Origin of the sequence: Streptomyces sp. NPDC017520 (assembly GCF_044329855.1) — a bacterium.
GTDB lineage: Bacteria > Actinomycetota > Actinomycetes > Streptomycetales > Streptomycetaceae > Streptomyces.
Genome location: NZ_JBIRKB010000020.1, coordinates 32,654 through 90,324, shown reverse-complemented (window position 1 = coordinate 90,324; position 57,671 = coordinate 32,654). Strand labels below are relative to the sequence as shown.

Sequence of the window (57,671 nt, the reverse complement as noted above, 5' to 3'; positions counted from 1 at the left end):
CTCCGCGAAGGCTTCCCCCGACGCCCGGATCACCGCCGTCGCCCGCGACCGCAGGGGCAAGGTCGTCGGCACGGTCACCGGGCCGGCCAACCGCAAGCTGAGCCTGCCGGTCAAGAACCAGCACCTCTGGTCGCCGGACGACCCCTACCTGTACAATCTCGACGTCTCCCTCGCCGACGGCCGCTCCAAGGACAGCGTCGAGAGCTACTTCGGGATGCGCCAGCTGAAGATCGCGGAAGTCGGCGGCTACCAGAAGCTCGTCCTCAACGGGAAGCCCTTCTTCTCCCTCGCCATGCTCGACCAGGGCTTCTGGCCCGACGGGCTGTACACCCAGCCCAGCGACGCGGCCCTCACCTTCGACCTGAAGGCCCAGAAGGACCTCGGATTCAACGCCGTGCGCAAGCACATCAAGGTGGAGTCGCCGCGCTGGTACTACCACGCCGACCGCCTCGGACTGCTCGTGTGGCAGGACTTCGTCAACGCCGACATCGACAACGAAACGGGCAAGAACGCCTTCCTCACCCAGGGGAAGGAGATGATGGAGCAGTTCCACAACCACCCCTCGATCAGTGGCTGGATCGTCTTCAACGAGGGCTGGGGCGAGTGGGACCGCACCGAGACCGGGAAGATCGCCGAGGACGTCAAGGCGCTGGACCCGTCCCGCGTGGTCAACGCGCACAGTGGCGTCAACTGCTGTGCCTCCAAGGGTGATTCTGGCAAGGGCGAGATCATCGACCACCACGACTACGTGAACAACGACCCGGCCTTCCCGGACGACCGTCGCGCCGCGATGGACGGCGAGCACGGCGGCTTCACGCTCCGGACTCCGGGGCACATGTGGCCCGGCGCGCCCGCCAACATCTACAGCGGGGTCGCGGACAAGGCCGCCCTCACCGCGAAGTACGTCGACAACACCCGTACGTACTACCTCGCCGCCGCCGGCGCCGAACTGTCCGGTTCCGTCTACACCCAGGTCAGCGACCTGGAGAACGAGCTGAACGGGCTGTGGACGTACGACCGTCGGGAGATCAAGGTCGACCCGAAGAAGATCCGGGAGTTCAACCGCCAGGTCATCGCCGCCGGGGCCAACGCCGGTGAGCGCGACGAGCTGAAGGGCGGCGGCTCCTGGTCGCTCGACGAGAACAAGGGCGCCACCGCCCGCGACAGCGGCCCCAACAAGGCCCACCTCGCCCTGGAGGGCGGCCCGTCCTGGGCGCCGGGTGTCACGGGCTCGGCACTGGACTTCGACGGTGAGGGGCAGTACGCGCAGAGCGCCGGCCCGGTCGTGGACACCACGAAGGACTACACGGTCTCCGCGTGGGCCTCGCTGGACGCGGTACCGGGCAACTACGCCACCGTCGTCAGCCAGGACGGCCGCCGCACCGAGAATCCCTTCTATCTCCAGTACGGGCAGGGCGCGTTCGCCTTCTCCACCCCGGGCGGCAAGCGCGCCCGCCTGGAGATCACCCCGGAGACCGGTAAGTGGTACCACCTGGTCGGCGTCCGCAAGGGCGACACGATCACGCTGTACGTCGACGGGAAGCCCGCCGCCACCACCGAGGCCGGGCCGGCCGATGTGAGCACCGGTCCGCTCTCCGTCGGGCGGGCCCAGTACGGCGGTGCCAGGGGCGACTTCTGGAACGGCTCCGTCGATCAGGTCGGGGTGTACGACAAGGCCCTGACCGCCGAGGAGGTGTCCGCACTCCACGGCCGTCAGCAGCCGTGACGGCGGAAGGACCAGGGGTCCGCCTTCCCCGCGCCGGACCTCCCGGCGCGGGGGAGCGGCGGGCCCCGGGTCCGTCCACCGTTTGTACAACTCGCGCACCGCGTGCGCCGGTTGCGTCTCCTCCAGGGTGGAGGCGAGGTGCGGCCGACGGGGGATCCGCACGCACGGACGGACCCTGCCTGATCCTTCTGGTCGGAACGCGCGACCTGAAGGATCGATAGCGTGCGCAACAGCCGGCGTCTCGTGCCAGCGCTCCTCGGGGCCGATCCGCTTCGCGATGACGCCGCTGTTCTCGGTGTCGGGCGGAGCAGTTGGTCGGCCTGCCGGCCTCGGTCGGAGCCCTGCCGCCGGCGGTGGCCCGGGACATGGGCTGTCCTTCTCGCGATGTTCGCGACGGCACCTTCCACGAGCTCCGACCCGCCCGATCGGCTTGACCAGACCCGTGGGAGCCCCCACGCACAGCCGGTCCGGCCGCGACAGAAGACTCTCCGTCGCGGCCGGACCGGCCGGTCGTTCACCCGCTCATCGCCATCAGCCCCCGATCACGGCGCCCAGGGTGCCTCCACCGCCCAGGTGGTGTCCTCGGTGAAGGAGGCCGGACTGTCGAAGGCCCGCCCGCCGCCGGGAGTGGCGAGCCACACCTCGGAGTCGATGTGGCGCAGATAGCTGCCGGGCAGATTGGCGCTGGTGAAGCGCACCCCGCCGTCGCCCGCGACCGCGCACCAGGTGGCATCCGCCTTGAACAGCGCGGAGTTGTCATTGGCGTCGCGCCGCACGCGGAACTCCCGGTGGCGGAGGAACTCGCCGGGGTAGTTACGGGACTCGAAGGAGTAGCAGTTGCCGTTGGCGAGACCGGGGATGATCTTCCAGGTGGCGTCCGCCTTCAGCACGGCCGGACTCCCGCTGTTCACCACCTCGGTGAAGGCCAGCGCATCGTAGTGGCGCAGGTGCTTCGTCGTGTGTCCGGGCGTGGTGACCCGCAGCGACCTGTTCTGCCCGGTGGGAAGGTTCACCGGGGGAGCGGGGTTCCGGGACGCCTGGATCAGGGCCTGGTTGGCGGCCCTGACCCGGGCGGTGTCGACCTTGACGACCTGGCGGTCGTAGGTCAGCAGCCCGTTCGCCTCGTTCTCGACGTCCGTGATCTCCGTGTAGACCGACGCGGAGAGCCCGGCGGGGAGTTGGCCGACGCGGATGGCGTCGAGGAGCCCGACGAAGCGGTTGTTGAGGGCCGCGATGCTCGGCTGGTCCTCGTAGCTGAAGCCGCCGCCCGGATACCACTCGTGACCGGGCACCTTGTAGCCGAGCCCGCCGAACTCGCCCAGCACGGCGGCCCGGGTGGCGCTCGGCGCGGTGTTGCCGGGGCCGACGTAGATGTGGTTGTCGACCACGTCGCCGTTGCCGCCGTCGACCGAGCCGCAGCAGTTGACCCCGCTCATGTTGTTGACCAGGCGCGAGGGGTCCTGGGCCTTGACCTCGTCGGCGATCCGGGCCTGGTCGTACTGCCCCCAGCCCTCGTTCTGGTTGACCCACATCACCACCGACGGTGAACTGCGGTGCTGGTCGATGATGGTGCGGTACTCCGCCTCCCACTGGGTGCGCGCGGGCCCGTCCGGCACCTTGCCGGTGTCCATCGACGGCATGTCCTGCCACACCAGCAGGCCCAGCCTGTCCGCCCAGTAGAACCACCGCTGCGGCTCCACCTTGATGTGCTTGCGGACCATGTTGAAGCCGAGGTCCTTGTGGGCCTGGAGGTCGTGCTTCAGCGCCTCGTCGCTCGGCGCGGTGTAGATGCCGTCCGGCCAGTACCCCTGGTCGAGCGTGCCGGTCTGGAACACGAACGTCCCGTTGAGCACGGGCCGTTGGACGCCGTCCACCTTCGCCAGGCCCACCGACCGCATGCCGGTGTAGCTGCCCACGGTGTCGGTGACGGCCGAGCCGTCGAGCAGGTCCGCCCGCACGTCGTACAGGAACGGGTCCTCGGGGGTCCACAGCCGCGGATTCGGTACGGGTACGGAGATCTCCCCGCCCACCGCGCCGGTCGCCGCGCCCACCACCGTACCGCCGCTGGAGACGGTGATCCGGGCGCTCCGGCCCGCCGCGCCCGCCGTCCGGACCTTCACCCGCAGGGTGCCGCTTCCCAGGTGCGGCGTCATGTCGAGGCGGGTGATGTGGGCGGCGGCCACCGGCTCCAGCCAGACCGTCTGCCAGATGCCGGAGGCCGCGGTGTAGAAGATCCCGCCGCCCGGGTGCGGCTTCACGTCGTTGATCCGCTGCTTGCCGACCGCCTGGCCGCCTGTCTGGCTCGGGTCGTACACGGAGACCACGACCGTGTTCGTACCCCCGTTGAGCCGCGGGGTGATGTCGTACGCGAACGAGTCGAAGCCGCCCTTGTGCGCGCCGACCTCGGCGCCGTTGACCCAGACCGTGGTCTGCCAGTCGGAGGCCCCGAAGTGCAGCTTGACCCGGCGGCCGTCCCAGTTCGCGGGGACGGTGAAGGTCCGCTTGTACCAGAGTTTGTCCATCTCGGTGATGCGCCGCTGGATGCCGGAGAGCGCGGACTCGGCGACGAACGGGACCCGGATCTGCTCCGGGAAGGCGGCGGGCTGCCCGGCGTCACGGCCGGTGACGGCGAAGTCCCAGATGCCGTTGAGGTTCGTCCAGTCCGGCCGGGTCAGTTGCGGGCGCGGATACTCCGGCAGCGGCTTGTCGACGGGGACCTGGTTCGTCCACGGTGTCGTCATGGGCGCCGGCTTCGGCTCCCAGGCGGCGGGCGCGGCGGTCGCCGGCGAGGCGCCGGTCCCCACGAGGGCGGTGGCCACCAGGGCGAGGAGGCCGGTGGTGGCCGTTAACCTCCGCCACCAGGTGCGATGGCGGGGTGCGGGTGCTGGTCGCATGCGGAACATCCCTTTCTACGGTCGTACGGGGACGACTCCCCGCGCCGGAGCGGCGCGGGTAGCGGTGCGGGGAAGGGAGGGCTGTCAGAGGAGCCGCCAGTGGTGGTCGGCCGTTCCGTTGTCGTCGTACTGGACGACATGGGCGCTGTCGGCCGTGGACATCCCGTCCACGCCCAGCACCTTGGCGGAGTGCCGGTTGCGGACGCGGTACCAGCCGTCGCCGTCCGGGACGAGCTGCCAGAGGTGGTCGGCGGTGTCGTTGTCGTCGAACTGCACGACGTGCGCGCTGTTCGCGGTGGACATCAGGTCGACGCCGAGCACCTTGCCGGAGTGCTGGTTACGGATCCGGTACCAGCCGTCCCCGTTGGCCACCAGCCGCCAGAGGTGGTCGGCCGTCCCCGTGTCGCCGAACTGCACGACGTGGGCGCTGTTCGCGGTCGACATGCCGTCCACGCCCAGCACCTTGCCGGAGTGCCGGTTCGCGATCCGGTACCAGCGGTCCGCCAGCCACGGTTCCGCGTCCGGGGCGGCCGTCGGGAAGGACGTGATCCGCAGCCGGGCCGCACCCATCGGCACCAGGGTGACCTCCTCGACCGGCTCGGCCGAGCGCGCCGGGCTCGCCTGGAGCGGGGCGACCACCCGCTCGTCGTCCGCCGTCCACTCCGGGACGCGGCGGGCGTGGGCGGTCATGGTGAGCGGGGTGCCCTCCAGGGTGAACGGGTTGTCGCCGGGCGCCCGGCCCGTGGAGCGGTGGCGCAGGGATGCTGCGGGGCTGTCGGTGTCCAGGACGAGGCCGTAGTTCCAGGGGCTCGTGGCGTGGACCGCGAACTCCGGGAACGTGTCGCTGCCGCCGATCCGCTCGTACCGCTCCCCGATCCGCAGGGAGTACGTGAGCGGCCCGTGGTCCACGCTGACCGAGCCGTGGTTGTCCGACCAGGTGCGTACGGCGGTCCGCTGCGGCAGCCGCAGGGTGACCTCGTCACGGCTGGACCAGGTCCGCTCGATCCGGGTGAAGGCGGGTCCGGCCGGGGCGGTGACCCGTCGCCCGTTGACCCGGATGTCCGGGTCCGCGCACCAGGCCGGGACGCGCAGGACCAGCGGGAAGCGCAGGGGCTTCGGCGAGGTGAGGGAGAGCGTGACCGTGTCGGTGAAGGGGTAGCCGGTCTCCTCGGTGAACGTCACCTCCGTGCCGTCCGCGACCTTCGCCGTCACCTCGCTCGGCGCGTACATGGCCGCCGCGAGCCCGCCGTCCGGGGTCGCGAGCCACAGCTCCTCGGTGAAGTACGGCCAGCCCATGCCGTAGTTGTGCGGGCAGCAGCGGTACTGGTCGACGCCCGGCAGATACGCCAGCATCGTGAAGCCGTTCTGGAACTGGCGGTCCCGCTTGGGTGCGTTGTCCAGGTCCACGCTGTTGGCGCAGGTGATGTAGTGCACGGCCCTGCCCGACGGATCGAGCGACGCCGGGAGCGAGTTGAACGCCAGCTCCTCGCAGCGGTCCGCCCACAGCGGGTCCCCGGTGATCCGGGTGAGGAGCTGGTGGCTCGCCATGAACTCGACGATGCCGCAGGTCTCGAATCCCTGGCGGGGGTCGCCGTGGCCCGGCCGGGCGTTCTCGTCGCCGGCGAAGCCGCCGCCGGGGAACTGCCCGTAGGCGTCCATGGCCTTCGCGTATGTGCCGTAGGTGTTACGCGTGTCGCCGGCCGAGCCGCTGCGCAGCGCGAACTGGGCGGGCTCCCGGAAGCCCTGCGCGATGTTGACGTTGTGCGGGTTGACCAGGCTGTCGCCCCAGTCGGCCCCGTACCGGTGGATCTTGTCGACGAGGTCCAGGAGGAAGGCGTCGCCGGTTCGGTTGTAGAGCCACATGACGCTGTCGAGGCCGTCGCCCCAGCGCAGGGCGATCCAGCTGGTGTCGAAGGCTCCCGGGCCCTGGGCGTTCATGTAGCGGAAGAAGCGGCTGAGGAAGGGGATGATCCGGGTGTCGCCGCTGTACTCCTGCCAGGAGCGCAGGGCCTGGATCAGCGGGAGGAACGGCCAGAAGTCGGGCCCGCCGTTCAGCGAGGTGCGCAGGGCCTTCGGGCCGAAGAAGCCGTCGGACTGCCCGGTGGCGAGGATCGCGTCCAGCCAGCGGCGGGTGGTGGCGAGCGCGGTCGCGTCTGCGGTGACGATCGCGAGATCGGCGTATCCGCGCAGCCAGTACGGGACTTCCTCCCAGCCGCCCCGGTCCGGGCGCACCCAGCCGGTGGCCGTGAAGTCGAGGAAGTGCGAGACCTCCTCGTACCGGCCGCACAGCCCCTCCAGTTGGAGCTTCAGCTGCCCGGCCAGCCAGCCGCGCGCGGTCACCCTGCCGGGCGGCAGCTTCAGGAACGCGGTGGGGTGCAGCGGCGCGGCGTTGGGGGAGTAGTGGCCGCCCCGGGCGGCCCGGGCCCGGTGGCGGTCGGGGGTCGCGGCGGACGCCCACCGGCTCGTCGCGCCGGTGGTGATCGCGGTGGCCACCGCGGAGGTGATGAGCTGCCTGCGGTTCAGGGGCATCGGTGCGGCTCCTGCTCTCGGTCCGGCCGCCTGTGCCGCGGCCGGCTCGGTGGGGGTGGCCGCACGGCGTCGTGGCCGCGCGGGGCGGGGCGGGGCTGCTGGGCGGTGCGCTGTGCGGCCGAGGTGCGGCTGACGTGCGGCGGAGCGGTGAAGGGGACGCTGCCGGGCGTGTGGTGGGGCCCGGACGGGCCGGGGGCGGGGCAGCGGCGGTCGGCGCACGCCGCAGGCCGCCGTCGCGCGGCGGGCGGTCGGACGGCGATCGTTCTTCCAACGTTGAAAAACAGGCGTCCGGCGGTATGACAGCACGGCGCCGGGCGGGTGTCCAGGCCTCGCGCAGCGCTTGTGCCGAAGGGTGCTTCGAGGCGTGCGGGTGGGTTCCGGCGGTCCCCCGGCTCATTTCGAGAACGCATCGACAACGCTCTTGCCGCCCGTGCCGCACCGCGTATATAACGTTGTAAACCGAGCCGCCGACAGGCCGCGCAGACTCTCACGACCACTGTTCCCGCAGTCCGGAGCAGGGATGTGAGGAATGCGGCGGCAGCGGCCGCAGAGCAGCCGATGCCTTGTCCCGCATGCCCGACCGCACGCCGATCAGCGTGCTGTCAACCCGCCAAGGAGCGTTCCGCGCATGATGATCCAGCGTCGATCCCGTACCCTCGCCGTGGTCTGCGTCCTCGCAGCGACCACGCTGGCCGCCGCCGGCTGCGCCAAGTCGGAGACCTCCAACAACGCGGGCGGCGACAGCAGTCAGGGAGCGCAGGAAGCCAAGACCCCGGATTCGACCTCGGGGTCGGGCTGCAAACTGACCACCTACGGCGCGCCGAAACTGGACCTCAAGGACGCCGTGGTCGGCTTCTCCCAGTCGGAGAAGGAGGCCAACCCCTTCCGGATCGCCGAGACCCAGTCCATCAAGGACGAGGCGGAGAAGGTCGGCGTCAAGAAGCTCCTCACCACCAACGCCCAGTCCCAGCTGTCCAAGCAGATCAGCGACATCCAGGACATGCTGTCCCAGGGCGCCCAGTTCCTCATCGTCGCCCCGCTCAACTCCGACGGTCTGGAGCCCGCGTTGAAGGCCGCGGCCGCCAAGAAGGTCCCCGTCCTCACCATCGACCGCAAGGTCAACTCCACCGCCTGCAAGGACTACGTGGCCTTCCTCGGCTCCGACTTCGTCGAGCAGGGCAAGCGCGCCGCCGACGCGATGATCAAGGTCACCGGCGGCAAGGGCAAGGTCGCCATCCTGCTCGGCGCGTCCGGCAACAACGTGACCACCGACCGCACCAAGGGCTTCGTCGACCAGGTGAAGGCGAAGGCCCCCGGCCTGGAGATCGTCGCCCAGCAGACCGGCGAGTTCGCCCGCGACAAGGGCCAGCAGGTCATGGAGCAGCTCATCCAGTCCAAGCCCGACATCACCGCCGTCTACGCCGAGAACGACGAGATGGGCCTCGGGGCCGTCACCGCGCTGAAGGCCGCCGGCAAGAAGCCCGGCAAGGACGTCAAGATCGTCTCCGTCGACGGCACCCGCAACGCCGTCCAGGCCCTCGTCAACGGCGAGTACAACGCCGTCATCGAGTCCAACCCGCGCTTCGGTCCGCTCGCCTTCGCCACCGCGCAGAAGTTCTACGCCGGTGAGGAGATCCCCGAGAACGTGATCATCACCGACCGCGAGTACGACGAGGCCAACGCCAAGGAATCGCTCGGCGGAGCGTACTGACCCCCTCGACGGCCGACCGCCGCGACGCCCGGGGCACCCCGGGGCGACCGGCGGCCCGGCCCCATTCCCGTAACACCGGAAGGCCAGGATTCATGGCACCAACCCCAGCGACACCCCAGCACCCGGAGACCCCCGGGGCCGGTGCCGCCGCCGTGGCGGACCCCGTCCTCGAAGCCCGCTCGGTGAGCAAGCGGTTCCCGGGCGTCGTCGCCCTGGACGACGTCTCCTTCGCCCTGCGCGCCGGCGAGGTCCACGCGCTCGTCGGCGAGAACGGGGCCGGCAAATCCACCCTCATCAAGGTGCTCACCGGCGTCTACCGGAGCGACCAGGGCGAGGTGCGCGTGAGCGGCGAACCGGTCCGCTTCGCCCGCCCGTTCGAGGCGCAGCAGGCCGGGATCTCCACCATCTACCAGGAGGTGAACCTCGTCCCGCTGATGAGCGTGGCGCGCAACGTCTTCCTGGGCCGGGAACCGAAGAACCGCCTCGGGCTCATCGACTTCGCCCGGATGAACCGCGAGACCACCGAACTCCTCGACGGCTTCGGCGTCCGCGTCGACCCCAAGCGGCCCCTGCACACGCTCGGCATCGGCACCCAGCAGATGGTCGCGCTCGCCCGCGCCGTCTCCGTCCGGGCCCAGGTCGTCATCATGGACGAACCCACCTCTTCGCTGGAGCCCCGCGAGGTCGAGACCCTCTTCCGGGTCATCGAGAACCTGCGCGGCCAGGGCATCGCCGTCCTCTACGTCAGCCACCGCATGGACGAGCTCTACCGCATCTGCGACCGGGTCACCGTCCTGCGCGACGGCCGCCACATCCACACCGGCGAACTGGCCCCACTGGGACGCATGCAGTTGGTGTCCATGATGCTCGGCCGCGACATGTCCGAGGTCCGGCGCGACGGGCTCACCGGCTTCGCCGCCGAAGGACACGACCCGGCCCGCACCCCCGTCCTCGCCGCCAAGCACCTCGACCGTCGCCACCAACTGCATGACATATCCGTGGAGTTGTACGCCGGTGAGGTGCTGGGACTCGGCGGGCTCCTGGGCTCCGGGCGCAGCGAGACCGCCAAGGCGCTCACCGGCGCGCTGCCCCTGGACGGCGGGGAGATCACCGTCGACGACAAGCGCCTCGGCCGCCCCACCCCGGCCGCGGCCATCCGCGCCGGCATCAGCATGCTCCCCGAGGACCGCAAGGCCGAGGGCATCGTCCCCGGCCTCTCCGTCCGCGAGAACATCGTGCTCGCCGCGATGCCCCGGCTCTCCAGGGGCGGCATCGTCTCCCGCGCCAGACAGGACCGCGTCGTCGACCTCTTCATGAAACGGCTGCGGATCAAGGCCTCCAGCCCCGAGCAGAAGGTCGGCGAACTCTCCGGCGGCAACCAGCAGAAGGTGCTGCTCGCCCGCTGGCTCTGCCTGGAGCCCAAGGTGCTGCTGCTCGACGAGCCCACCCGGGGCATCGACGTCGGCGCCAAGGCCGAGGTGCAGTCCCTCATCGACGAACTCGCCCGCGAGGGGCTCGCCGTACTGCTGATCTCCTCCGACATCGAGGAGCTGATCGAGGGCGCCGACCGCATCGTCGTCCTGCGCGGCGGCGCGGTCGCCGGTGAACTCGCCGGCGACGAGGTGGACGAGAGCCGGCTGCTCGAAGTGCTCGCCGACCACACGCCGGGCGCCGTGCCCGCGGAGCACACGCCCGACACGGTCCTCGCCGACCACACGCCCGATTCCGGTGGGAAGGCCCCGGCCGCCCAGGAGGACCCCCGATGACCACCCAGGCCACCCTGCCACGCCCCGCCGCGAAGCCACTGGCCCGGCTGCGCGACCCCGCCTGGTACCAGGAGTACGGGGTGTACGCGGCCGTCGCCGTCGTCCTGCTGTTCAACGCGCTGTTCACCGAGCACTTCATGACGGCCGACAACCTGCGCACCCAGCTCGTCCAGGTCGCGCCCATCGTGATCGTCGCCCTCGGCATGGCCCTGGTCATCGGCACCGAGGGCATCGACCTCTCCGTCGGCTCCACCATGGCGCTCGCCGCCGCCCTGCTGCCGCTCTACCTCGGCTACGGGCTGGTCCCCGCGCTCCTGATCGCGCTGCTCGCCGGTGCGGTGGTCGGCGCGGTCAACGGGACGCTCGTCTCGCTCGTGGGGCTGCAACCCATCGTGGCGACCCTCGCCCTGTTCGTCGGCGGCCGGGGCCTCGCCCTCGTGATGGCGGACGGCCAGCTCAAGCAGATCGTCAACCCGGACATCCTCGCGCTGGGCACCGGCTCCTTCCTCGGCGTCCCGACGGTCGTCCTCATCGCGGGCGTCCTCGCGCTCGCCGTCGCCTTCCTGGTGCAGCGCACCACCTTCGGCCGCCAGATCGTCGCCATCGGCGGCAACCGCTCGGCCGCCGCGCTCTCCGGACTGCCCGTCAAGCGGGTCCTGATCGGCGTCTACATCCTGTGCGGGGTGATGGCCGCCCTCGCCGGCATCCTCGCCACCGCCCGGCTCACCGCCAGCGACCCGTCCTCGCTCGGCACCCTCATGGAACTCTCCGCCATCACGGCGGTCGTCGTCGGCGGCACCCCGCTGAACGGCGGCTCCATCCGGGTGCTCGGCACCGTCGCCGGCGCCCTGCTGATGCAGCTGCTGCGCGCGACCCTCGTCAAGCACGACCTGCCCGACTCCACCGCACAGATCGCCCAGGCGGCCATCATCATCGCCGCCGTCTACGTCGCCCGGGAGCGTAGGTCCCGATGAACAACACCCCACCGGCCACCGTGCCCGCGGCGAAGGCCCCGTCGCCCCTCAAGAGCGCCCCCTCGCGCCCCGAACCCCGCCCCGGACGCTCCACCGGCTCCCGGATCGGCGAACTCCTCCAGCGCCAGGGCGTCCTCGCGGTCCTGCTGACCGTGATCCTCATCGCCTCGTTCGTCTACCCGACGTTCGCGAGCCTCGACAACGCCCGGGGCGTTACCATCCAGGCCTCGTTCCTCGCGATCGTCGCGCTCGGCATGACCCTGGTCATCATCACCGGCGGCATCGACCTCTCCGTCGGCTCCGTCTTCGCCCTCGGGGGCGTGCTGGCCGCCTGGGCCTCGCAAGGGGGCTTCCTCGCCGCCCTCCTCGTACCCCTGGTGGTCTGCGGCGCGATCGGGCTGCTCAACGGCCTCCTCATCGCCCGCGCGAACATGGCCCCCTTCATCGTCACGCTGGCCACCCTCCTCGCGGCGCGCGGCATGCTGCTCGCCTTCACCGACGAGGGCGCCACCACCTACCTGGTGCCCAAGGACTCCGCCTTCGCCGAGCTCGGCCAGGGCAGCGTCTGGGGCTTCGGCTACCCGATCCTCGTCGCACTCGCCCTCTTCGGGGCGTGCGGACTCCTGCTCCAGCGGACCTCGTTCGGACAGACCCTGTTCGCCGTCGGCGGCAGCAGCGACGCGGCCACCCTCATGGGCCTGCCCGTCGCCCGGACGAAGATCCTCGTCTACACCCTCAGCGGACTGCTCGCCGGACTCGCCGGAGCGCTCAACGCCGCCCGCCTCTCCTCCGGCGTCACCATCGTCGGCGTCGGCATGGAACTCGACGCGATCTCCGCCGTCGTCATCGGCGGCACCCTCCTCATCGGCGGCGCGGGATCCATCAGCGGCACCCTCTGGGGCGTCCTGCTCCTCGCCGTGATCCAGAACCTCATCAACCAGATCGGCTCGCTCAACTCCTCGTACCAGTCGGTGGTCAGCGGCGGCTTCCTTATCGTTGTCGTGGTGGCGCAGCGTTACCTCGCGCGCAGCCGGAGAACCACCTGACCGTACGTACCCGCAGAACCGCCTGAACCGTACGTATCCGGAGACCACCTGAACCGTACGGACCGGGCCGAGTCGAACCAAGCAACTAGGAGTGCCGTGGGCGTCAGCCTCAAGGACGTAGCTCACCGGGCGGGCGTGTCCATCAAGACCGTGTCGAACGTGGTCAACAACTATCAGCACGTCACCCCGAAGATGCGGGCCAAGGTCCAGCAGGCGATCGACGAGCTCGGCTACCGGCCGAACCTCACCGCCCGCCACCTCCGCAAGGGCCGCACCGGCATCATCGCCCTCGCCGTCCCCGAATTCGGCAACCCGTACTTCGCGGAGCTGGCCGGCGAGGTCGTCGACGCGGCGGCCCGGCACGACTACACCGTCCTGGTCGACCACACGGCGGGCCTGCGGGAGAAGGAGCTGCTGGTCTGCCAGGGGTTCCGCTCCCACGTCATCGACGGCCTCATCCTCAGCCCCATCCACCTGGAGACCGAGGACCTGATGGCCCGCACCGAGACCGCGCCGCTGGTGCTCCTCGGCGAGCGCGAGTACGAGGCCCCCTACGACCACATCGCCATCGACAACGTGGCCGCCGCCCGCGAGGCCGTCGCCCACCTCGTCGCCCTCGGCCACCGCCGGATCGCCTTCCTCGGCTCCCGCACCGGCCAGGAACGCCAGCCCGCCCACCTGCGGCTGCGCGGCTGGCGCGAGGAACTGGCCGCCTCCGGCATCGAACCCGACGAGTCCCTCGTCGTCGTCACCGACGGTTACGGGCGCGAGGACGGCGCGGCGGCGATGGCCTCCCTCCTCGACCAGGGCCGGCGGCCCGACGCCGTGTTCGCGTACAACGACATGATCGCGACCGGAGCCATGCGCACCATCACCGAACGCGGCCTCGCCATCCCGGACGACATCGCCGTCGTCGGCTTCGACGACATCGAGGAGAGCAGGTACGGGGCCACCACCCTGACCACCATCGCGCCCGACAAGGCGGCCATCGCCCGGCTCGCCGTCGACAGCCTCGTCGAACGCCTCGCGGGCACCCCCGTCGCCGAACCCCGGCGGCCCCGCCCCGGCTACCGGCTCGTCGTCCGCGAATCCACCACACCCCGCGAGGCTCCCGGACCGCCCCGCTAGCGGCCCCTTCGCGGGCCCCTTCCACACCCCCCAAGGAACTCCTCATGCCCACCGTGCACCGCAAACCGTTCGGCCGCGCCCACGGGCAGAGCGAGATCGCCCTCTGGACCCTCGACTCCGGCACCGGCGTCCGGGCCGAGATCCTCACCTACGGCGGTGTCCTGCACAGCCTCACCGTGCCGGACACCGCGGGCAGCCCCGGTCCGGTCGTCCGCTCGCTGCCCGCGCTCGACGACTACACCGACAAGAACCCGTACTTCGGGGCCGTCGTCGGCCGGTACGCCAACCGCATCGCCCACGGCCGCTTCACCCTCGACGGGACCACGCATCACATCCCCGCCAACGACCGGGGCCACGCCCTGCACGGGGGCTCCGACGGCTTCCACACCAAGGTCTGGGAGGCCACCGGGGGCCGTACCGACACCACCGCCGTCCTCCGGCTCACCCTGCACAGCCCCGACGGCGACATGGGCTTCCCCGGAGCGCTCGACGTCACCGCCACCTACACCCTGGACACCACCGGGACGCTCGCCGTCGACTACCGGGCCGTCACCGACCGGCCCACCGTCGTCAACCTCACCAACCACTCCTATCTCAACCTCGGCGACGACGACATCCTCGGCCACACCCTCCAGGTCGACGCCGACGCCTACCTCCCCATCGACCCCGGCTCCATCCCCGAGGGCCCGCCCACCCCGGTGGCCGGCACCCCGTTCGACCTCACCACCCCGCAGCGGCTGGGAGGACAACTCGCCCTGACACACCCGCAACTCGCCCGGGCCGGCGGCTTCGACCACTGCTGGGTCCTGCGGCCCGCCGCCCCCGGGGCGCTGCGCCGGGCCGCCCGCCTCGCCGCCCCCGGGGACCGGCGCTCCCTGGAGCTCTGGACCACCGAGCCCGGTCTCCAGGTCTACACCGCCAACCAGCTCGACGGCGCCTTCACCGACGGTGCCGGCCGCCGCCACCGGCGCCACGGATCGCTCTGCCTGGAGACCCAGCACCTGCCGGACTCACCCAACCGCCCCGGCCACCCCACCACCGTGCTGCGCCCCGGCGAGATCCTGCGCAGCCGCACCGAATGGCGCTTCCCGCACCTGCGGGCGCGGTAGCCGGGCGGCCGGGGTGGTCGGGCCGTGCGTCTTGTTCGCCCGAGGCCTGCCGGCGGATACGCGACGCCACCAAGGGCGACGACGAGGAGACCGCCGCGGCCCAGTCGATCACGTACCGGGGCAAGAGCGCCTGTCGCCCAGGAGGACCAACCTGCTGAGCTGCACGGAGGAGGCCGCCCGGACCCGGCTCGCCACGTTCAAGCCGGAGCCGGGCCCCGACGAAGGGGTCATCGCCAGACTCGTCGAGAACGTCACCGACGCCCAGGGCGCCTGAGGGCGGTGACGACCCGTCGCACCGCGAAGTACCTGCGGCGCGCGGTGCGGCGGGTCGTGACGGGAGGCCGGGCCCGCTACTTCAAGTACGGCCCCGCCGCGCCGATCCTCCCCGGCGCGGCGTTCCTTCCGCCGAGGTCCAGGACGTACACGCGCAGGTTGCCCTTCCCGGGGGCCGGGACCGCGAGGGTGCCCGCGGTGACGACCTTCGTGTCACCCGTGACGGCGTCCTTGTACGTGCCGTTGGGAATGCCGGTGTACGTGGCGCTCCCGGAGACCGTCACCAGGGCGAAGCTGTCGGTGCCGCTCGCCGCGTCGGTGTAGCGCCGCTTGTACGCCATGGATCCGCTGATGCCCTCCGTGGAGTACTGGCCCATCTGGAGGGCGGGCACCGCGCGCCGGATCTCGTTGAGCCGCTGGAGGTGCCGGGCCAGTGGTGCGGCCAGCGTGTCCGCGACCTTCCCGGTGGCCGACGACACCTTGCCGAAGTCCGAGGCCGTCACCTCCCCGGCCAGGTGGTCCCCGAAGTAGGCCCGCCCGGTCGTCGCCAGGGGGCACGTCGGCCCGCAGTCGATCTTCTTCCCCTTCTGGAACTCGATCTCGGAGCCGTAGTAGAGCGTCGGGATGCCCCGGAAGGTCCACATCAGCGACATGTTCTCGGCCCAGGCGTCCGTGCCGCCCGTGTACCGCTCGTTGCTCTTGTTGGGCCCGTAGTCGTGACTGTCGACGTAGACGACGTTGTACGTGGCGTCGTTGGTCGCGTCGTCGGAGTCCTTGCCGTTGTGGAACGCGTTGTTCGCGTCCCCGAAGTTCATGTGCATCCGCATGTCGATGACGTTCATCCCGGAGAACCGGCTGCGGTCGGGGGCGTGGTAGGTGTTGCCCTTGAGGAAGGCGTTGTCGGAGACGGGCTGCGCCGCGGTGCCCTGCCGCTGCTCGTGGTCGTACATCTCCAGGGCGGCCTTCTCGTCGTCCGCGTTGTACTCCTTGCGCTCCTTCCAGGTGAAGAACTGCGCCGAGTGGTTGACCGAACCGCGGTTCCACTTGTCGTTGACGAAGGCGGCGACCTCACCGAAGACGAAGAAGTTCTTCGCCGCCCCGGCCCCGAACCGCTGGGTGACGCGCTCCTGGATGGCGGGCAGGAAGCGGCGGTTCCAGGTGGTGCGGGGAATGTGCACCGCCGTGTCGAGTCGGAAGCCGTCGACGCCCATGTCGATGTACTTGTTGTACGCGCCGATCAGATAGTTCTGGACCTGGGCGTTCTCGGTGTTGAAGTCGGCGAGGTCGTCGTGCAGCCAGCAGGATCGGGAGTCCTCGCCTTCCCAGTTGCCGATCCAGCAGTTGTGGTAGAGGGCTTTCGGGAACATGCCCGAAGTGGGGCTCGGCCACTGGCAGTTGTAGATCCGGGAACCCTCCGGCGAGGTGTGTCCGGTGGGGGTGCCCCAGTTGAGGCAGGTGTTGCCGGTCGGTTCGGCCGTGGACCACAGGTCGCCGTTGTAGTACGACTTCCCCGACTTCGGTTCCACGGTGAGGCCGTCGTACGCGAAGGCGTCGTTCTTCTCGTCGTAGAACCAGCTCCACTGGGCGTCGCGCACCCCGTAGGCCTTCGGGGTGAACAGCCCCTTGGCGCCCCAGCGCGAGGAGTGGTTGTGGACCACGTCCTGGTAGATCTTCATGCCCTTGGCGTGCGCCGCGTTGATGAGGTCCTGGTACGAGGCCCCGGCGGACTCCAGCCGGGGGTCGACCGTGTAGAAGTCGTAGCCGTGGTAGCCGTGGTAGTCGTAGTCCGAGCGGTTGAGCACGACCGGGGTGATCCAGATCGCGGAGAAGCCGAGCCCCTTGACGTAGTCGAGCTTCTGCACCAGCCCCTTGAAGTCCCCGCGGAACATGGGGTCGCCGTTGGCCGCGTTGCCGGATTTCTCGTGCTGGCTGCCGCCCCGGTTGTTCGCGGTGTCGCCGTCGTTGAAGCGGGCGGTGAGCACGAAGTAGATCGGGTCCTTGCGGGGGTCGGTGCCCAGCGGTGTGCCGGCCGGCGGTGCGGTGGGCTTGTCGCCGGTGGTGGCGGAGGCCGGGGCGGATTCCGCCGAGACGTTCCCGGCGGCGTCGACGGCGCGGACGGTGTAGCGGTAGGCGGTCCGCGCCTCAAGACCGGTGTCGGAGAACACGGTCGAGGTGGTGTCGGCGACCACAGTGCCCTTCGTGCCGCCGGTCCGTGTCACCTGATACCCCATCACCACCCTGTCGTCCGAGGCGGGTTCCCAGGTGACCACCGTCGCGACCCCGTCGGCGACGGCCTTCACCGCCGTGGGCGCGGTGGGCGCCTCGGTGTCCGGTTCCCCGGCGGCGCACGGGTCCTCCGCCGAGGCGGTCACCTTGCGGTCCTTCACCGTGGTGAGCCCGGTCGCCAGGGTGTAGTCGTCGCCGTTGTTGTTGTCCCAGACCCCGTTGCCGTTGTTGAACGTCGCCTGGAGGCCGGTGGCGCTGCCCAGGTCCACCGTGCGCTTCACCCAGCCGGCGCAGGCGGCTTGCATGCCGATGCCGGGGACGGTCGTCCAGGCTCCGCCGTGCGGTCGGTAGTGGAGGTTGACGGTGGGCCAGCCTACGGTGGAGGTCGCGTAGTAGACCGACGCCGAGTTCGGCCCTCCGGGCTCCTCCGGCTCCTCGGGCGCCGGGTCCGCGCACGGGTCGCTGTGCGCCACGACTCCGTCCTGGACGGTGATGTTCCCGGTGCCCAGGTCGTAGTTCTTGCCCGCGTTGTTGTCCCAGGTGCCCGAGCCGTCGGTGAAGGTCGCCTTCAGCCCGCCCGCGCCCCCGAGGGGGACCGTCAGCTTGACCCAGTCGGCGCAGGCGGCCTCCATCCGGGTGCCGGGCACGGTGGTCCAGGAACCGCCGTCGGGGGAGTAATGCAGGTAGTACGCCGACCAGTTCCGGGTCTTCGTGGAGTAGAAGACGGTTGCCGTAGTCGCCGTAGTCGCCGTAGTCGCCGTAGTCGCCGCGGAGGCCGAGGCCGCGACGGGTGCGGTGGTGAGATCGGGAACAGCTCGTGGGGCGGCGGTGAGGAGTCCCAGCAGCCCGGCTGCTGCCACGGCCACCGCGAGCGGGCGCCGCGGCAACCGATGAGGGGTGCGTCTCATGCGTGTCTCCAGAGGGAGGGGGAGAACCCTGACGCGCCTCGGGGTTCGGCGGGTGAACACGGCCGACGGCAAGTTCCGCCGGAATTTTGCTGCAATTCCTTGCGGGGAGGAAGTTACCGGTGCATGACAGGTGCGTAAAGGGACCCGGCGGCACCGTCTCACCGGAATGGAAGGGCTGGTGCCGACGTTCGCACGGGCATGACCTTCTCCGTTGATGTGACCGTGCGCGGCTACGAGCTCGACACGCAGGGCCACCTGAACCAGGCCGTCTACCTCCAGTACGCGGAGCACGCGCGCTGGGAGCTGCTTCGGGCCGCCGGGCTGCCCCAGGAGAAGCTGCTCGCCGACGGGATCGGCCCGGTGCAGCTCGAGGTGACGGTCAAGTACCTCCGCGAACTGCGCGGCGGCGAGCGGGTGCGCGTCACCTGCCGGTTCGACTACGGCACGGGCAAGACGTTCACGCTGGAGCAGCACATCATCAAGGAGGACGGCACGGTGGCCGCCGAGGTCACCGGAGTGGCCGGCGTCCTCGACCTGACCGAACGCCGGCTCGTCCCGGACCCGCGGGGCCGTCTCGCCGCCCTGGCCGGCAACCCCGATCTGCTGACCGGCTGACCGGACCGCGCCCCGCGCCCCGCGGCGGGAACGGGCGAGGGCGTTGGCACATCCCCCGTGAGAGCTACAGGAGCCGTCCTCGCGCGGGTGATCCGTCGAGGTCCGCGGATTCCTAGTGTGGTCGTCAGGTCGCCGCAGGAGGTGACCCACTACCGGGGAGGCCACCATGGACACGACATCCGCGATTCGGCACAGCACGGGCTCCGGCCCGGGGGAGGACCGCGACGGGGGCGGCGGCCGCCTCGGTCGGATCATGCGGTCTCCGCTCGGCTGGATGCCGGCGGGAATGCTCGGCGTCGGCCTGGTGTCGGGGCTGACGGCGACCGGCCCCGGCCCCGTGCCGATGCTGGGCGCGGTCGCCGCGGTGGCCGTGTACTGCTACGTCATGCGCCGTGTGGCACGACGCTCCGTACCGGAGATCGCCCGGTCCGGGGCCGCCCGGGAGATGCTGCTGGGCGGCGGGATCGGCCTGGGCTTCATCCTTGTCTCCGCCCTCCTGATCACGGCGTTCGGAGGCTACTCGTTCACCTGGGCCGGCGACGGCTTCCTGTCGGTCGTCCGGACCGCCGTCGCGGTGCAGATCGGTGCCGCGGTCACCGAGGAGTTGCTGTTCCGCGGCCTTGCCCTACAGGCCCTTGAGCAGCTGTGGGGCAGTCGGGCCGCCATCGTGGTCACCTCGCTGTTCTTCGGTGTCGCCCACCTGGGCGCCCCGGGCGCGAACGCGTGGAGCGGACTGGCGATCGCCCTGGAGGCGGGCGTCCTGCTCGGAGCCGCGTTCTTGTGGCGGCGTAACATCTGGTTCGTCGTGGGGCTGCACTTCGCCTGGAACACCACGGAGCAGCTGCTCGGTATCCCGGTCTCCGGACACCCTCCCGAGGGCCTGTTCACCGTGGACGTCCATGGCTCCGCCCTGCTGACCGGGGGCAGCTTCGGTCTGGAGGCGTCGATCATGCCCGTCCTCATGGGCGTGGCCATCGCCGTTCCGATGCTCGTCCGCGCCCACCGGGCCGGTGGCATCAAGTCCCGCCGAAGTGCGTCCCGTTGAGCCAGGCCGGCTGGAGGAAACCGAAGTGATGGCCCGTCACGCGATCTGGAGTCTGCCGCTGCTCCGGGCGCCGCTCGACCGGTGGCGGGAGCGGGATGCTCTCGTCAAGGACGGTGTCCTCGCCCTGGCGCTCACCCTGTTGGCCTTCGTGCCGCCCCTGTCCCCGATAGGCGCGCAGATCGGCGATCTGCCACAGAGGCCGACGGACGCACTGAGCGTCGGGCTGGTCCTGGCCCAGACCGTGCCGCTGGCGGTCCGCCGCAGGTGGCCCGCAGCCTGTCTGGCCGTCATCGCGGGCGCGTTCACCGTGCATCAGACGCTGGGCTTCGCGACGACGTTCGCGAGCATGGGACTGTATCTGGCCCTGTACTCCGCCGGGGCCCACCAGGTCCGCTTCCGCCACGGCCTGGTCGTCGTGGCGAGTGCGGGTTACGCCGTGCTGGCCGTCGTCCTGCACCGTCTCGGCTCACCGAATTCGCTACCGGACTACCTCGCGTTCTCCCTGGCTCTGGCCACGGCCTGGCTGGTGGGGAGCACGGTGCGCATGCGGCGGACGGAAGAGACGAAGCGACGGCGGCTGGCCGTTGTGGTGGCCACGGCCGCCGAGCGGGCGCGGATCGCCCGCGAGCTGCACGACGTGGTCACCCACCACGTGACGGCCATGGTGGTCCAAGCCGACGCGGCGCAATTTCTGCTCACGTCCGCGCCGGAACGCGTCGGCGAGGGACTGACGGCCGTGAGCGACACCGGCCGTCGGGCGCTGACGGAACTGCGCTACCTGCTCGGGGTCCTGGAGGCGACCGGCGAGGCGGCATCCGCGGACCCGCCCCAGGGCCGGACACCGGCCCTGGGGCGGGTGGGGGACCTGGTCGAGGAGACCCGCAGGTCGGGTCAGCCGGTCGAGTTCTGCGAGCAGGGTGAGCGGCGGACGCTGGGCGTGGACGTGGAGCTGGCCGCTTACCGGGTGGTGCAGGAGGCGCTCACCAACGCCTTGAAGCACGCGGCCGGGAAGCCGACGCGGGTTCTGCTCCGGCACGGCGACGAGCACATAGGAATCGTGGTGACCACCGAGGGAACCGCCGCCGCACCGGTCGCGTGGAAGCCGGGCCCCACGGGCGGACGAGGGCTGGCCGGGCTGCGTGCCCGGGTTCGGATGCTGGATGGTGAACTGGAGGCCGGTCCCTGGCCCGGAGGCGGGTTCGAGGTCCGTGCCACGATTCCGTCCAAGCCCCTTCAGGAGTGACCTCGTGAGCGATACTCCGCCACCGATCCGTGTGCTCGTCTGCGACGACCAGGCGCTGGTGCGGACCGGCTACGTCACCATCTTCTCCGCGCAGCCCGACATGCAGGTCGTCGGGGAGGCCGAGAACGGACACGAGGCGGTCCAGGCCGCGCGGCTGCTGCGTCCCGACGTGGTCGTGATGGACATCCGGATGCCCCTGCTCGACGGCATCGAGGCGACGCGACAACTGGCCGGTCTCGGCACCGAAGACGCACCGAAGGTACTGGTCGTCACCACGTTCAACGTCGATGCCTACGTCTACGACGCCTTGCGTGCCGGAGCGAGCGGGTTCCTTCTCAAGGACGCGCCTCCGGCGGAGCTGGTCAACGGCATCCGGACCGTCGCCCGGGGCGAGGCCCTGCTGGCACCCGCCGTCACCCGCCACCTCATCGGCCACTTCGCCCAGCATCTGCGACCGGCCGACGCCTCCCGGCCGGCCGGACAGGACGTCGTGCGTGCGCTGACCCCCCGCGAGCTGGAAGTGTTCCAATTGATCGCCGAGGGGCTGTCGAACGCGGAAATCGCCGTGTCGATGTACATCACGCCCGAGACCGTCAAGACCTACGTGTCGCGCCTTCTGGCCAAACTCGGCCTGCGCGACCGTGTCCAGGCCGTCGTCCTCGCCCACCGGGTCGGACTGGTGCCCGGCACACCGTGACCGGCCCGCGCGTGTGCTCAGGTTCGGCGGGTCCGCGTCACGTGGAGACCGGACAGCGCATGGCTCGCAGGGAGGCAGCACGGACGCACGTTCCGGTCCCGAACCATCGGTTCGTGACCACGGTCGAGGCCGGAATATCCGCTCGCGAGGAACAGCATCGCGCTCGGGAGACAGCGATTACCTCGGTCAACCCGGAGGTACTGCCTCACGCAGCAGGTGAGCGGTTGATCGACGCGTGACGGTTCCGCCGGCACGGCCTGGCGGGCTGCGGCCGCCACCGGCTGGGGCTCGTCCGTAGCCGTACGGGGCCGACCGGCCGCTGCCATCTGCCTATCGGCGAGATGTGCGACCGGCCGCCCCGGGCCATGGAATTCGTGCCGCGCGGCCGTACCAGCCGTCTGCCCCGACCGCGCCGCTGCCTGCATCTCCTGGCTGCGCCAAGCGGTCGACGGCTCCACCCACCGCTCAGTCACGGACGCTGGTCAGCTGGTTCGGTTGTAGATCGCCGTACCGGGGCAGGCGGTGATGCCCGAGCGGGTCGCGCACCCGGTGTACTGGCTGGAGCCGTTCCACCAGGCCCAGCCGCCGATGGTGCGGCCGTTGAGCCAGGTGTACTGGCCGTTGTAGTTGGCGTCGTACGTGCGCAGGCTCCAGTGCACGTGGGCTCCGGTCGCGGCCCCGCCGGCACAGGTGTCGGTGCCGATCGTGCCGAGCAGGGCGCTGCGAGGGATCGACGTTCCGTTGTAGTAGGTGGTGTTCCACATGTGGTAGTAGTCCGTCGAGAAGCCGCCGGGGTGGATCACTCTGGTCCAGCCGCCTCCGGCACCGCACATCGAGGTCGCCGTCCCCTCCCGGGACGAGCGGACCCGCCCGCTGGCGTTGCCTCCCGCGAAGTCGAGGCTGCTCCAGTAGCCCGTCGAGCCGGTGTGGGAGTGTGCCCCGCCGGTGAGAGTCATGTAGTAGTCGGGCATCCAGGGAAGCAGCAGTCCGTTGGTGTTGGCAGCGGTGGTCCCCACCGACGGCGTCTCCTGCGGCGGAGCCGCCTTGCGCTCGGCGTACGCCGTCATGGTCCGCCGTTCCGCCTTGCCGACCAGCGGAGACTTGGCCACGTGATCGGCGAACTCGCGGTCGCCCTCAAGGCCCGAGATCCATCGCCCGTCCTTGCGGTGAGCGATGTAGAGCCAGCCCTCCGGATCGCCGTGGTGGGTGCGGGGCGCTTCGACGTACGCGACGCCACGGGCCCAGTCGGCCGAGACGGTACGGACATCGACGACCACCTTGCGGCTCTCGTCGGCGAGTTTGGTGACGGCGGCTTTCGGGGTGAGGCCCTTGGCGTCGTGGGACCGGGAGAGAACGTCTGTCGAGACGGCGTCTATCAGCGCCTGCCGACCGGCGCCGAGGCGGTTGGCCACCGCGGACGGCATCTTCACCGTGACATCGGGGGAAGGCGACTGGGCGGCGGTTGCCGGAGCCCCGGCAGGTGTTGCGGCGGAGTCGCGGAGGGCCGCCGTCGCCGAGGGGGCGGTGGCGAGCAGGCCTATGGCGGCGAGGGTCGCGACGGTGGTTCTCACGGACAGCTTGGAGAGCACGGGTGGTGTCCCTTCTGGACGAGAGGGGGCTGACAGGGCGACAGGAGCGAAAGCAGGGTGGAACGCGTGCGGCCACGCCATGGGAAGAGGAAGGGCCCTGCCGAAATGGCATGTCCGCACCAAAATCTATGCGCGTAGCATACGGGTCTGTCGGCCACCCGGAACAGACCAAGTACCCATGGAATCAAGGCAGATACCGAGAGCCGAACGACGGCGACGGTGACGGCCCGGGCGAGGCTGTCTCGGGAAGAGCCGCCACGGGTGCCGGGGTCGGTCGCATGCCCCGGGTGGCGCCGCGCCGACGGGGCGGGTGGCGCCGCCGGGCAACCGGGGGGCCCGGACTCCACGAGGGCGGCCGGGTCCGCCCAGCGACAAATGACGCAAGAGCGCCCGCACGATTCCATACATGTGTATGAAGTGGGGATGGGAAGGGGCTGCAAGAGTGCGGTCCACGGTAAGCAGCCGTACTGCCAGAGGAGTTGAGCTTGCCAACCCGGCGCTGCCTGGATCCGGCGGGGCCTGTGCCGCGACGGACGCGCTCATGGACGTTCTCCGGCTGGTTGCCCGAAGGGATTGACTTCTGCGATGGAGAGGAACACGCGTGACGGATTCGTACCAGGAGGACGTCGTGGCCGGTGAGACGGATGAGAACAAGACGCGGAAGAACGGTCTGTACGTGGACGTGAGTGCCGAGCTGGCCGAGAACATGAAGCAGGGTTGGGCCGACACCGAGCGTCGCGACCTCGAACCCATCGCCCAGGCGGCGTGCACCGCGCGCCGTCGGGCGGCCCTCTCCGCGCTGTTTCCCGGCGAACTGCTGGTGGTGCCGGCCGGCAACCCGAAGGTGCGGGCCAACGACACGGACTATCCGTTCCGGCCGTCCTCCGACTACGCCTACCTGACGGGTGACCAGTCCCAGGACTCCGTACTGGTCCTGGAGCCCGGTGCGGACGGCGAGCACGTGGCGGTCGCCTATCTGCTCCCCCGGTCGGACCGCGAGAACGGGGAGTTCTGGCGCGACTACCACGGTGAGCTCTGGGACGGCCGTCGCAACAGCCTCACCGAGAACGAGCGGCTCCTGGGCCTGCCCTGCCGTGATGTCCGCACGCTGACCGAGCGGCTGGCCGAGGCCACCGGCCCGATCCGTCTGCTGCGCGGCTACGACGCCGGGGTCGACGCCGCCCTCAACGACAAGGTGACCGCCGAGCGCGACGCCGAGTTCCGCGTCGCCCTGTCCGAGATGCGCCTCATCAAGGACGAGTTCGAGATCGCCGACCTGCGCCACGCCTGTCAGGCGACGGCGCGTGGCTTCGAGGACATCGTGCGCGTTCTCGGCACGGACACGCCGACCGCGGAGCGGGCCATCGAGGGCACGTTCTGGATGCGTGCGCGGACCGAGGGCAACGACGTGGGTTACGCGTCGGTCTGCGCCGCGGGAGCCCACGCCACGACGCTGCACTGGGTCCGCAACGACGGCGAGACCCGGCCGGGCGAACTGCTGCTGATCGACGCCGGAGTGGAGAGCCGTAACCTCTACACCGCCGATGTCACCCGCACCCTGCCGGTCGACGGCCGTTTCACGCCGGTCCAGCGCAAGGTGTACGACGCGGTGTACGCGGCGCAGTCGGCCGGTATCGCCAAGGTCCGGCCCGGTGCGAAGTACCGGGACTTCCACCACGCCGCCCAGCGGGTGCTGACCGAGCACCTCGCCTCCTGGGGCCTGTTCGGCGAGCGGTCGGTGGACGAGGCGTACGAACTCGGGCTGTACCGCCGCTGGACGCTGGCCGGCACGGGCCACATGATCGGCCTGGACGTCCACGACTGCGCGAAGGCCCGTACCGAGCTGTACGTGGACGGGACGCTGGAGGCGGGCATGGTGCTCACCGTCGAGCCCGGCCTGTACTTCCAGTCGGACGACCTGACCGTGCCCGAGGAGCTCCGCGGCATCGGCGTGCGGATCGAGGACGATCTGCTGGTCACCGACGAGGGCAACGAGAACCTCTCGGCCGACCTTCCTCGGACGGCCGACGAAGTGGAGGAGTGGATGGCCCGGCTTCGCGGCTGACATCGGCCGCCGCGGCCCTTCGGGGCCGCGGCTCGGACACGTGCGTTCTCCCTGTGGAGTGAGGGCGCAGCACCACGGAACGGAATGACGGGGAGGCGTGCGATGGAACGTCAGGACGGCCCGCGCGGAGCGCGGAGTCACGATCGTCGAGTACCGGCGGCGGTGGCGGAGGTCTTTCGGCAGGGGTGGGCGGACACGGACAGGAGGCTTCCACCCGTCTCCGGAGCCGCATACGCGGCCAAGCGGCGTGCGGCGCTGTCGACGCGGTTCCCCGGAGAGCGGATCGTCGTCCCGTCGGGCGGGCTCAAGGCCCGCAGCAACGACTTCGACTACGCCTTCCGGCCGCACTCCGCGTACATCCACCTCACGGCCGAGCTGGGGACGGCGGCGGTACCGGACAGTGTGCTCGTCCTCGAGCCCACCGGCAGCGGGCACGAGGTCACCCTGTTCACCCGGCCCCGCTCACCGCGCGATGCCGGTCCGTCCGGTGCGGAGTTCCACAGTGACCGGCAGCACGGCGAGTTCTGGGTCGGCCGGCGCCGGACGCTCCGGGAGACCGCCGAAGCCCTCGGCGTCGACGCGGTCGCCCGGGAAGGGCTGGAGCGGGCGCTCGGCGGTGGCGTACCGACCCGGGTGGTGCGCGGCGAGGACGCGCTCGTCGACGCCCTGATCCCGCCGTCCGCACCGGCCGACGCCGAGCTGCTCACCTTCCTGTCGGAGTCGCGGCTGGTCAAGGACGCGTGGGAGATCGAGCAGCTGCGCGCCGCCGTGGGGCACACGGTCGCCGGCTTCCACGACGTCGTCGGCGAACTGCCCCACGCCACCCGCCTCGCACGCGGGGAGCGGTGGGTGGAGGGCACCTTCAACCGGCGGGCGCGGCTGGAGGGTTACGGCCTGGGGTTCGAGACCATCGCGGCGGCCGGCGCGCATGCGTGCGTGCTGCACTGGATGCACAACGACGGCCCGGTCCGGGAGGGGGAGCTGCTCCTGCTGGACGCGGGCGTCGAGGCCGACTCGTTCTACACCGGGGACGTCACCCGGACGCTGCCGGTCGGCGGACGCTTCACGGATGTGCAGCGCCGCGTCTACGACCTGGTGTTCGCCGCCCAGTCGGCGGGCATCGCCGCCCTGCGGCCCGGTGCACCGTACGGCGCCTTCCACGACGCCGCGACGCGCGTCATCGCCGAGGGGCTCGACGCCTGGGGCCTGCGGCCCGGCGGTGCGGCGATCCCGCACGAGTCCGGCCTCTACCGCCGGTACACCGTATGCGGTACTGGTCACATGCTCGGCCTCGACTGCCACGACTGCGCCGCCGCCCGCAGCGAGACCTACCTGGGCGGTGTGCTGGAGGAGGGGCACGTGCTCACCGTCGAGCCCGGGCTGTACTTCCAGCCCGACGACCTGACGATCCCCGAGGAACTGCGTGGCATCGGCGTGCGGATCGAGGACGACTTCGTCATCACCGCCGACGGCGCGACGTGTCTGTCGTCGGACCTGCCACGCGACGCGGACGCGGTCGAGGCGTGGATGGACGCGTCGCGGTAGGAGCCCGCCGCCCGCTGGTCGACCAGGTCTCCGGAGAGCTGCGGCGGGCAGGCGCGGGCAGGCGCGGGCGCTGGTGCGATTGCGGTGGCGGTGGTCGGACCCACCGGGTTCGGCACGTGCGCGGTGCCGGCCGCGGTGTGGGCGTCCTCCCGGGGCCCCGTGGTCAGGCTCGGCTCGCGGGGACGCCGCAGCCGCGGCGGTGCGTCGCCGCCGGCGGCCGAGGAGCTGCCGGACCGGGCGGATCACATCGGGACGGAGGGAAGGCGGGACGGCGGACGCCCGGGAGAGCGCCCACCGTCGTCGGCCGTATGCGTGCGCGCCCGGTCAGGCGGCGGTGCCCACGACCAGATGGTCGCCGGGGATGCCGGCCTTGCCCGGCGCGTAGTAGTCCTTGATCCCGGCGACCCACGTCTCCACCCGGATCCGGTCCCCGTCGTTCGGCTCGAAGGCGTCGAAGAGCGCGTCGATGTTCGCGGGCTCGAACCCGATGGCCGTCATCAGCGCCATGAACAGCGGGCGCTCGATCAGGCCGTCGCCGTCCGGGTCGCCGAGGGCGGCCAGTGCCTCGGCGAACGCCCCGACGGTCGCGTCGAACCGCTCCGGCGACAGCACGCAGGCGGTGAACTCCTCGAAGTCGACCTCGCCGTCGCCATCGGCGTCGAGCTCGCTGCGCAGCGTCGTCCAGTACCGCCGGAACGCCGCGCGCATCGCGTCCTGCGCCGCCCGGTCCGACGCGTGCGCCTCGCGGACGACGCGGTCGGCCATGAGGTCGAAGTCGTCCGCCTCCAGGACGCCGTTGGCGTTGGCGTCGAACAGGGAGAAGACGAGCGTGGCCCGCCTGGTGGCCTCAATGCCCATGAATCCGTCACCTTTCTCCACATGCCATGTTCCCACCGACCACGGCCCGGTGCCCGGTCGGCCCACCCACTGTCCGCCGAGAAGCGGCGTCCACGGCGAAAGTCGTGGTTCTTTCACCTGAAGGACGTAACTGACCTGCGTAAACGTCAAGTTGAGGCAGGCGGAGGGGCTCTTTGGCCGCGCGCGCCCCCAGACCTCTAGGCTGAGCCGATGCGCACCCCGTCCGCCGCGAGCGGCCCCCGTACGAGACAGGTCCACCGCCGATGACCAGGGAGACCCGGACGCTGCCCGCGCTCGCCCCCGGTTCGGTGGACACCCCCTTCGTCATCGCCGGCTACGACGAGGTCGTCACGCACGACACGCTCTGGGACGCGCACTCCCACCCCTTCCACGAACTGCTCTGGAACGAGCGCGGCGCCTCCACAGCGGTGGTCGGCAGCCGGATCTGGACGATCACCCCGACCCTGGGCCTGTGGATGCCCGCGGGGACCCTGCACACCGGATCGGCGACCGCCGGAACCTGGTTCCGGGCGAGCTTCTTCGGCTTCCGCACCACCGCGTCGATCTCCGCCACGCCGGTCGCCGTCGAGATCACCCCGCTGTTGCGCCTGCTGCTGCAACGGCTCGGCGAACCCGGCCTCACGGCCGCCTCGCGCGCCGCTACCGAGGCGCTGGTGCTCGACGTCCTCGTCCCGTCGCCCCGCGAACTGCTCGTGCGGATCCCGGCCTCCGAGCTGCTGCGCCCGATCGCCGACGCGGTGCGCGAGGAGCCGGCCGACCGGCGGACCCTGGCGGACTGGGCATCCGCCCTCGGCGTCAGCGCCCGCACGGTCACCCGGGCGTTCACCACCGAGACGGGCACGAGCTTCGTGCGCTGGGTGGCGGCGGTCCGCGCCCAGCACGCCATCGGCCTGCTGGCCCGGGGATGGGACGTGGAGGCGGTGGCCGAACAGGTCGGCTACCGCTCGGCGAGCGCGTTCGGCGCCGCCTTCCGGCGTACGACCGGGCTCACCCCGGGGGCCTTCCGGCCGGAGTGACCGCCGCGCCATGTCCGTATCGCTACAGGGCCTGTCCTAAACGGTTGATTGCGACAGTCGGGCCGAGTCTCATAAAGTGCGAAGGCAAGCCTTACCTAAGCCGATGACGCACGTGCCGCGCACCGATCCATGACGGTCGCGCACGCCCCAACGTGCGAGAAGCGGCACCCCGACATCCGGAAAGCCGGGTACACAAGCATGTCTTCACACCGCCTCCGCCTGCTCGTCGTGGCGGCCGCCCTCGTCGGCGTCTCCGCCTGCGGCGGGACCTCCGACGCCGGGAACAAGGACGACGAAAGCCGTTCCGGCGGGTTCCCCATGACCGTCGAGCACGCCCTGGGCAAGACCACGATCCCGGCGAAGCCGAAGCGCGTCGCGACCGTCAACTGGGCCAACCATGAAGTGCCGCTCGCGCTCGGCGTCGTGCCCGTCGGCATGGCCGCGGCCAACTTCGGCGACGACAACGACGACGGCGTGCTGCCCTGGGTCGAGGAGAGGCTCGACGAGCTGAAGGCGAAGACCCCGGTGCTCTTCGACGAGACCGACGGCATCGACTTCGAGGCCGTGGCGGACACGAAGCCGGACGTCATCCTGGCCGCGTACTCGGGTCTGACCAAGAAGGACTACGAGACCCTCAGCGAGATCGCCCCCGTCGTCGCCTACCCGGACGCCGCCTGGGCGACGCCGTGGCGCGAGATCATCCGGACGAACAGCACGGCGATCGGGCTGGCCGATCAGGGCGAGAAGCTGATCAAGAAGCTCGACGGAGACATAGCGAAGACCGCGGCGAAGTACCCGCAGCTCAAGGGCAAGTCGGCGATGTTCATGACGCACGTCGACCCCAACGACGTCAGCCAGGTCGGCTTCTACACCGCCCACGACACCCGCACACAGTTCTTCCAGGACCTCGGCATGAAGATCCCCGGGTCCATCGCGAAGGCGTCCGAGGGCACGAAGAAGTTCGCCCTCACCAAGAGCGCCGAGCAGGTCGACGCGTTCGACGACGTCGACATCATCACCGGCTACGGCGACGACACCGGCGAGCTGCTGAAGACGGTCACCAAGGACCCGCTGCTCTCGAAGATCCCCGCCGTCGAGCGCGGCTCCGTCTACCTCCTGCCCGGCACCAGCCCGCTGGCCACGGCCGCGAACCCGACGCCGCTGTCGATCAGCTACGTGCTGGACGACTACGCCGCCGCCCTCGCCAAGGCCGCGGACAAGGTCAAGTGACCGAGCCCGACACCCGCACCCCGCCGGACGTCGTCACCAGGCGTCCGGCGGGCGTGCGCCTGCTGTGGATCCTCCTCTCCGTACTCGCCCTGGCCGCGGTCATGGTCGCGTCCGTCGCCATCGGCTCCCGCGACGTCCCCTGGTCCGACGTCGTCGCGGCGCTCGGCGGCGCGGACGACACCCTGGGCCGGGCGGCGGCGACGAAGCGGATCCCCCGTACCGTCCTTGCCGTCGTCATCGGCGCCGCACTCGGCCTCGCGGGCGGCGTGATGCAGGGCGTGACCCGTAACCCGCTGGCCGACCCGGGCATCCTCGGCGTCAACATGGGGGCGTCCCTCGCCGTCGTCACAGCGGTCGCGTTCTTCGGGCTCACCTCGCCGACCGGATACGTCTGGACCGCCGTCCTGGGCGCGGCCCTCGCCGCCCTGTTCGTCTACACCGTGGGAACCCTCGGCAGAGGAGGGGCGACCCCCCTCAAGCTGGCACTCGCCGGAGCCGCCACGTCCGCGGCCTTCGCTTCCCTCGTCAGCGCGGTCATCCTGCCGCGCAACGACATCGCCGGAAGCTTCAAGCTCTGGCAGATCGGCGGCGTCGGCGGCGCGTCCTTCGAACGCATCGGCCAGATCATGCCGTTCCTCGCGGTCGGCTTCGCCGTCTGCCTGCTCTCGGCCCGCGCCCTCAACTCGCTGGCACTCGGCGACGAGCTGGCGGCAGGCCTCGGTGAACGGGTCGCCGTGGCACGCGCCGTGGCCGCCCTCGGCGCCGTGCTGCTCTGCGGCGCGGCCACCGCCGTCGCCGGGCCGATCGGCTTCGTCGGCCTCGTCGTCCCGCACACCTGCCGGCTGCTCGTCGGCGTCGACCACCGCTGGCTCCTGCCGCTCTCGGCCGTGCTCGGCGCGGTCCTGCTCACCGCCGCCGACGTCGTCGGCCGGATCGTGGCACGCCCCTCGGAGGTCGACGTCGGCATCGTGACCGCACTGATCGGGGCCCCCTTCTTCATCTACATCGTCCGCCGACAGAAGGTACGTGCCCTGTGAGCGCCCCTGTCCTCACCCGGCCGTCGTCCGTCGAGGCCGCCACCCGCCGTCGCCTGCGCGGCGCATCGCGCCGCCGCCGGGTCGTCCTGGCGCTGATGGTCCTCGTCCTCGCCGCGTTCGCCGTGACGCTCATGGCAGGCCGGACCTTCTACCCGCCCGGAGACGTGTTCCGGGTGATTCTCGGGGAGCAGGTGCCGGGCGCGTCGTTCACGGTGGGCCGGCTGCGGCTGCCCCGCGCGGTCCTCGCGCTGGTGGCCGGATTCAGCTTCGGCCTGGCCGGGGTCACCTTCCAGACGATGCTCCGCAACCCGCTCGCCAGCCCCGACATCATCGGCATCAGCTCCGGGGCGAGCGCCGCCGCGGCCATCGCCATCGTGACCCTCTCGCTCGGCGAGGTCCAGGTCTCCGTCCTCGCCATCGCCGCCGGCCTCGGGATCGCCCTGCTGGTGTACTCCCTGGCCTTCAAGGGCGGCGTCGTCGGCACCCGGCTCATCCTGATCGGCATCGGGATCTCCGCGATGCTCGACAGCATCACCTCCTACGTCCTGTCCGGGGCCGCCGAATGGGACCTCCAGGAGGCGATGCGCTGGCTGACCGGCAGCCTCAACGGAGCCACCTGGGACCAGGTCGTCCCCGCCCTCGTCGCGGCGGCCGTCCTCACCCCGCTGCTGCTGGGCCAGGCCCGTAACCTCTCCGCGCTCCAGCTCGGCGACGACACCGCCGCCGCCCTCGGCGTACGCGTGGAGCGCACCCGGATCACGCTGATCGTCGCCGCCGTCGGGCTGATCGCCTTCGCCACGGCGGCGGCCGGCCCCATCGCGTTCGTGGCGTTCCTCTCCGGACCCATCGCGGCCCGGATCACCGGGGCGGGCGGCTCCCTGCTGGTGCCCGCCGGACTCGTCGGCTCGCTGCTCGTCCTCGTCGCCGACTTCACCGGCCAGTTCGCCTTCGGCGAGCGCTACCCGGTCGGCGTCGTCACCGGCGTCCTCGGAGCCCCCTACCTCGTCTACCTGATCATCCGCACCAACCGGGCGGGAGGCTCGCTATGACCACGCACCACCGACTGACCGCCGAAGGACTCACTCTCGGCTACGGCGACCGCACCGTCGTCGACTCCCTCGACCTGGCCGTACCGCCAGGCCGGATCACCGTGATCGTCGGCGCCAACGCCTGCGGCAAGTCGACGCTGCTGCGTTCCATGTCCCGGCTGCTCGCCCCCCGGGCCGGCCGCGTCGTCCTGGACGGCAAGGAGGTGCACCGGCTGCCCGCCAAGGAACTGGCCCGCACCCTCGGCCTGCTGCCGCAGTCGCCCGTCGCCCCCGAGGGCATCACCGTCTCCGACCTCGTCGGCCGCGGCCGCCACCCGCACCAGTCGGTCTTCTCCCGCTGGAACGAGAAGGACGACGCCGCCGTGGCCGCCGCCCTGGAGGCCACCCACACCGAACCGCTCGCCGAGCGCGCGGTGGACGAACTCTCCGGCGGCCAGCGCCAGCGCGTCTGGATCGCGATGGCCCTCGCCCAGCAGACCGATCTGCTGCTGCTCGACGAGCCGACCACCTTCCTCGACGCCAGCCACCAGATCGAGGTCCTCGACCTGCTGACCGACCTGAACCGCTCGCGCGGCACCACCATCGTGATGGTCCTGCACGACCTCAACCTCGCCGCCCGGTACGCGGACCACCTGATCGCACTGGCCGACGGCAAGCTCCACGCGTCCGGCACCCCGGCCGACGTGCTGACGGAGGAGACCGTACGGGTGGTGTTCGACCTCGACAGCCGCATCATCGAGGACCCCGTGTCGGGCCGCCCCCTGATGCTCCCGATCGGCCGCCACCACGTCGTGGACCGGGCCGAGGCACTGACCGCCGGGGAGGCGACCGCGTGAACGCGGGGGCGTACGCCCCCTGATCGGCTGACTGCCGTGTGTCACTGACATGTTTCGAAGAGTGACGGGGCACACAGGGTAGGTCGGGCGCCGGGCCCCGGTCCGGCACTCGCCCTTTTCGTCGAAGCGGTCATGGGGAGAACCTCGGTGGAGAACACCTCGGTGCAGAACTCGGTGCAGAACAAGGAAACCGTCCGGAACTGTCCGTTCGACTACGCGCAGCAGCTGGAGTTCGACCCCCAGCTCAGGCAATTGCTGACCGAGGAGCCGGTGTCCCGCATCCGTATGGCGTACGGAGAGGGCGAGGCCTGGCTGGTCACCCGCTACGAGGACGTCCGGACGGTCACCACCGACCGGCGGTTCAGCCGCAGCGCCGTCCTCGGCCGTGACTTCCCCCGGATGACACCGGAACCGATCGTGCAGGCGGAGTCCATCAACCTCATGGACCCGCCCGCCAGCAGCCGGCTGCGGGGCCTGGTCGCCAAGAGCTTCACCCCGCGTCGCGTCGAGCAGATGCGCGGCGGGACCCAGCGCGTGGTGGACCGGCTGCTGGACGAGATGGAGGAGGAGGGCGCACCGGCCGACTTCGTCGCCCGGGTCTCCGCGCCGCTGCCGCTGATCACCATCTGCGAGGCACTCGACATCCCCGAGGCCGACCGCCCCTGGCTCCGCGCCCACGCCATGACCATGATGAACGTCGGGGCCGCGGGCAAGGAGGACGCGGTACGCGCCAAGGCGGAGCTGCGTGGCTACTTCCAGGAGCTGACCGCGGAGCGACGCCGCTCCCCGGGCGAGGACCTCATCAGCACCCTGGCCACCGCCAGGGACGGCGACGAACTGCTGGACGACGACGAGCTGGCCGTCATGGCGATGGTCCTGCTCATCACCGGCCAGGACACCACGACCTACCAGCTCGGCAACATCGCCTACACCCTGCTCACCCGCCCGGACCTCATGCGGTCCCTCCGGGCCGAACCGCAGCGGCTGCCCCGCACCCTGGAGGAGCTGCTGCGCCACATCCCCTTCCGCAAGGGCGTCGGCATCCCGCGCATCGCGCTGGAGGACGTGGAGCTCTCCGGAGTCCTCATCAAGGCCGGCGACGTGGTGCACGTGTCCTACCTGACGGCCAACCGGGACTCCGCCAAGTTCGACCGTCCCGACGAGCTGGATCCCGACCGGCCGACCATCCCCCACATGACGTTCGGCTGGGGCGCCCACCACTGCCTGGGCGCACCGCTGGCCACCATGGAACTGGAAGTGGCCTTCTCCACGCTGCTGACCCGCTTCCCGGCCCTGCGTCTGGACGTGCCGCCGGCGGACGTCTCGTGGAACACGACGTCCATCTGGCGTTACCCGCTCGCCCTGCCCGTCACATGGTGACGAGGGCCTTCGCTCCAGAGAACGAGGAGAACCCATGGCGACCCTGTGCCGACCGGCCATCGCTGTGCCCGAGCACGTCATCACGATGCAGCAGACCCTCGACCTGGCCCGGGAGACCCACGCCGGGCACCCGCAGCGCGAGCTCGTCCTGAGGCTCATCCGGAACACCGGCGTCCAGACCCGGCACCTCGTGCAGCCCATCGAGAAGACGCTGCGGCACCCCGGTTTCGAGGCCCGCAACCAGGTGTACGAGGCCGAGGCCAAGACCCGGGTCCCCGAAGTCGTCCGGCAGGCGCTCGCCAACGCCGACACCGACCCGTCCCAGATCGACCTGATCGTCTACGTCTCCTGCACGGGCTTCATGATGCCCTCGCTGACCGCGTGGATCATCAACAGCATGGGCTTCAGACCCGAGACCCGCCAACTGCCCATCGCCCAGCTCGGCTGCGCGGCGGGCGGCGCGGCGATCAACCGAGCGCACGACTTCTGCCTGGCCTACCCCGAGTCCAACGTCCTCATCGTCTCCTGCGAGTTCTGCTCGCTGTGCTACCAGCCCACCGACATCGGGGTCGGCTCGCTGCTCTCCAACGGTCTCTTCGGCGACGCCCTCTCCGCCGCCGTCGTACGGGGGCAGGGCGGGACCGGCATGCGCCTGGAGCGCAACGGCTCCCACCTGGTGCCCGACACCGAGGACTGGATCTCCTACGCCGTCCGCGACACCGGGTTCCACTTCCAGCTGGACAAGCGGGTCCCGGGCACCATGGAGATGCTCGCCCCGGTGCTCCTGGACCTGGTCGACCTGCACGGCTGGTCCGTCCCCAACATGGACTTCTTCATCGTCCACGCGGGCGGACCGCGCATCCTGGACGACCTCTGCCACTTCCTGGACCTGCCGCCCGAGATGTTCCGCTACAGCCGGGCCACCCTCACCGAACGCGGCAACATCGCCAGCTCCGTCGTCTTCGACGCACTGGCGCGGCTCTTCGACGACGGCGGGGCCGCCGAGTCCGCGCAGGGGCTCATCGCCGGCTTCGGGCCCGGCATCACCGCCGAAGTGGCCGTGGGCAGTTGGGCCAAGGACGAACTGCGGGCGGACGTCGGACACGACCTCGGCGAGCTGGAGCTGACCGCGGGCGTTGCGCTGTCCGGCTGAACCGGCTAAGGCGACCGACGGGCGGGGACGAAGGAACGGGTGTTCGTGATGCGCGGACGCACTTGCTCCGTGACCGGATCCCCACCTCTAGGAGAACGCATGCGCCTGCCCGCCCGATGGGCCACGGCCGCCCTGCTGCTGATCGCACCGCTGATCGGCGCACCCGCCACGGCCTCGGCCGACAGCGGACCGGAAGGGGTTCTGGTGGAGCAGTCCACCCGGGCCGTACCCGGGCAGTACATCGTCACCCTGAAGCCCGAACTCTCGCCGGACACCGTCCTGCGGGAGTTCGGGCTCGACCCGTTGTTCCGTTACGGAAGCGCTCTGCACGGCTTCGCCGCCGCGCTCACCGCCGCCGAACTTGAGGCGGTCCGGGCCGTTCCCGGCGTCCTCGCCGTCGAGGAGAACGCCGAGGTGACCGTTCCCGCGCCCACCGCCGCGAACCTGCTGCGAGCGCCCGCGGCCGGCTGGGGCACCGACCGTATCGACCAGCGCGCCCTGCCGCTGGACGACACCTTCACCACCACGGCCACCGGCAAGGGGGTGAAGGCGTACGTCGTCGACACCGGGATCGACGCCGCGCACAGTGAATTCGGCGGCCGGGTCGTCAACGGGTACGACGCCGTCGGGGACGGCCGCGCCGGCATGGACTGCAACGGACACGGCACGCATGTGGCGGGCACGGTGGGCGGCGCGGTGTCCGGCGTGGCGAAGGACGCCTCGCTGGTCAACGTACGCGTCCTCGACTGCGAGGGCCGGGGCACCTGGGCCGGCATCCTCGCCGGGTTCGACTGGGTCGCCAAGGACGCCGAGCGCGGCGGTGTCCCCGCCGTGCTGAACGCCTCGCTCGGCGGCGACCGCTCCACGGCCGTCGACGCCGCGGTCGAGGCGGTCGCCGACGCGGGCGTGCTGCCCGTCGTGGCCGCGGGCAACGACGACCGGGACGCCTGTGACGTCTCGCCGGCCGGCGCGGACGGTGTGTTCACCGTCGGGGCGAGTGACCGGCAGGACCGGGAGACCTCCTTCAGCAACTGGGGCTCCTGTCTCTCGCTCTACGCCCCCGGCGCCGACATCGTCTCCGCCCGCCTCGGCGGCGGCACCGTCTCGCTGAACGGCACCTCCATGGCCAGCCCGCACGTCGCGGGTGTCGCGGCGCTCTACAAGGAGGAGAACCCCTCGGCCTCTCCCGCCGCCGTCTCCCGGTGGCTGGCGGACACGGCCACCCCGGACGTGCTCTCCGCTCTCGGTCAGGGCTCGCCCGACCTGCTGCTGTACACCGGCGGCCTCTGACAAACCGTCGGGTGGCCGGACCGGCGACTTGTCCACGGGGTGGGGGAGCGGTGACCGCGCGACGGGATCCGCTCCCCGGCCCGGCCACCCGGCTGTTGTCGGAACAGTGGACGACCTCTCATTTCTCTGCAACTCTCTGACGGCACAACGCAAAACAGGCCGCAGCGCATGCAGAAACACGTGTTCCCTGGCTGCGGTCACAGAGCCGCGCCCTCGACGCACCCTGCGCCGAGGCCGAAGATCGGGGAGCTATGAGAGCCAGACGCTGGAGATGGCGGGCGATATCCGCCTTGGTCACCACGAGTCTTCTGATGATCGGCGTACCGTCGCTCGCCGCGGCGGCGGCCGACGGCCCCAACCTCGCCGCGGGCCGGGCCGCGGCCGCGAGCAGTGCCCATGCCGAGTACGGCGCGTCCAACATCACCGACGGCAACCGGTCCACGTACTGGGAGAGCGCGGGAGGCGGACTGCCCCAGTGGGTCCAGACGGACCTGGGCGCGGGCGCCCGCGTCGACGAGGTGAAGCTGACCCTGCCGGCGGGCTGGGAGACCCGCACCCAGACGCTGTCCCTCCAGGGCAGCGCGGACGGCACCAGCTTCGCCACCCTGAAGAACACCGCGACGTACACCTTCGCCCCGGGGGCGGCGAACGAGGTCACCATCGCGTTCCCGGCCACGCTGACCCGCTTCGTACGCGTCGACATCACCGCCAACACCGGCTGGCCGGCCGCGCAGCTCTCCGAGCTGGAGGTCCGGGGCGCCGGTGACTCGTCGGCCGACCTCGCCGCGGGCAAGACCCTCACCGCGAGCAGCGGCAGCGGATCCCGGGCTCCGGCCAACGCCAACGACGGCAACCGGGACAGCTACTGGGCCGGCGGCGACGACCAGTTCCCGCAGTGGATCCAGGCGGACCTGGGCGGTTCGCTCGGTGTGGACCGGGTGGTCCTGCGACTGCCCGACGGCTGGGCCGCGCGCAGTCAGACGCTGAAGCTCCAGGGCAGCGCGAACGGCACGGACTTCGCCGACCTCACCGCGTCCAAGGCGTACCGCTTCGACGCGGCGGGGGGACAGTCGGCGACGATCACCTTCGACGCCACGACCACCCGGTACGTCCGTGTGCTGATCACCGCCAACAGCGGTGCGCAGGCAGCGCAGTTGGCGGAACTGGAGATCTACGGCCCCACCACCGGCGACACACAGGCCCCGACCGCACCGGCCGGCCTGGCGTTCACCGAGCCCGCCACCGGGCAGATCCGGCTGACGTGGCAGGGCTCCACGGACGACAAGGGCGTCACCGGCTACGACGTCTACGCGAACAACACCCTGCTGACCAGCGTCGCGGGCGACGTCACCACCTACACCGACACCCGGCCGGCCGGGCAGGACGTCAGCTACTTCGTCCGCGCCAAGGACGCGGCGGGCAACGTCTCGGCCAACAGCGCCACCGTCACCCGGCGCGGCGACACCGGTGACACCCAGGCCCCCACCGCCCCCTCCGCGCTGGCGTACACCGAGCCCTCCGGCGGCTCGGTCAAGCTGACCTGGGGAGCGTCCACCGACAACAAGGGCGTGACCGGCTACGACGTCTACGCCAACAACGTGCTGCGCGGCAGCGTCGCCGGAAACGTGCTGACGTACACCGACACCCAGCCGACGTCCACCACGGTCAGTTACGTCGTGCGGGCCAAGGACGCGGCGGGCAACGTATCCGGTGACAGCAACACCGTCACCCGCAACGGGCAGAGCGGCTCGGACTCCAACCTCGCCGTGAACAAGCCGATCACCGCCTCCTCCGTGGTCCACACCTACGTCGCGGAGAACGCCAACGACAACAGCACCTCCACCTACTGGGAGGGCGCGGGCGGCAGTTACCCGAACACCCTCACCGTGAAGCTCGGCTCCAACGCCGACACCGCGAACGTCGTCGTCAAACTCAACCCCGACCACAGCTGGGGGCCGCGCACGCAGCGCATCGAGGTCCTCGGCCGGGAGCAGAGCTCCTCCTCCTTCAACTCCCTGTCGGCCGCCAGGGATTACGCCTTCAACCCGGCGTCCGGCAACACGGTGACCATCCCGGTCTCCGCGCGCGTCGCGGACGTCCAGCTGAAGTTCACCGCCAACAGCGGCTCCGGAGCCGGGCAGGTCGCGGAGTTCCAGGTCCTGGGCGCTCCGGCGGCCAACCCGGACCTCCAGGTCACCGGCATCGCCGCCGCACCCGCCGCACCGGTCGAGACGGACGAGGTCACCCTGACCGCGACCGTCCGCAACGCCGGCGCGCTCGCCGCCCCGGCCAGCAAGGTCGAGCTGCGCCTCGGCGGCACCAAGGTCGCCACCGCCTCCGTCGGCGCACTGGCGGCGGGCGCCTCCACCCAGGTCGACGCCTCCATCGGGGCCCGGAACGCGGGCAGTTACGTGCTGAGCGCGGTCGCCGACCCGGCAGGCGAGGTCATCGAGCAGAACGAGACCAACAACGGCTTCACCAGCACCTCCCCGCTGGTCGTGAAGCCGGTCTCCAGCTCCGACCTGGTGGCCTCGGCGGTCACCACCTCTCCCTCGGCCGCGTCCGCCGGTGAGACGGTCACCTTCTCCGTCGCGCTGAAGAACCAGGGCACGGTGGCCTCGGCCGCCGGCGCCCACGGCATCACCCTGACGCTCGTCGACAGCAAGGGCGCCACGGTGAAGACGCTCACCGGCAGCCACACCGGGGCCATCGCGGCGGGAGCCACCACCGCGCCGGTCGCGCTCGGCTCCTGGACCGCCGCCAACGGCTCGTACACCATGCGGACCGTGATCGCGGCCGACGCCAACGAACTCCCGGTCAAGCGCGAGAACAACACCTCCACCCAGGCGCTCTTCGTCGGACGCGGCGCCAACATGCCGTACGACATGTACGAGGCGGAGGACGGTACGGCCGGCGGCGGCGCGAAGGTCGTCGGCCCCAACCGGACGGTCGGCGACATCGCGGGCGAGGCCTCGGGACGCAAGGCCGTCACCCTCGACCGGACCGGCGACTCCGTCGAGTTCACCACCCGGGCCGCCACCAACACCCTGGTCACCCGGTTCTCCATCCCCGACGCCCCGGGCGGCGGCGGCATCGACTCCACCCTGAACCTCTACGTGGACGGCGTCCTCCTCAAGGCGATCGACCTCACCTCCAAGTACGCCTGGCTGTACGGGAACGAGGCCGCTCCCGGCAACTCCCCGGGCTCCGGGGCGCCCCGTCACATCTACGACGAGGCGAATACGATGCTGGGCAGGACCATCCCGGCGGGCTCCAAGATCCGGCTCCAGAAGGACACCGCCAACACCACCACGTACGCGATCGACTTCATCAACCTGGAGCAGGTCGCCCCGGTCGCCAACCCGGACCCCGCCACGTACACCGTGCCGGCCGGCTTCACCCACCAGGACGTCCAGAACGCCCTGGACAAGGTCCGCATGGACACCACGGGCGCCCTCGTGGGTGTCTACCTCCCGGCGGGGGAGTACAGCACGGCCAGTAAGTTCCAGGTCTACGGCAAGGCCGTCAAGGTGGTTGGCGCGGGTCCCTGGTACACCCGCTTCAACGCCCCTTCCACCCAGGACAACACCGATATCGGCTTCCGGGCCGAGGCCAGTGCCAAGGGGTCCTCGTTCGCGAACTTCGCGTACTTCGGCAACTACACGTCCCGGATCGACGGACCGGGCAAGGTGTTCGACTTCTCAGGCGTGTCGGACATCGTGATCGACAACATCTGGAACGAGCACATGGTGTGCCTCTACTGGGGTGCCAACACCGACAGAGTGACCATCAAGAACTCCCGGATCCGCAACATGTTCGCCGACGGCGTCAACATGACCAACGGGTCCACCGACAACCTGGTGACCAACAACGAGGCACGGGCCACCGGCGACGACAGCTTCGCGCTCTTCTCGGCGATCGACGCCGGGGGAGCGGACATGAAGAACAACGTCTACGAGAACCTGACCTCGATCCTCACCTGGCGCGCGGCGGGCGTCGCCGTCTACGGCGGTTACGACAACACCTTCCGCAACATCCACATCGCCGACACCCTGGTGTACGCCGGGATCACGGTCAGCTCCCTGGACTTCGGCTACCCGATGAACGGGTTCGGGACCGGACCGACGACGATCGAGAACGTCTCGATCGTGCGCGCGGGCGGTCATTTCTGGGGATCGCAGACCTTCCCCGGCATCTGGCTGTTCTCGGCGTCCAAGGTGTTCCAGGGCATCCGCGTCACCAACGTGGACATCGTCGATCCCACCTACAGCGGGATCATGTTCCAGACGAACTACGTAGGCGGACAGCCCCAGTTCCCGATCAAGGACACCGTGCTCACCGACGTGTCCATCTCGGGCGCGCGCAAGAGCGGTGACGCCTTCGACGCCAAGTCCGGGTTCGGGCTGTGGGCCAACGAGATGCCGGAGGCCGGGCAGGGGCCCGCCGTCGGCGAGGTCACCTTCAACGGCCTGAAGCTCAGCGACAACGCCCAGGACGTCAGGAACACCACCTCCACCTTCAAGATCATCACCAACCCGTAGCCGGGAGGAGAGGCCGCGGTCACCGGCGAGGGGGCGCCTCCCGATGACAGGAAGGCGCCCCTTTTGCATGCAATCCTTGCATTGATAAGTCAATTGTTTGCGTTGCTTACGCTAGTCTTGCGGCATGACACGACGACTTGCTCAGGTTGCCAAGAAGGTTGGGGTCAGCGAGGCCACGGTGAGCCGGGTGCTCAACGGCAAGCCCGGGGTCTCCCGGACCACCCGGCAGTCCGTGCTGACCGCCCTGGACGTCCTCGGCTACGAGCGGCCCACCCAACTGCGGGGCGAGCGCGCCCGGCTCGTCGGCCTCGTCCTGCCCGAACTGCAGAACCCGATCTTCCCCGCCTTCGCCGAGGTGATCGGCGGCTCCCTCGCCCAGCAGGGGCTCACCCCCGTGCTGTGCACCCAGACCAAGGGCGGAGTCTCCGAAGCGGAGTACGTGGACCTCCTGCTCCAGCAGCAGGTCTCCGGGGTGGTCTTCGCCGGCGGTCTCTTCGCACAGGCCGACGAGGCCCATGAGCACTACCACCGGCTCGCGGAGCGCCGCATCCCCGTCGTGCTGATCAACGCCCCCATAGAAGGACTGGACTTCCCCTGCGTCTCCTGCGACGACGCCGTCGCGATCGAGCGCGCCTGGCGCCACCTGGCCTCCCTCGGTCACGAGCGCATCGGCGTGGTGATGGGCCCCTCCGACCATGTGCCCTCCCGCCGCAAGCTCGCAGCCGCCCGGTCTGTCGCGGCGGCCACTGGCGGGCAGTTGCCCGAGGAGTACGTCGAGCGCGCGATGTTCTCCCTGGAAGGCGGGCAGGCCGCGGCCTCCCGGCTGCTGGAGCGCGGAGTCACCGGCATCATCTGCGCCAGCGATCCCCTGGCTCTCGGCGCGGTGCGGGCGGCCCGCAGACGCGGCCTCCGGGTGCCGTCGGAGATCTCGGTCGTCGGCTACGACGACTCGGCGTTCATGAACTGCACCGAGCCCCCGCTCACCACGATCCGCCAGCCCATCGAGGCCATGGGCCGGGCCGCCGTCGAACTGCTCTGCGCGGGTATCCAGGGCGGGTCGGTCCCCCCGGACGAGCTGCTGTTCGAGCCGGAGCTGGTGGTACGGGGCTCCACCGCGAAGGCGCCCCGCTGATCCCGCGGATCGCGGCGCCGTCGCGGCTGCGGCACAGTGGGCACATGGACGACCTCAACGCACTCGCCGAGGAACACCTGACCGCGGCCCGCGCCTCCGCGCACGGCCGCAGCGCCCACCTGCTGCTCCAGCAGCCCCCCTTGCGGCAGACGGTGATCGCCCTCACCGAGGGGACGGCGCTCGACGAGCACAACGCGCCGCCCGCGGCCTCGCTCCTCGTCCTGCGCGGCAGCGTCCGCCTCACCGCCGCCTCCGGGGACGTCGAGCTGCCGTCCGGGACCCTGCACCCGATCCCGCGGGAACGGCACGGACTGCTGGCGCTCCAGGACGCCGTGGTCCTGCTCACGGCCGTCAACGACTGATCCGGCCGGGGGCGCGCGGTACCGGCCGGGGAGGGGTGTGCTCCGGCCGCGACGTGGCAGGAGAGGATCGAGCGGAGTCATCGCGTCCGGAGACGGACAGGTCACGCCGCCCGCCGCGCCCGCCCACGTCCCCGGAGTACCAGCTTGTCCACCCAGACCGCATCCGCCGCGGAAAGCACCGCCCCCGCCGTCCTGCCCCGCCGCTGGGGCGCTGCCCTGCGGCGTACACCGGTCTCGCTGTGGAACGACGACGTCACCGACTGGGCCGCCGCCCTGACGTACTACGCCATCCTCGCCCTGCTCCCGGCGCTCCTGGTCACGGTCTCCGTGATCGGACTGGCCAACCCCGACGCGACCGGCGCCCTGATCGCCGACATCACCGCGTTCGCGCCGGCCGAGTCCGGCGAGGCGCTGCGCAGGCCGTTGGAGGCGGCGACCGAACAGCGCTCCGCCGTCTGGCTGCTCGTCGCCACCGGGTCCGTGAGCGCCGTGTGGTCCGCGTGCAGCTACCTCGCGGTCTTCCGCCGGGCGATGCACGCCATGCACGGCGTCCGGGACACGCGCCCGCCCCTGCGGCAGGCGCACGTCATCGTCGTCTCCGCGATCGGCCTGCTCCTCCTGCTGATGACCAGCGCCTTCGCCATCGTCATGACCGGTCCGTTGGCCCGCTGGCTGGGCCGCCGCATCGGCCTGCCGCACGAGGGGGAGACCCTGTGGACGGCGCTGAAATGGCCGCTGCTGGTCTTTCTCGTGGCCTGTCTGATCATGGTCCTCTTCAGTACCGGGCCCCGCTCCGCGCGTGGTGTCCGCCGGGGCCTGCCCGGTGGGATCCTCGCCGCGTTCTGCTGGCTCACCGCGTCGGCGCTGTTCGCTCTCTACGCGACCCAGGTCGGCAGCTACAGCAGGCTGTACGGGTCGCTCGCCGGGCTCGTCGTCTTCCTCATCTGGGTCTGGTTCGCCAACCTCTCGCTGCTGGCCGGCGCCCAGTTCAACGTGGAGCTGCGGCGGCCCGAGCCGGAGCGGGAGGCCGGCGCCCACGACGGGGAGCCCGTCACGGCCGAAGAACGATCCTGACCGGGTCGCCCTCCTTGGTCTCCACCCGACGCACGGCCGCCACCGCGTCCTCCAGGGGCAGGATGTCGGTGATCGACCGGGAGAAGTCCAGCCGGCCGCCCTCGGTGAGCCGGACGAGCTGCGTCACATGGTGTCCCTCCGAGCCGTAGTGGCCCAGGATGCGGTGCTGGAGGTAGCTGAACAGGGTGGGGCGGGCGACGGTCAGCGGCTGGTCGGTCAACCCCACCAGCACCAGCCGTCCCTTCGGGGCCAGTGTGGTCAGCGCCTGTTCGCGGGCCGCGGGGACCCCGGCGAAGTCGAACGCCGCGTCCAGGCCCACGCCGCCCGTCGCCCCGAGCACCTTCTCGCGGAACAGCGGATCGGCGGGGTCCAGCGCCAGGTCGGCCCCGAACTCCAGGGCCCGCCGCCGGGCCGCCGGAGCGGGGTCCACCGCGACGACCGGATGTGCGCCCACCGCCCGCAGCACCTGCACGGCGTGCGCGCCGAGCCCGCCCGCGCCCCAGACGCCCACGGCCTCCGCCGCCCGGACGTCGCCGGTGGCGGTCACCGCCGCCCAGGGCGTCGAGACCGCGTCCGGGATGATCGCGGCCTGCTCGAAGGGGAGGGCGTCGGGCAGGGCGACGAGGGTCGACGCGGTGGCGAGGGCGTACTCCGCCCAGCCGCCGTCGTAGTCGACGCCACGGGTGTGCGTCCGGCCCCGGCGCTGCTCGCCCGCCTGGAGCACCACCCTCGTGCCGGGCGGCCAGCCGGTGACGTCCGGACCCGGCTCCGCCACGGTCCCGGCCACCTCGTGGCCCAGGGTGACGGTGTCCCCCTCCAGGTACAGCGGGCTCAGCGTGCCGTCGACGAGGTGCACGTCGGAGAGGCAGACCCCCGCCGCCTCGACCTTCACCAGCACCTCGCCGGGACCGGGCACGGGCCTGTCCACCTCCTCCACGGCGAGGGTGCGGCTGGGCAGGTGCAGACGCGCTGCGCGCATGCGTTCCATGACGGGTCCTTACGGTTCGGATCGGCGGCCTATCGCAAGTCGCCTTGCTTTGCAACGTAGACCCGGCCTGCCGGTAAAGCAAGTAGCCTTGCGATACGGTGCGGAGGTGACCACCGAGAAGAGCCCCGCCCCCCTGCGCCGCCGAGGCGAACGCATGCGGCAGGCCGTCCTGGCGGCCACCGTCGACCTGCTCGCGTCGGAAGGACTCACCGGCACCACGGTCGCCGCGGTGGCCAGGGCGGCGGGGGTACACGAGACCTCCGTGTACCGGCGGTGGAAGACCCGGGAGAGCCTGCTGCTGGACGCCCTCGGCTCGCACGCCGACGAGGCGCTGCCCGAGCCCGACACGGGGGACGTGCGCCAGGACCTGATCCAGCTGATGTCGGCGGTCTCGGACTATCTCGCCTCGCCCCAGGGCGCGGCCCTGCTCCACCTCGGCGCCTCCCCCGACGCGGGGTCCGTCGAGGCGGAACGCCTGCCGTACTGGGACGCCCGGCTGGAGCGGGGCGAGGACATCGTGCGGCGCGGTGTCGAGCGCGGCGAACTGGCCCCGGACACCGACGCCCGGCTGGTGGCGGAGACCCTGGCGGGACCGTTGTTCGCCCGGGTCCTGCTCACCGGGGCGCCGCTGGACAGGGGGCTCGCGCGCCGGATCGTGGACCTGACGCTCGACGGGGCGCGCCCCCGCGAGGGGCCCGCCGCCCCCGGCTGACGCCCCCGTGAGGCGTTGCGGACCCGGCCCCGCGCCCGGGTGGCGCCGTGACGCCTCGAGGCTGCCGGGTCAGCGCTTGTCGCGGTATCCGGCGACGATCGGCATCGTCTCGCGCAGCACCCGTACGCCGTCGTTGACCGCGTCACCCAGTCGGTGGCCCTTCCATGTCTCCGTCGCGCTGGAGAACCGGCTGATCCGCCGGCAGTGGTCCCCGCACGCGGAGCGGTACGCCATGATCGTGTAGTGATTGCCGTCCTCGGTGATCCAGCCGGTGTTGTACGGACGGTTGTGGCTCACGCTCATCGAACCGTCCGTGTTGCCCGCCAGTGTCGTGCGGTCGTGGGCGAGGCCCAGATTGTGGCCGATCTCGTGGCTCGCCGAATCCAGGCGGATGCCGTCGACCTCGACGACCGCGTAGGCGTACTCGTCCGTGGAGCCGTCGAGCACGGGCGTGTAGTCCGCCGTGCCGCCACCCCGCTCCTCCCGGTCCACGACGAGCGTGACCAGATCGGCGCCGTACCGCGCCCGCTGCTCGTGCACCTGGCGTCCGAGCCCCACCGAGTGGTCCTTGAGGATGGCGTGCGCGGCGCGGAACTCCTCCGGGCCCTCGTAACCCTTCGCCCTGTAGGGGTGGACGACCCGGATGACTCCGCACAGCCCGCCCGCCGCCAGGGACCGGTTCATCCGCGTCGCGATCTCCTGAGCCGACGAGGCAACCCGATGTTCGCCGCCGGCCCGTTTCGCCGCCTTGGGAGTGAAGACGGCCAGCACGTCGACCACGGGACACGCCGCAGCCCTCGCCGCTCCGGCCGCCGGACGTGTCGCGGCCACGGTCGTGGCCGGGGCGTCCGCCGAGGCCGCACAGAGCGATGCGCCGACGCCGACGGCCAGGGCTGCCTTCAAAAGGGTCGCGCGCATGGGGAGTTGACTCCGTCCGGAAGGGGGTCGGCCGGGGGCGCCGCCCGATGACTGAGGGTCTCTCCTTTCTAACACTCCGTGACGACGGTCGCCCGTCGTGCCCGAAACCGGTTGACGGCCGTTTGTTCCCTGGCTGGAGGGGTGTGGCAGCGAGGGGGTGGGCAGGTACATGCGTGCGAACTCGTACGAATGGAACGGCAGTCGGCGGCAGAGGAGCGTGTGTGACGTGACGGAGCAGAGCGAATGGCGGTTCTCCGACGACCGGGGTCAGCGGTCGACGGCACCCCGGCCGCCCGGGCGGGTGCTGGCCTACGTCCAGGCCGGCGCCACCCTGTGGGACCTCGGAATCCGGCCGGTGGGGATCTTCGGCTCCGACCACGACGGACCTGACCCCGACACGGCGAAGACCGGGACCCTGCCGGTGGGCGAGGTCGCGTACGTCGGTGCGGGAGCGACCCTGGACGTCGAACGGCTGCTGAGCACCGGACCGGACCTCGTGGTGGCCGTCAGCTACGGCGGCGGCCATGTCTACGGGCTGACCCCCGAGACGGCCAAGCCCCTGGAGGAGAGGGTTCCGGTGGTCGTCCTCGACGTCAGCCAGGCCCGTACGTTCGATGAGATCGGCGGGCGGTTCGCCGAACTGGCCCGCTCGCTCGGCGCCACGCCCCGGCCGGACGCCGACCGGGACCTGGACGCCGCCCGGGAGCGGCTGCGCTCCGTGGTCGCCGTCACATCCGCGAAAGCGCCGCGGGTGCTCGCCCTCTCCCCGGCCGGTCCGGACCAGGCGCATGTCGCGCGCCCCAGGATGTGGCCCGAGCTGCGCGTGCTCACCGAACTGGGCGTCCAGGTCGTGGAGCCGGCCGAGGGTCCGGGGGCCAACTGGTCCACGCAGAGCCGCTCCGACACCTTCGCGCTGCGTCCCGAGGTGATCCTGACGGACATCCGCGCCCACGCGGCCCCGCTGGAGGAGCTGCGGGGGAGTGAGGGCGTGTCGACGCCCGTCGTCCCGTGGAACCCCGAGCCCCTCTACGGGCCCCGCGACCACGCCCGGTTCCTGGGCCTGGTCGCGGACGCCCTGGAGGCGGCGCGGGCCGGCTGAGCCGGAGCGCTGCCACCGGGCGGCGGATGCGGGTGCGGATACAGGGTGCGGATACAGGGCGTGGTTACGGGGCGTGGTTACGGGGCGGGGGCAAGGCCGTCGGCGGCCCGACCGGTCAGTACGGCCTGTTCCGCGTCACCGGCGAGAGGCCGGCCGAGCTGGAGAGCTTCGCGTCCGCGGCCGCCAAGCCCTCGTTCCTGCGGGAGGACCTGCGGGTCCAGGTCCAGGCCGCCGACCAACGGGTGGCGCTCCGAGGTCCGCCGAGTTTCCAAAAAAAATTCTGCAAAAATACTTTGGGAAAGTGTCTCTTCCGTTCTACGCTGAGGTCATGGACAGCGAAGACGGTGCTCGCGTACTCGATCCGGCGCAGGACGGGGCCGCCCTGAAGGCCCTCACCCACCCCCTGCGCCTCACCCTGCTCGGACTGCTGCGTCAGCACGGCCCGGCCACCGCCAGCGAGCTCGCGGCCAGGACGGGGGAGTCCTCGGCCTCCACCAGCTACCACCTGCGGGTGCTCGCCAAGTACGCGTTCGTCACCGAGGCCGAGCACCGCGACAGCCGGGAGCGGCGCTGGAAGTCCGTGCACGAGATCACCTCGGTGAGCAACGAGGCGATGTACCGCAGCCCCGGCGGCAGCACGATCCTCAGTGTTCTGCGCCGTCGGCAGGTCGAGCACCTGCAGCAGTCGCTGGACCGTCACGAGGCGGACCTGGAGAGCGGCAGGCTGGGACGGGAATGGCAGGAGCCGTCGACCCTCGACGACCGGATATCCCGGCTGACCCCCGAGTCGCTCGCCGAGTTGTGGGAGGCGGTCCAGGCGAAGACGGACGAACTGACTGCCCGCGACGCCGGGAACCCCCGCGCCGAGCAGGTCGTCCTGTTCACCGCTGGGCTGCCGCTCGCCCCGGACCCGGTGGCTGGTCAGGAACACGCGGACGCCCCCGCCGGACCTGATGCCCCGGACTCCGGAGCCTCGGACGCACCCGCTGCCGGTGACGCCTCATGAGCGGCGGGCCGGTCGTCGCCGCCCCCGCCCCGGGGCGCGGCCCGGACGAGGCGACCGCGCGCCGTCGGTTCGCCACGGTCTCCTTCCTCTTCTGGTTCCCCATCGGCATGTCCATCGCGACAGGGGTGCTCCTCTTCACCGAACGGGGCATGGGCCTCGCGGCCATCGCCGGCTTCTACGCCGTGCACTCCCTCACGGCCGCCGCGATGGAACTGCCCACCGGCGGCCTCTCCGACGTCATCGGGCGGCGCCCCGTCCTGGCCATCGCCGGGCTCCTCAACCTGGCCGCCTTCACCCTTGTCGGCCTCGGCGCGGCGGGCTGGGCCATCGCTCTCGGCATGGGGTTGATGGGCCTGGCCCGCGCCCTGTCCAGCGGACCCGCCGAGGCCTGGTACGTCGACACCGTCCACGCCCACGCGGGACCCGACGCCGATCTGCGTACGGGGCTGGCGCGCGGCGGCTCCGCCACCTCGGCCGCCCTCGCGCTCGGCACCCTGCTCGGCGGCGGGCTGCCCTGGCTGCTCGGCCTCGTCCCCGGCCTGGCGGAGTGGTTGGCCGACGCGACCGGCGGGCTCGTGATCCCGCTCTCCGTGCCCGCCCTGCTCGGCGCGCTGGTCGAAGTCGTCTTCGTGCTCTACGTGCTGAGCGCCCTGACCGAACCGACCCGGCCCCGGGCGGGTGTGCGAGGGGTCGTGGGCGGGGTGCCCGCCGCCATCGCGGCCGGGCTCCGGCTCGGCGCCCGGGACGCCCTGATCCGGCGCATCCTGCTGACCGCGAGCGCCGCGGGCGCCGCGCTCGCGGCCATGGAACTGCTCACCCCGGGCCGGGCCGCCGCGCTTATGGGGACGGCCGAATCCGGAGCCCTGGTCTTCGCTGGGCTCGCCTGCGCCGGATTCCTCTGCTCCGCCCTGGGCAGCCAACTCGCTCCGCTCGTCGCCCGGTTCGCGGGCAGTAGTGAGCGCGCGGTGCTCGTGAGCCTCGGGCTGGTGACGTTCGGGCTGACCCTGCTCGGCCTCACCGCGCACTCGATGAGCCCCCTCGCCACGGCGACTGCCGTCACCGGCTACGGGCTGGTCTATCTGGGTCTCGGAGCCGCGGGCCCCAATGAGAACGACCTGCTGCACCGCCGGGTCGACGCCTCGGGCCGGGCCACCGCCCTCTCCGTCCAGTCGCTCTCCCTGCAACTGGTCGCCGCCGGCGCCGGACTGGCCGCCGGCACCCTGCCGCCGGGCCCGTTGCCCTGGCTGCTGGCCGCCACGGCCGTGCTGGCCGGAGCCCTCCTCTGGCTCCGCCGGGCCGCCCCCGCGAAGCCGCTCCTCCGGTCGGACCAGCGCGGCCATGGCGAGCTTCCCCCGGAGAACACGACCCCTTCGACGCCGTCCACCGCTCCGGCGAGCGGCGGAACCGCCGGACAACTCCCCGACACGGAAACCCAGGAGACCCGCCCCCATGCCCGACCGCTTTGATCCGCTGGTCATCGGCGAATGCGTCGCCGACATCGTCCGGCTGCCGGAAAAGCCCGACCGGGTCCACCCGGGCGGCAGCCCCGCGAACGTCGCGTACGGCCTGGCCCGGCTCGGCCACGACACCACCCTCCTCACCCAGTTGGGGCCGGACGCCCACGGGCGGCTCATCCGGGACCATCTGGCCGCCGCCGGGGTCGAGGTCCGTACCGACGGCGCGATCGGCCCCACCCCGTCGGCGGCCGTCACCCTCGACGACCACGGGCACGCCACGTACGCCTTCGAGGTGGGCTGGACCCTGGGTCCGGTGGTGCTCGACCGGATGCCGGGGCATGTGCACACCGGTTCGATCGCGGCCGTCGCCGAGCCCGGGGCCGCGACGGTCCTGGCCGCCGTGGAGTCGCTGCGGGCCGGCGCCACCGTCAGCTACGACCCCAACGTGCGGCCCGAGTTGATGGGCGAGCGCGCCCGGGCGGTGGCCCGCGTCGAGCGCTGCGTCGCGCTGAGCGACGTGGTGAAGGCCAGCGACGAGGACCTGCGGTGGCTGTACACGGCGGAGCGGCCGGAGCAGGTGGCCGAGCGGTGGATCGCCGCCGGCCCCGCCCTCGTCCTCGTCACCCGGGGCGGGGCGGGCGCGTCCGCCCTGTTCGCCGGCGGCCGGGCCGACGCCGAAGCACGGCCGGTCGACGTCGTCGACACCGTCGGCGCGGGCGACGCGTTCATGTCGGGGACGCTCCACGCCCTCGCCGCGCACGGCCTCCTCGGCCCCGGCGCCCGCGACCGGCTGCACGCCGTGGACCGGGGCACCGTCACCGACGTCCTGCGCCACGCGGTCGCCTCCGCCGCCGTGACCGTCTCCCGGGCCGGGGCCAACCCGCCCGGCGCGGACGAGCTCCAGGAGGCGCTCGCCAACAGCTGACGCCGCGTCATGACCCGTTCGGCGCAGTCGAACGCATCCTCGTGAGACGTTCCGCCGTTCGTCAACCGGATGCAGTACGACAACGGGATCGGGGCGACGGGTGGCGAGGCGACGGGTGGCCGACAGCGGTACGGAGCCGGGGAAGCAGGCGGCTGTCTTAGGGGCCGGGGCGCGCACGGCGGTGCTGGAGAGCGTGGCGGGATGGGTGCCGGGCGAGCCGGTCGGCAACGACCTGCTCCCCGCGGACTGGGACGTCGACGACGCCTGGGTCCGCCGCCGCACCGGCATCGGCAGCCGGCACCGCGCCGGACCGGGCGTCGCCACCGGGGACCTCGCCTACGAGGCGGCCTCCCGGCTGCTGGCCCGTGCCCCGGCGGCGGCCGAGGTGGACGCGGTGGTCCTCGCCACCGCCACCCCCGACCACCTCTGTCCGGGCACGGCCCCCGCGCTGGCGGCCCGGCTGGGGCTCGGCACCGTACCGGCGCTGGACATCGCTGCCGTGTGCAGCGGCTTCGTCTACGGGCTCGCCGTCTGCCACGGGCTGGTCGCCTCGGGCCTCTACAGGCGCATCCTGCTGGTCGGCGCCGACGTCTACTCGACCTGGCTCGACCCGGCCGACCGCTCGGCGGGCGTCGTCTTCGGCGACGGGGCGGGCGCCGCCCTGGTGGCGGCCGGGCGCCTGGGCGACCCCGGGGAACTGCTCGCGTTCGACCTGGGCAGCGACGGCACGGGCTACGACCTGATCACCGTCCCCGGCGGCGGGGCCCGCGCACGGGCGAGCGGGAAGCCGCCGGCCCCGGACGACGGGTTCTTCCGCATGCAGGGCGGCACCGTCTACCAGCACGCCGTCGAGCGGATGACCGGCTCCTGCCGGACGCTCCTGGACCGGGTCGGCTGGGACCCGGCCGAGGTCGACCGCTTCGTGCCGCACCAGGCCAACGCCCGGATCCTGCACGCCGTCGCGGAGCGGGTCGGCATCGCGCCGCAGCGCTGCGTCACCCATGTGGAGCGGGTCGGCAACACGGGCGCCGCCTCCATCCCGCTGGCCCTGGCCGACGCGGCGGGCCGAGGCCGCCTCCGCTCCGGCGACCGGGTGCTGCTCACCGCCTTCGGGGGCGGACTGACCTGGGGTTCGGCGGCACTCCGCTGGCCGGGGACCCCGGGGACCATTTCCACGGATTCTACGGAAGGAACACAGCATGTCGCTCCCCGCTGATCAGGGCACCGAGGCCGGAGCCGGCACCGCCATCGCGGTGACGGGAGTCGGCCTGGTGACACCCGCAGGGGCGGACGAGCACAGCTTCTGGAAGAGGCTGTGCTCCGGGCACTCCACCGCCCGGCGGTGCGAGGAACTGGCCGGTCTGCCGGTCGACTTCGCCTGCCCGGTCGACGGCATCGACCTGGACGCGGCAGTGGGCGGCCGGTCGGTGTGGCGGATGGCCCGGTTCGTGAAGCTGGCACTGGTGGCCGCCCGGCAGGCCGTCGCCGACGCCGGCCTCGACCCGGCACGGTGGGACGGCAGCCGGGTCGGGGTGGTCCTCGGCGTCGGCGTCGGCGGTGTCTCCGTCCTGGTGGACAACGCGGCCAAGCTGGCGGCCTCGGGCCCGGAGGCGGTCTCCCCGCTGCTCGTACCGATGATGATCCCCAACGCGGCGGCGGGCGAGGTCGCCATCGCGCTGAAGGCGGGCGGCCCCAGCCTCGCCCCCGCCACCGCCTGCGCCTCCGGGGCCACCGCCCTCGCCGTCGCCCGAGACCTGCTGCTCGGCGGCAGCTGCGACGTGGTGGTGGCGGGCGGCGCGGAGTCGGTGCTGACCCCGCTGGTGGTCACCGCCTTCGCCCGGATGGGCGCGCTCTCCACCCGCACCGACGACCCGGCCGGCGCGTCCCGCCCGTTCGCAGCCGACCGGGACGGCTTCGTCATCGGCGAGGGCGCCGCCATGCTCGTCCTGGAGCGCGAGACGGGAGCCCGCGCCCGGGGTGGCCGCCCGCGTGCCCTGCTCACCGGGGCCGGGTCCAGCACGGACGCCCACCACCCCACCGCCCCGGCCCCCGACGGGTACGGCGCCCAGCGGGCGGTCCAGGCGGCGCTGGACCAGGCCGGCTGGGCCCCGTCCGACGTCGACCACATCAACGCCCACGGCACCTCCACACCCCTCAACGACGCCATGGAGACCACTCTCATCTCCCGGCTCTTCCCGCACCGCCCGTCGGTGACCGCGCCCAAGGGGGTCGTCGGGCACACCCTGGCGGCGGCGGGCGCGATCGAGGCGGTGGCCACCGTCCTGACGCTGGAACATGCCGCCATCCCGCCGATCGCCAACCTCGACGCGCTCCCCGACGCATTCCCGCTCGACTGCGTGACGAAGGAGCCCCGTCAGCAGCGGGTCGAGACGGCCGTGAGCCACTCCTTCGGCTTCGGCGGCCACAATGTCGCCCTCGCGTTCCAACGCGCGTGATCCATAGGGGCATTTCGGGACGGCGGGGGTGTCCTCGCCGTTCCGTGATCGTTACTTTGTTGTGACCGTAATCATGAACGACGCGGCCTCGCCGTCCACGAACGACCTGCTCACCGCGGTGCTTTTCGGACCGAACTTCCGTCAGGAGCACGGGTTCTGGCGCCGACTGCTCACAACGGAGCCGTTTCGCCGTCCTGGTGGAGGCACCCCCGACGAACGACTCGCTCTCTCCTACCACCGGCTGCGGATCCTCAACAACGCCCTCGACAGCGGCGCGAGACTGGCCGCCGACCCCCGGGCGCTGGCCGCCCTGCACGAGTGGCTCGGCCCCGTCGACCCGGCGCTGACCACCGTGGCGGGCGTCCACTACAACCTCTTCCTCGGCAGCCTCCTCGACCACGACGCGGGAACACTCCGCGACTTGTCGGACTTCCTCGCCCTGCGCCGCGTGGGCACCTTCCTCTGTACGGAGGTGACGCACGGCAACGACGCGGCGGCCATCGAGACGACCGCGACGTACGACCGGGAACGCGACGGCTTCGTGCTGCACACCCCGCACGCCGGGGCGCAGAAGTTCATGCCCAACACCAGCCCCGCCGGAGGACCCAAGTCCGGTGTGGTCGCGGCCCGGCTGCTCGTCGACGGCGCCGACCACGGGGTCTTCCTCTTCCTCGTCCCGCTCACCGACGCCCATCGCACCCTCCCCGGTGTCCGGGTGCGGCGGCTGCCCGCCCGGATGGGTTCCCCGGTCGACCACTGCCTGACCTCTTTCGACCGCCGTTTCGTGGCGCGCGACGCGCTGCTCGCCGGACAGCAGGGACGGATCGACGACGACGGGCACTTCCGCAGCGAAGTCCCCAACCGCAGAAGGCGGTTCCTCGTCTCCATCGGCCGGGTCACCCCCGGAAAGCTCTCCATGAGCGCCTGCGCGGTCGGCGCCGCCCGGGTCACCCTGGCCATCGCCGTCCGGTACGCCGGCCACCGGATGATCTCCGGACCCCGCGCCGCGCGGCGGATCCCGGTGTACGCGCACCGCACCCATCACGGGCCGCTGGCCGGAGCGATGGCGACCGTCTACGCGATGAGCCTGCTCCACCGTAGGGCCCTGGACCGCTGGGAGTCGGCGCCGGAAACCGACCGGGACGAGGCGGAGCGCCTGGTGGCCGTCGCCAAGGGATGGATCACCTGGCAGGCACGCGCCGTCATCGTCGAGTGCCGCGAACGGTGCGGTGCCCAGGGACTCCTGGAGAACAACGGCATGACCGAGCTGCTCACCGGCATCGAGGGCGTGATCACCGCCGAGGGCGACAACCTCGCCGTGCACGCCAAGGCCGCCGCCGAGATGCTGTTCGGTGCCACCGCCCCGGAACCGGCCCCGGGCGGCCCCGGTGATACGGACGACCCCGCCTTCCTCGGCAGGCTGTTCGCGGCGCTGGAGGACCTCTGGTTCGCCCGCGCCCGCGAGCGGATGGCCGCCGCCCCGCCCGGCGACCCGCTCGGCCGCTGGAACGCCGCCTCGTCGGCCGCGCTGCGCGGCGTCGAGGCCCACGCCTACCGGCAGGCGGACGAAGCGTACGCCGAGGCCGTCGCCTCCCTGCCCGAGGGCGCGGCGCGCGAACGGCTGTCCGAGCTGCGCAGGCTCTTCGCGCTCCGGTGGATCGCCCGCAACAGCGGCGCCCTGCTCGCGTCCGGACGGCTGACCGCCGATCAGGTCACTTCGCTGCCCGACGCGGTGGAGGACGCGGTCGCCGTCGTGGCCGAACACACGCCCGCCCTGGTGGAGTCCTTCGCGCTCCCCGAGCGGCTGATGTCGGACTGGCCGATCGCCGGACCCGGCTACGCGGATGTGTACGACGACCCCGAGGGGCCCTGGCACCGGGGTCGCAGGGCGGGAATCCGGGGCCGCGCGGCGGAGTTCCGGCGGCCCGTCTGCGGCAGCAGGCGGCGCCCGCTGCGCGAGAAGGTGGCGGCGCTCGGCACTCGCGGGGTCCTGCTGGCGTACTGGGGAACCGCCTCCATGCTCTCCCGATGGTTCGAGAAGTCGCAGGTGAGCGTAGACGAATCGGTTCGCCCGAAGGCGTAACCGGAAGATCGTCATCCCGTTACATCGGGCGGCGGGCCGTCGTGTTCACGCACCCGCCGCGCGGGACGAAGCCAAGCCGATGAGACGCCGATGAGAGGAACCACCATGAAGACCATCCACCCCAAGATCACCGAGGTGCTGACCGCGACGTTCAAGGTGCCCGCCGCCGAGATCCTGCCGGAGTCCACGATGGACAGCCTGGAGATGGACTCCCTCGCGGTCGCCGAGTTCGCCGTCGTCATCAAGGAGACCCTGGGCGTCGACGCGGACTCGGAGAAGCTGTACAAGGACGCCACGCTGGCCGACATCTCCGCGTACATCGACGCGGCCGTCGGCAGCGCGGCGGCCGAAACCACGGTGCCGGTGAGCAACACCCGATGAAGCGACCCGCCATCGCCGTCACCGGGCTGGGGATGATCACCCCGGTCGGCCACACCACCGACACCACCTGGGACGGAGTCCGCGCAGGCGTGTCGCCCGCCCGCACCGTCCCCGAACTGCTGGGCTGCGAAGTCGACTTCGCCTGTACGGTCACCGGCATCGACCTCGACGACGCGGTCGGCGGCCGGACCGCGTTCCGGATGGGCCGGTACGTCAAGTTCGCCCTCCTGGCCGCCCGGGAGGCGGTCGCCGACGCCGGGCTCGACCCCGAGCGCTGGGACGGCGCCCGGGTCGCCGTCGTCGTCGGCACGAGCAGCGGAGGATCCGCCGGACTCACCGAGCAGGCTGTGGCCCTGGAGCGGCGGGGCCCCGGGGCCACCTCACCCTCGGGCATCCTGCTGACCATCCCGAGCATGCCCGCGGCCGAGATCGCCATCCGGATGAGGGCGACCGGCCCCAGCCTGGCCCCGTGCACGGCCTGTTCGTCCGGGGTGACCGCGCTGTCGGTGGCCCGGGACATGCTGACGCTGGGCCAGTGCGACATCGCCATCGCCGGGGCCACCGAGTCGATCGTGTTCCCGGTCGCCATGACGGGCTTCGCCCGCTCCGGCGCGGCAGCGCTGCGGGACGGCGACCCCGCCCGTCTCTGCCGGCCCTTCGCGGCGGACCGGGCCGGCATCGTCATGGGCGAGGGCGCGGCCATCATGGTCCTGGAGCGGGCGGCGGACGCCCGTGCGAGAGGAGCCGTTCCCCGGGCGCTGATCGCGGGCGCGGGCGCCACCACCGACGCCCATCACCCCACCAGCCCCCACCCCTCCGGGGAGGTCGCGGGGGCGGCGGTCGACGCCGCGCTGCGCGACGCGGGCTGGCACGCCGAGGACGTCGACCACGTCAACGCGCACGGGACGTCGACCCCCCTCAACGACGCCACCGAGGCCGCCCTCATCCGCCGGTCCTATCCGCACCGGCCGCCCGTCACCGCCCCCAAGGGCGTGCTGGGCCACTGCATGGGGGCGGCCGGCGCCATCGAAGCGGGCCTGACGATCCTCACGCTCCAGCACGGAGTGGTTCCCCCGATCGCGAACCTGGACGCCCCCGAGCCCGGGTTCGACATCGACTGCGTCACCAAGGCTCCGCGCGAGGTGCCCGTACGGCGGGCCGTCAGCCACTCCTTCGGCTTCGGCGGGCAGAACGCGGTGATCGCCCTCCAGGCTCCGTAACCCAGCTCCGCGACCCGCGGGTTCCGTAAGCCCGGGACTGATCGACCTCGGGGCTGATCGACCCCAGGGCGGACTTCACCGGGCCGGTGCGGCGGGTCGATCCCGCGCCGCACCGGCCCCGCGCACACCCGCCCGCCGCACCGCCTCCGACCTGCCCGAAGACGCGTGACAGCCTGCCGCCGGGCTCGACGGGCCCCTCGGCGGGGCTCCTGCCGCGCCGCTGTGCGCGGACGGCGCCGGACAGCCCGCCGGGGGGGGCCCCGGCCCCCGGGCCCCCCCCCGCCCCGGGCCGGGGGGGGGGGGGGGGGGGCCCGGCGGGGGGGGGGCGGGGCGGGGGGGGCCCCGGCCCGCCACCCCC

General features: G+C 71.7%; 41 protein-coding genes and 1 pseudogene (1 of these 42 cut by a window edge). 35 read left to right on the top strand and 7 right to left on the bottom strand.

Annotation, left to right across the window (positions count from 1 at the left end):
* Positions 1 to 1,726, top strand: partial view of a LamG-like jellyroll fold domain-containing protein gene (locus tag ACH4KB_RS32920; RefSeq protein ID WP_398069908.1) — the 3' portion only. It extends 1,628 nt beyond the left edge of the window; 1,726 of the gene's 3,354 nt are visible here — the last part of the coding sequence; its start codon lies beyond the left edge, outside the window; its stop codon occupies positions 1,724 to 1,726.
* Positions 1,727 to 2,268: 542 nt separating this feature from the next.
* Here the strand turns inward: ACH4KB_RS32920 and ACH4KB_RS32915 are convergent.
* Together ACH4KB_RS32915 and ACH4KB_RS32910 are read right to left on the bottom strand one after the other, a co-directional pair.
* Positions 2,269 to 4,620, bottom strand: coding sequence for an AbfB domain-containing protein (locus ACH4KB_RS32915; protein ID WP_398069906.1), 2,352 nt, complete (start codon positions 4,618 to 4,620; stop codon positions 2,269 to 2,271).
* Positions 4,621 to 4,704: 84 nt separating this feature from the next.
* The gene (locus tag ACH4KB_RS32910) at positions 4,705 to 7,149 is read right to left on the bottom strand and encodes a beta-L-arabinofuranosidase domain-containing protein (protein WP_398069904.1); all 2,445 of its coding nucleotides are present in this window, start codon (positions 7,147 to 7,149) and stop codon (positions 4,705 to 4,707) included.
* Between the two features lie 628 nt (positions 7,150 to 7,777).
* Between ACH4KB_RS32910 and ACH4KB_RS32905 the strand changes: the two genes are divergently transcribed.
* The 6 genes from ACH4KB_RS32905 to ACH4KB_RS32880 all read left to right on the top strand — a co-directional run bounded on the left by ACH4KB_RS32905 (position 7,778) and on the right by ACH4KB_RS32880 (position 14,883).
* On the top strand, positions 7,778 to 8,860 hold the full coding sequence (locus ACH4KB_RS32905; RefSeq protein ID WP_398069902.1) for an ABC transporter substrate-binding protein: 1,083 nt from the start codon (positions 7,778 to 7,780) through the stop codon (positions 8,858 to 8,860).
* 92 nt (positions 8,861 to 8,952) lie between these two features.
* Positions 8,953 to 10,626 (top strand): sugar ABC transporter ATP-binding protein, encoded by a 1,674-nt coding sequence (locus tag ACH4KB_RS32900; protein WP_398069901.1) that lies wholly within the window; start codon positions 8,953 to 8,955, stop codon positions 10,624 to 10,626.
* On the top strand, positions 10,623 to 11,600 hold the full coding sequence (locus ACH4KB_RS32895) for an ABC transporter permease (protein WP_398069899.1): 978 nt from the start codon (positions 10,623 to 10,625) through the stop codon (positions 11,598 to 11,600). The genes ACH4KB_RS32900 and ACH4KB_RS32895 overlap by 4 nt, the downstream gene beginning before the upstream one ends.
* The gene (locus tag ACH4KB_RS32890) at positions 11,597 to 12,646 is read left to right on the top strand and encodes an ABC transporter permease (RefSeq protein WP_398069897.1); all 1,050 of its coding nucleotides are present in this window, start codon (positions 11,597 to 11,599) and stop codon (positions 12,644 to 12,646) included. The genes ACH4KB_RS32895 and ACH4KB_RS32890 overlap by 4 nt, the downstream gene beginning before the upstream one ends.
* Positions 12,647 to 12,742: 96 nt before the next feature.
* Entirely contained in the window at positions 12,743 to 13,774 is a 1,032-nt protein-coding gene (locus ACH4KB_RS32885) for a LacI family DNA-binding transcriptional regulator (RefSeq protein ID WP_398069895.1), read from the top strand.
* 44 nt (positions 13,775 to 13,818) lie between these two features.
* On the top strand, positions 13,819 to 14,883 hold the full coding sequence (locus ACH4KB_RS32880; protein ID WP_398069893.1) for an aldose epimerase family protein: 1,065 nt from the start codon (positions 13,819 to 13,821) through the stop codon (positions 14,881 to 14,883).
* Positions 14,884 to 15,233: 350 nt separating this feature from the next.
* On the opposite strand, the gene ACH4KB_RS32875 is transcribed toward ACH4KB_RS32880, so the two are convergent.
* Positions 15,234 to 18,290: a carbohydrate binding domain-containing protein gene (locus tag ACH4KB_RS32875; protein ID WP_398069891.1), complete on the bottom strand. Its 3,057-nt coding sequence runs from the start codon at positions 18,288 to 18,290 to the stop codon at positions 15,234 to 15,236.
* 198 nt (positions 18,291 to 18,488) lie between these two features.
* Between ACH4KB_RS32875 and ACH4KB_RS32870 the strand changes: the two genes are divergently transcribed.
* The 4 genes from ACH4KB_RS32870 (at position 18,489) to ACH4KB_RS32855 (ending at position 21,890) form a co-directional block, all read left to right on the top strand.
* Positions 18,489 to 18,905: an acyl-CoA thioesterase gene (locus ACH4KB_RS32870; protein WP_398069889.1), complete on the top strand. Its 417-nt coding sequence runs from the start codon at positions 18,489 to 18,491 to the stop codon at positions 18,903 to 18,905.
* A 166-nt stretch (positions 18,906 to 19,071) separates the two neighbouring features.
* On the top strand, positions 19,072 to 19,950 hold the full coding sequence (locus ACH4KB_RS32865) for a lysostaphin resistance A-like protein (protein WP_398069888.1): 879 nt from the start codon (positions 19,072 to 19,074) through the stop codon (positions 19,948 to 19,950).
* 28 nt (positions 19,951 to 19,978) lie between these two features.
* Positions 19,979 to 21,193: a histidine kinase gene (locus ACH4KB_RS32860; protein ID WP_398069975.1), complete on the top strand. Its 1,215-nt coding sequence runs from the start codon at positions 19,979 to 19,981 to the stop codon at positions 21,191 to 21,193.
* Between the two features lie 4 nt (positions 21,194 to 21,197).
* Complete coding sequence (locus tag ACH4KB_RS32855; RefSeq protein WP_398069886.1) at positions 21,198 to 21,890, top strand: response regulator; 693 nt, start codon at positions 21,198 to 21,200, stop codon at positions 21,888 to 21,890.
* Positions 21,891 to 22,372: 482 nt separating this feature from the next.
* On the opposite strand, the gene ACH4KB_RS32850 is transcribed toward ACH4KB_RS32855, so the two are convergent.
* Positions 22,373 to 23,479, bottom strand: a complete 1,107-nt coding sequence (locus ACH4KB_RS32850; protein ID WP_398069884.1) for a M23 family metallopeptidase — start codon at positions 23,477 to 23,479, stop codon at positions 22,373 to 22,375.
* 628 nt (positions 23,480 to 24,107) lie between these two features.
* On the opposite strand from ACH4KB_RS32850, the gene ACH4KB_RS32845 reads away from it, so the two are divergent.
* Positions 24,108 to 25,544 (top strand): aminopeptidase P family protein, encoded by a 1,437-nt coding sequence (locus tag ACH4KB_RS32845; RefSeq protein WP_398069973.1) that lies wholly within the window; start codon positions 24,108 to 24,110, stop codon positions 25,542 to 25,544.
* A 102-nt stretch (positions 25,545 to 25,646) separates the two neighbouring features.
* Complete coding sequence (locus ACH4KB_RS32840) at positions 25,647 to 27,089, top strand: aminopeptidase P family protein (RefSeq protein ID WP_398069882.1); 1,443 nt, start codon at positions 25,647 to 25,649, stop codon at positions 27,087 to 27,089.
* 324 nt (positions 27,090 to 27,413) lie between these two features.
* Here the strand turns inward: ACH4KB_RS32840 and ACH4KB_RS32835 are convergent, their stop codons facing one another.
* Positions 27,414 to 27,947 (bottom strand): EF-hand domain-containing protein, encoded by a 534-nt coding sequence (locus tag ACH4KB_RS32835; RefSeq protein WP_398069880.1) that lies wholly within the window; start codon positions 27,945 to 27,947, stop codon positions 27,414 to 27,416.
* Positions 27,948 to 28,210: 263 nt separating this feature from the next.
* Between ACH4KB_RS32835 and ACH4KB_RS32830 the strand changes: the two genes are divergently transcribed.
* The 12 genes and pseudogenes from ACH4KB_RS32830 to ACH4KB_RS32775 all read left to right on the top strand — a co-directional run bounded on the left by ACH4KB_RS32830 (position 28,211) and on the right by ACH4KB_RS32775 (position 44,068).
* Positions 28,211 to 28,984 (top strand): AraC family transcriptional regulator, encoded by a 774-nt coding sequence (locus tag ACH4KB_RS32830; RefSeq protein WP_398069878.1) that lies wholly within the window; start codon positions 28,211 to 28,213, stop codon positions 28,982 to 28,984.
* A gap of 198 nt (positions 28,985 to 29,182) precedes the next feature.
* Positions 29,183 to 30,214 carry an iron-siderophore ABC transporter substrate-binding protein gene (locus ACH4KB_RS32825; protein WP_398069876.1) on the top strand — a complete coding sequence of 344 codons (1,032 nt, stop codon included), beginning with the start codon at positions 29,183 to 29,185 and terminating at the stop codon, positions 30,212 to 30,214.
* Positions 30,211 to 31,251 carry a FecCD family ABC transporter permease gene (locus ACH4KB_RS32820; RefSeq protein WP_398069874.1) on the top strand — a complete coding sequence of 347 codons (1,041 nt, stop codon included), beginning with the start codon at positions 30,211 to 30,213 and terminating at the stop codon, positions 31,249 to 31,251. The genes ACH4KB_RS32825 and ACH4KB_RS32820 overlap by 4 nt, the downstream gene beginning before the upstream one ends.
* Positions 31,248 to 32,300: a FecCD family ABC transporter permease gene (locus ACH4KB_RS32815; protein ID WP_398069872.1), complete on the top strand. Its 1,053-nt coding sequence runs from the start codon at positions 31,248 to 31,250 to the stop codon at positions 32,298 to 32,300. The genes ACH4KB_RS32820 and ACH4KB_RS32815 overlap by 4 nt, the downstream gene beginning before the upstream one ends.
* On the top strand, positions 32,297 to 33,136 hold the full coding sequence (locus tag ACH4KB_RS32810; RefSeq protein WP_398069870.1) for an ABC transporter ATP-binding protein: 840 nt from the start codon (positions 32,297 to 32,299) through the stop codon (positions 33,134 to 33,136). The genes ACH4KB_RS32815 and ACH4KB_RS32810 overlap by 4 nt, the downstream gene beginning before the upstream one ends.
* A 147-nt stretch (positions 33,137 to 33,283) precedes the next feature.
* Positions 33,284 to 34,516: a cytochrome P450 gene (locus ACH4KB_RS32805; RefSeq protein WP_398069868.1), complete on the top strand. Its 1,233-nt coding sequence runs from the start codon at positions 33,284 to 33,286 to the stop codon at positions 34,514 to 34,516.
* 22 nt (positions 34,517 to 34,538) lie between these two features.
* Positions 34,539 to 35,669, top strand: a pseudogene (locus ACH4KB_RS32800) (type III polyketide synthase); the annotation flags it as partial.
* 99 nt (positions 35,670 to 35,768) lie between these two features.
* Positions 35,769 to 36,959, top strand: coding sequence for a S8 family peptidase (locus tag ACH4KB_RS32795; protein ID WP_398069866.1), 1,191 nt, complete (start codon positions 35,769 to 35,771; stop codon positions 36,957 to 36,959).
* Between the two features lie 251 nt (positions 36,960 to 37,210).
* Entirely contained in the window at positions 37,211 to 41,500 is a 4,290-nt protein-coding gene (locus tag ACH4KB_RS32790; RefSeq protein ID WP_398069864.1) for a discoidin domain-containing protein, read from the top strand.
* 124 nt (positions 41,501 to 41,624) lie between these two features.
* Positions 41,625 to 42,632 (top strand): LacI family DNA-binding transcriptional regulator, encoded by a 1,008-nt coding sequence (locus tag ACH4KB_RS32785; protein ID WP_398069863.1) that lies wholly within the window; start codon positions 41,625 to 41,627, stop codon positions 42,630 to 42,632.
* 44 nt (positions 42,633 to 42,676) lie between these two features.
* Entirely contained in the window at positions 42,677 to 42,994 is a 318-nt protein-coding gene (locus tag ACH4KB_RS32780; protein ID WP_398069861.1) for a cupin, read from the top strand.
* A 144-nt stretch (positions 42,995 to 43,138) separates the two neighbouring features.
* Complete coding sequence (locus ACH4KB_RS32775; RefSeq protein ID WP_398069859.1) at positions 43,139 to 44,068, top strand: YihY/virulence factor BrkB family protein; 930 nt, start codon at positions 43,139 to 43,141, stop codon at positions 44,066 to 44,068.
* Here the strand turns inward: ACH4KB_RS32775 and ACH4KB_RS32770 are convergent.
* A complete protein-coding gene (locus ACH4KB_RS32770; RefSeq protein WP_398069857.1) occupies positions 44,046 to 45,056 on the bottom strand; it encodes a zinc-binding dehydrogenase in 1,011 nt (336 codons plus the stop codon). The genes ACH4KB_RS32775 and ACH4KB_RS32770 overlap by 23 nt on opposite strands.
* 106 nt (positions 45,057 to 45,162) lie before the next feature.
* Here ACH4KB_RS32770 and ACH4KB_RS32765 point away from each other — a divergent pair, with 106 nt between their 5' ends.
* Complete coding sequence (locus tag ACH4KB_RS32765; protein ID WP_398069855.1) at positions 45,163 to 45,768, top strand: TetR-like C-terminal domain-containing protein; 606 nt, start codon at positions 45,163 to 45,165, stop codon at positions 45,766 to 45,768.
* A gap of 69 nt (positions 45,769 to 45,837) precedes the next feature.
* Here the strand turns inward: ACH4KB_RS32765 and ACH4KB_RS32760 are convergent, their stop codons facing one another.
* Positions 45,838 to 46,686 carry a M12 family metallo-peptidase gene (locus ACH4KB_RS32760; protein ID WP_398069853.1) on the bottom strand — a complete coding sequence of 283 codons (849 nt, stop codon included), beginning with the start codon at positions 46,684 to 46,686 and terminating at the stop codon, positions 45,838 to 45,840.
* 226 nt (positions 46,687 to 46,912) lie between these two features.
* Between ACH4KB_RS32760 and ACH4KB_RS32755 the strand changes: the two genes are divergently transcribed.
* The 9 genes from ACH4KB_RS32755 (at position 46,913) to ACH4KB_RS32715 (ending at position 57,313) form a co-directional block, all read left to right on the top strand.
* Positions 46,913 to 47,785 carry an ABC transporter substrate-binding protein gene (locus ACH4KB_RS32755; protein ID WP_398069852.1) on the top strand — a complete coding sequence of 291 codons (873 nt, stop codon included), beginning with the start codon at positions 46,913 to 46,915 and terminating at the stop codon, positions 47,783 to 47,785.
* 328 nt (positions 47,786 to 48,113) lie between these two features.
* Positions 48,114 to 48,791 carry a helix-turn-helix domain-containing protein gene (locus ACH4KB_RS32750; protein WP_398069850.1) on the top strand — a complete coding sequence of 226 codons (678 nt, stop codon included), beginning with the start codon at positions 48,114 to 48,116 and terminating at the stop codon, positions 48,789 to 48,791.
* Entirely contained in the window at positions 48,788 to 50,257 is a 1,470-nt protein-coding gene (locus ACH4KB_RS32745; RefSeq protein WP_398069848.1) for an MFS transporter, read from the top strand. Before ACH4KB_RS32750 ends, ACH4KB_RS32745 begins: the two co-directional genes overlap by 4 nt.
* Positions 50,241 to 51,173 (top strand): carbohydrate kinase, encoded by a 933-nt coding sequence (locus ACH4KB_RS32740; protein WP_398069847.1) that lies wholly within the window; start codon positions 50,241 to 50,243, stop codon positions 51,171 to 51,173. The genes ACH4KB_RS32745 and ACH4KB_RS32740 overlap by 17 nt, the downstream gene beginning before the upstream one ends.
* Before the next feature lie 115 nt (positions 51,174 to 51,288).
* Positions 51,289 to 52,389 carry a beta-ketoacyl-ACP synthase 3 gene (locus ACH4KB_RS32735; RefSeq protein ID WP_398069971.1) on the top strand — a complete coding sequence of 367 codons (1,101 nt, stop codon included), beginning with the start codon at positions 51,289 to 51,291 and terminating at the stop codon, positions 52,387 to 52,389.
* Entirely contained in the window at positions 52,373 to 53,629 is a 1,257-nt protein-coding gene (locus ACH4KB_RS32730; protein ID WP_398069845.1) for a beta-ketoacyl-[acyl-carrier-protein] synthase family protein, read from the top strand. Before ACH4KB_RS32735 ends, ACH4KB_RS32730 begins: the two co-directional genes overlap by 17 nt.
* 73 nt (positions 53,630 to 53,702) lie before the next feature.
* Entirely contained in the window at positions 53,703 to 55,712 is a 2,010-nt protein-coding gene (locus ACH4KB_RS32725) for an acyl-CoA dehydrogenase (protein WP_398069969.1), read from the top strand.
* 105 nt (positions 55,713 to 55,817) lie between these two features.
* Positions 55,818 to 56,093: an acyl carrier protein gene (locus tag ACH4KB_RS32720; protein WP_398069843.1), complete on the top strand. Its 276-nt coding sequence runs from the start codon at positions 55,818 to 55,820 to the stop codon at positions 56,091 to 56,093.
* Positions 56,090 to 57,313, top strand: a complete 1,224-nt coding sequence (locus tag ACH4KB_RS32715) for a beta-ketoacyl-[acyl-carrier-protein] synthase family protein (protein WP_398069841.1) — start codon at positions 56,090 to 56,092, stop codon at positions 57,311 to 57,313. The genes ACH4KB_RS32720 and ACH4KB_RS32715 overlap by 4 nt, the downstream gene beginning before the upstream one ends.
* Positions 57,314 to 57,671: the final 358 nt, after the last annotated feature.

Excerpts from the sequence above, each read along its gene's own strand:
- ACH4KB_RS32875 (WP_398069891.1), bottom strand. The coding sequence starts at position 18,290 with ATGAGACGCACCCCTCATCGGTTGCCGCGGCGCCCGCTCGCGGTGGCC.
- ACH4KB_RS32730 (WP_398069845.1), top strand. The coding sequence starts at position 52,373 with ATGTCGCTCCCCGCTGATCAGGGCACCGAGGCCGGAGCCGGCACCGCC.
- ACH4KB_RS32905 (WP_398069902.1), top strand. The coding sequence starts at position 7,778 with ATGATGATCCAGCGTCGATCCCGTACCCTCGCCGTGGTCTGCGTCCTC.
- ACH4KB_RS32865 (WP_398069888.1), top strand. The coding sequence starts at position 19,072 with ATGGACACGACATCCGCGATTCGGCACAGCACGGGCTCCGGCCCGGGG.
- ACH4KB_RS32860 (WP_398069975.1), top strand. The coding sequence starts at position 19,979 with ATGGCCCGTCACGCGATCTGGAGTCTGCCGCTGCTCCGGGCGCCGCTC.
- ACH4KB_RS32715 (WP_398069841.1), top strand. The coding sequence starts at position 56,090 with ATGAAGCGACCCGCCATCGCCGTCACCGGGCTGGGGATGATCACCCCG.
- ACH4KB_RS32915 (WP_398069906.1), bottom strand. The coding sequence starts at position 4,620 with ATGCGACCAGCACCCGCACCCCGCCATCGCACCTGGTGGCGGAGGTTA.
- ACH4KB_RS32790 (WP_398069864.1), top strand. The coding sequence starts at position 37,211 with ATGAGAGCCAGACGCTGGAGATGGCGGGCGATATCCGCCTTGGTCACC.
- ACH4KB_RS32910 (WP_398069904.1), bottom strand. The coding sequence starts at position 7,149 with ATGCCCCTGAACCGCAGGCAGCTCATCACCTCCGCGGTGGCCACCGCG.
- ACH4KB_RS32720 (WP_398069843.1), top strand. The coding sequence starts at position 55,818 with ATGAAGACCATCCACCCCAAGATCACCGAGGTGCTGACCGCGACGTTC.
- ACH4KB_RS32745 (WP_398069848.1), top strand. The coding sequence starts at position 48,788 with ATGAGCGGCGGGCCGGTCGTCGCCGCCCCCGCCCCGGGGCGCGGCCCG.
- ACH4KB_RS32725 (WP_398069969.1), top strand. The coding sequence starts at position 53,703 with ATGAACGACGCGGCCTCGCCGTCCACGAACGACCTGCTCACCGCGGTG.
- ACH4KB_RS32880 (WP_398069893.1), top strand. The coding sequence starts at position 13,819 with ATGCCCACCGTGCACCGCAAACCGTTCGGCCGCGCCCACGGGCAGAGC.
- ACH4KB_RS32740 (WP_398069847.1), top strand. The coding sequence starts at position 50,241 with ATGCCCGACCGCTTTGATCCGCTGGTCATCGGCGAATGCGTCGCCGAC.
- ACH4KB_RS32895 (WP_398069899.1), top strand. The coding sequence starts at position 10,623 with ATGACCACCCAGGCCACCCTGCCACGCCCCGCCGCGAAGCCACTGGCC.
- ACH4KB_RS32785 (WP_398069863.1), top strand. The coding sequence starts at position 41,625 with ATGACACGACGACTTGCTCAGGTTGCCAAGAAGGTTGGGGTCAGCGAG.
- ACH4KB_RS32750 (WP_398069850.1), top strand. The coding sequence starts at position 48,114 with ATGGACAGCGAAGACGGTGCTCGCGTACTCGATCCGGCGCAGGACGGG.
- ACH4KB_RS32835 (WP_398069880.1), bottom strand. The coding sequence starts at position 27,947 with ATGGGCATTGAGGCCACCAGGCGGGCCACGCTCGTCTTCTCCCTGTTC.
- ACH4KB_RS32780 (WP_398069861.1), top strand. The coding sequence starts at position 42,677 with ATGGACGACCTCAACGCACTCGCCGAGGAACACCTGACCGCGGCCCGC.
- ACH4KB_RS32760 (WP_398069853.1), bottom strand. The coding sequence starts at position 46,686 with ATGCGCGCGACCCTTTTGAAGGCAGCCCTGGCCGTCGGCGTCGGCGCA.
- ACH4KB_RS32770 (WP_398069857.1), bottom strand. The coding sequence starts at position 45,056 with ATGGAACGCATGCGCGCAGCGCGTCTGCACCTGCCCAGCCGCACCCTC.
- ACH4KB_RS32870 (WP_398069889.1), top strand. The coding sequence starts at position 18,489 with ATGACCTTCTCCGTTGATGTGACCGTGCGCGGCTACGAGCTCGACACG.
- ACH4KB_RS32840 (WP_398069882.1), top strand. The coding sequence starts at position 25,647 with ATGGAACGTCAGGACGGCCCGCGCGGAGCGCGGAGTCACGATCGTCGA.
- ACH4KB_RS32830 (WP_398069878.1), top strand. The coding sequence starts at position 28,211 with ATGACCAGGGAGACCCGGACGCTGCCCGCGCTCGCCCCCGGTTCGGTG.
- ACH4KB_RS32825 (WP_398069876.1), top strand. The coding sequence starts at position 29,183 with ATGTCTTCACACCGCCTCCGCCTGCTCGTCGTGGCGGCCGCCCTCGTC.
- ACH4KB_RS32900 (WP_398069901.1), top strand. The coding sequence starts at position 8,953 with ATGGCACCAACCCCAGCGACACCCCAGCACCCGGAGACCCCCGGGGCC.
- ACH4KB_RS32810 (WP_398069870.1), top strand. The coding sequence starts at position 32,297 with ATGACCACGCACCACCGACTGACCGCCGAAGGACTCACTCTCGGCTAC.
- ACH4KB_RS32890 (WP_398069897.1), top strand. The coding sequence starts at position 11,597 with ATGAACAACACCCCACCGGCCACCGTGCCCGCGGCGAAGGCCCCGTCG.
- ACH4KB_RS32795 (WP_398069866.1), top strand. The coding sequence starts at position 35,769 with ATGCGCCTGCCCGCCCGATGGGCCACGGCCGCCCTGCTGCTGATCGCA.